The organism is Marinicrinis lubricantis, assembly GCF_042658665.1.
In the GTDB taxonomy this organism is placed as follows: Bacteria; Bacillota; Bacilli; order Paenibacillales; family KCTC-33676; genus Marinicrinis; species Marinicrinis lubricantis.
On record NZ_JBHSQV010000187.1, the window covers coordinates 1 to 57,671 of the forward strand.

Below are 57,671 nucleotides of genomic sequence, written 5' to 3' on the forward strand. Positions count from 1 at the left end.
AAGAAATGGACGGGGCGTATTCAAGGCTGGGGGCAAATCATCCTCCAACTATCCATTCATTTCGAGGAGCGCGTCACCCCTTATATCATTGATTAATAGAGTTTACACAAAATATTTGACAGTCCCCTAAGCCCGTCGGGACGTCACTGCATTAGGTGTTCGGCAAGCCTCACAACTATAAGCAGCGACTCTAATTAAAACATAAAACTATTGAGCTAACGGGTACAATTGTTCAGTTTTGATGGCTTGCAAACAATCGCCGACAAGCTGCAAACAATAGCATCCCAGCCCATCCACCCTTTGTGGTACTACCTTGCTTCACTTGGCCTTTTGTTGGCGTTCCGTTCGGCTTGAATCAGCCACAAGTGGATACTTGACCTTGGCTCGAACCACACTGTTTCGTCAGCCCCGTCGTCCGCGAGCCTCTTGCTCCCTAATTGCTCCCAAGCGTAGCCAAGGGAGGTCGTTTCGCATTGGCATTAGTATGTCCTCCGAGACATTCCCGCCGCGCTGATCGGAACCCCTACTTTTTGGCGTTGGAACTATTTAAGTATGGGGGGTCGTGGGGGGATAAGCAGCTGGAGCGATTGGATTAGTTATGCGGGGAATCCCGTTGCAACTGACGGGGAATAAAATTCAAATAGCAGTTCCGGATGCAGATTAGGGACAGTGGCAGGATACAGAAAAAGAGACAGACACGCTGTCTCTTTTCTCCATCTATGCAGCAGGATATATCCTAAAATAGGCAGACCGATTTCGTTTTTTGCTCCGCACGCAGGTGAGAGGCTTTGTTCGCTATTTAATTTGCAGAACAAAGTGACAAAATGCAATCTATCTGTAACAATACCATCCAGTGTTAGGACAACCATCCATTCCTTGAATTAGAACATCATTGCATAATAATTGGTCACTGAACATAGGAGTCTAGCTTGTGCCGAGCATTCTCCCGGCGATGATTCATTCTTGTCCGGCCGCTTCCGCAGACAACAGTTCATAAAGCTCAGCCAACGTGCCAACCGTTACCGTCGGCACAACGTAGCGTTCATCGAACCCGTGCTGGAGCGAGTGGCTGATCCAGACCGTCTTCATTCCGGTCTGTTCGGCTCCGGTGATGTCGGTAGCCAGATTATCGCCGATCATCACGCACTCGGCCGGAGCGACACCGTAGTGGCGCATCGCCACCTCATACAGCCAGACGTGCGGCTTACCGATGCTTACGATCGGGCCGCCCGTAATCGACTCGACAGCAGCCAGCAGGGAACCGGTCTCGGGAACGAGACGCCCTTCTTCTCCCGGATGCGAGTAATCCGGATTCGTGCTGATGAGACGCGCGCCTCGGACGAACTCGTTCACAATTTGATCCAACTTGCAGTAGTCGAACTCCGTGTCCCGGCCGACGACGATGACGTCGGCGGGATCGGAATCCGTCCAGTCCAGCACGCGGTGTCCGGCGTCCGCCAGCGCCGTGTTCAGGCTCGCGCTCCCCGCAGCCTTCACCGCGACCCGACCATAGACATCCCTCAAGTAGTCGGCGACCGCCTCCGTGGCGCTCACGATTAGTTCATCTCCAAGACGAAGACCCATCTCTGTCAACCTGCTGCGAATTTCCTCGGCATTCTCCCGCGAGTTGTTCGTAATGAAACCGACCTTGTAACCTTGGGCTTCCTTGTTACTAACCGACAGTGAAGTCGCTCCGGCAGTCATTGCGGCGGATGCTTCGGCCACCGACTGGATTAAACCGCTGGCAATAACCGGAGTCGTCTCCAGCTCCGATGCGAAAGTTCGGGTCGTTTTGTCGATAACGCCGGGCATCAATTCAATGCCGTCAGGTTCCAACTGGCGGGCCAGCTTCAACCCGTTCTCCAGCGCCCCCGAATCGATCAGGAACAGATGGAGAATCGCATACAACCCATAACGCTTGGCTTCCTTAATCAGGTGCGCCTTCGGAGTGACGATGCCGTCTGCTCCCGCAAATTCAGCGATCCATTCCACACTCTCCCGATCGGTGTTGGACAATCCGCGAATCAAATCGATGTGAACGAACGCCCCTTTGCCGGCCTGTTTGGTCAACTGGACGCTGTCCACAATTTCCTTCACAGTTCCTCCCATGAAGAACAGGTTACCGGCCTTACTTTGCAGCGCATCATCCAAGTCTTCCATTCGGCGAACGGCGGCTATAATAGGGTGGCCGCCAATCTTGTGCAATAGTCGCAATGTGGTTCCTGCTCCTTTATCGTGAGGTGTCAAGACTAGTGATTCTATAGAGTCACTAGATGGTGAAGTGGAATCAGCGCCTTACTTGCAAGTCCACAATCTTAATAATGAGTCAGTTTTATTATCGCAGTATCATCCTATTGTAAAATGACCGTCAAATATAAAAAAACTGCCTAGAAAAAGGAAACGTAGAGGAAAGACGGGAATTATTCAAGAAGTCGATACGCCGCCTGCAATACAAACGAACAAAGCTCAACAAATCGCTATGCAAAAGTATCTGGGCTATTCGTCTATCAACTTGCAAACAAGAGTTGGGTTACATAATAGAGGAATCACGGAGTAAAATGCTTTCAGATGCTCATGGTGATTAAATCTTTTTATGATCTTTGAATGTTTTCCATCGATTTATCCGTCTTTATTTATAGGAGGTGAGAACGTGACGGATTTTAACGAAACGGAGCTTGTTCGAAAATCTTCTTACGGAGATCAAGGCGCTTTCACCAAATTGGTTCGAGCCTATTCAAACGTCATATACGGGATTGCTTTCAGTGAAGTGAACGACTTCCATTTAGCACAAGACATTGCGCAGGAAGCCTTTGTCAAAGCTTGGTATAAATTAGATCAGCTTGCGGATACGAGTAAATTTGGCGCTTGGTTAATCCATATCACAAGAAATCTATGTAAAGACCATTTCCGTAAAAAGAAACTGCACGAACAACCTCTCCAAGAGGCAGAATTTATTCCCGATGCAGTCACACTAGATGATCGGATGAAGCTCCAATTCGATATTCAAGAGGTATGGAGAGCTTTTGATGTGCTGGATGAGAAATATCGAACCCCGACACTGATGTATTATATTGGGGGGTATAAAGCGAAAGAAATCAGTCTCTTACTTGATGTTCCATTACGGACTACCGAGACTCGAATTAGAAGAGCCAAGACTCTATTAAAACAGGAGCTGATTGAATTGGTCGAAGAAAGTGTTCAGCATATTAAACTGGGTGAGGAATTTGTCGGCAAAGTCAAAGCACGAATTAAAAATGCGCTGCAGGTGAGATTAGTCTCGAACCTCTCCGAAGCAAAGACCTATTATCAAGAAGTATTAGGCTTTACGGTTGATGACTGGGGCCATGCTGAACGTGACGGTGTAGGTTTCTTGCTCCAACAAGCGCAAAAGCCTGATGATGTACGTCCGAACCAAATGCCTGCGGCAGAACGTTACTCGCAAGACTGGCCGGGACCGCCAACGAGTTGGGATACTTACGCTTATTCGGATTACGACGGCGTACAATCGTTGTATGAGGAATTCGTTTCGAAGGGCGCCGTGATCGCATACCCTCCACAAATAGAGGATATGGGCAATACGAAGTGGAAGGAATTCGCAGTCAAAGATTTAGATGGTTATGTCATCGTTTTTGGCGGGGGAAATTAATCGTATGAAGAAGCCCCGTTACTCTTCTCATCTGCTCCAAGTCCGTCTATGATAGAGAGATAGATAACTGCACTAACAAGGACTGGAGGCTTCCATGACATGAAATTTGCGAAACGCATGAACCATTTCCAAGAAGGTATCTTTTCCCGCTTGCTGGAGATCAAGCGGCAGCGGCTAGAAAACGGCAAGCCCGTCATTGATCTAAGCGTGGGAACGCCTAACATTCCTCCAGCACCACATATCATAGCGGCGCTGCTGGATGCTGCGGCAGATACCCGGAATTACATATATGCCATCAACGACCAAAACGAGCTGCTGGAGGCTGTCAGCACGTGGTATAGACAGCGATATCAAGTCGAACTGGATCCGTGGGCCCAAATCTGTTCCTTGCTGGGTTCCCAGGAAGGCCTCGCCCATATATCGTTAGCCATCGTAGATGAAGGAGATGTGGTGCTCGTCCCCGATCCCTGCTATCCCGTGTTCGCAGACGGCCCCTTGCTGGCAGGAGCTGAGATCTATTACATGCCGCAAAAGGAAGAGCATGACTATGTGATCCAGCTGCAGGACATCCCGGAGGAAATCGCGCGAAGAGCGAAGTTTATGATTGTCTCTTATCCGAACAATCCGACAGCCGCGATCGCACCCGAACAGTTTTATCTTGATTTGATTGCATTCGCCAAGAAATACGATATTATCGTTCTCCACGATAATGCCTACAATGAACTTGTTTTTAACGGTAAGTCGTGTGGAAGCTTTCTAGCTTATCCCGGTGCGTTGGATGTCGGCGTCGAATTCAATTCCTTATCCAAGACCTATGGACTGGCTGGTGCCCGGATCGGCTTCTGCGTCGGCAATCCGGCCGTCGTATCGATGCTCAAAAAATTAAAATCGAATATGGATTATGGTATGTTCCTGCCGATCCAGCGAGCAGCCATTGCTGCTATTACCGGAGATCAGTCCGAGGTCGAACGAGTCAGAACCATCTACAAAGAACGCAGAGACATTCTGTGCGAGGGATTCAGCGAGTTAGGCTGGCATATTGCAAAGCCTGAAGCCACGATGTTTATTTGGACCCGCATTCCCGCTCATTATGTCAGCTCCGAGCAGTTTGCGATGGATCTTATCAGCCGCGCAGGCGTCATCGTCACACCTGGAAATGCTTTTGGACCTTCTGGCGAAGGGTATGTGCGATTAGCGCTTGTGCAGGATAACGAGAGTCTCCGCCAAGCGGTGAAATCTGTAGCAGACAGCGGTGTATTAGATCCCGAATCCATGTCATTTTCATGAATAGAGCCTGCCCCGCGCGTGTATATTTTCGGGAGCAGGCTCTAAATGATTGTTATTTGATTTTAAAATTGCGCGGCGCGAACCTGCGTACAAGCGCAAAGGACACGAGGAAGTAAACCAGCGAGACCACCGCCGCAATGGCGGTGAAGACGATTGGATTCGGCTTTACATTGACCGCGACAACGAACAAACCGGACACTACCCAGCCAAACAGATAGAAGAATGGGTTTTTCGTATTCAAGTCAGATGTGTACGGCTGGAATATATAGTACAGCATCAAATTATGCACCGAGAAAAATACAGACAGAGCTAGGACACAGACCCAAATAAGCAGAACCGTCTCCAGTTCAAATCCTCCGGCAGCGTACAATGCCAGCGTAAGCATCAAGGCTAAAAGGATGCCAATGGTCACATTTATCGTTAATATTTTGCCGAGTCGAATTCTATAATGCTTGACCGCGTCTCTCCGATAGAAATGATACCTAAGCAGCTTCAGATCACAATGATAAAACAATGCTTTGCAAATGTTTTCTCCAACCGTCAGAAAAGCCATCACGATAATCAGCATCGGCAGCAACGCTCCTGCTCTAGCCGCAATCGTCTCGGCCCTTCCCGGAAACAGAAGTCCTAAAGTTACAAGCACTGCACCTAGACCTGCTGTAATCGCCAGACGTTTGTAAAATGGCTGACGGATTAAACTGCGATGTCTTGCGAAAAATATCGCGTTGATGTACGAATACCCTGCTTTGTTTTCATGTGCGGTTTTCGCATCCGCCAGCTCCGGTTCATCATAATCGCTGTCTTTCGCCTGTACCGCGGTGCTTCTCGCTTCCGACATCATTCTATTCAAATCGAGCAACGGATCATCACGTCTCGTCGCCGCATCGACCACATCCGTATAATCTGTACGGCGCATAAGCACGATGCCGAAGCTCACGCCTAATAACAGGCATATAAGCATAAATGGAAGGCTGAACATTACAGCCCCGCCATACAAGGGAAGATCGACAAACAGAGGTGCGAAAGCCGCAGCGTAACCGGCAAAAATAACGGTCCAGACGAGAGCATACTTCGTAATAAGTACCGTACCGGTTCGCCTAAACAGCCGCAGATGTGCATATTCGCAAAAAACGCGCCATAAAACGATCATAGCGGCCGCCAGTATTCCATCGATCCACGAGGCCCCAAGCCTTGAGGAAAACCATAGCAAAGCCGGAATCATCTGAATAAAAAAAGCAGTGTACCGATATCCGAGTGTCGCTTTCATGTAGCGTGTAGCCGGTAGACGCATCAGCTTCACGATGATATATTTGCCACGCTTCGGTTCAAGCATTCTAGTAGATGATACGCCGGCTACCACAAAGCTAAGAATGAACAAAATATGCCAGAACAGGTCCAGCTTCCGGTCCATCGTTAACGGATCGCCTAGCAGAATGATCGGCAAATAAATAACGAGTCCGATATACAATAGGTGACTTAAGAATCCCCACAGGATCATCAGGATGGATGCGATAACTGCTCCCGCCCTTTTCCATCCAAGTCTCGAGTAACTGTGATCTCCGATCAGCCTGCCGAGAAGCGGAAGCTTCTGCAAAAAATAAATAAAACGGTTTGCGAACGATGACACGTGAAATTTCAAAATCAACAATAGCGTGTTAATCAAGCGCGGATCCCCCTTCTCCAGCATCGTCCTGGAGGAGTTCAATAATGCTCTGTTCAAATCCGGGGCTCGTCAGCAGCTCTGTCTGTACAGCGGAGAGACGTCCATTGTTGAGAATGACCAGCTCGTCGCAAAGATCCGAAGCAAGCTGTAAAATATGTGTTGAGAAGATCAATATATGATCCTTTTTCATCTCACGCAGCAAGTTTTTCATTTCCAGTGCCACGATGACATCGAACGAGGTCAGCGGTTCGTCCAGAAGGATCACCGGCGGCTTCGTGATCATGAACAGCAGCATCTGTATTTTATTTTTCATGCCGTGAGAGTAATTTTTTATGAGGCGATGCCGGTCCTCCTTCGAAATGCGCATCGTTTCGAAATATGTATCGATATCTTGTTCCAACTGAAGCTTGTCCCGGTTAATATCGAGAAAGAATTTAATAAATTCGTAGCCCGTAAGAAACTCAGGCAGGATCGGCAGCGAGTAGACATATCCGACATCTTCCTCACGAAGCTCCCGAGCCTCCCCCTGCTCGGACAACTGCGCTTGGCCTCCATCCGTCTTCGTTTCCCCGCTTAAACAATTGAACAGCGTCGTTTTCCCTGCTCCGTTCCGACCAAGCAAACCATATATTTTTCCTTTTTCAAACCGATAATCGACGCCATGCAGCACTTTTTTGTCCCCGAAATTTTTAACGATCGAATCCAATATCAACTCCATGAATGCACGCTCTCTCCTTCTCTATCGTTAACTTCATACATGTTGTATTGTATACGTAGCAACACATCTATGGTATCACAATATTGAGGATATTGGAGTTGTGATGTACGCCTCAATACTGGAAAATATGCCGCTTCAATTAAACATACGATGGGAAGCGTCTATACGACCCCATGTCAAGTTGTTTTTTAGTTCAATTTCGTTGCTATTTGCAGGACTGTGAGGCAGTCAGCTTCGCAGCGAATCTTAAGTGAATGTTTACCATATACAAAACTGACCCCACATCACTTGAAGGCATAATCACGCAGTGATATGCTAAAAATAGTAAAAGGAGACAGCTGCGAACTATCTCCCCGTAACAATATTACATTATATTTTCCCTAGTCTAGCAGATGCTGGACTTTTTTTATCGGGAACATACGAATACACACGAAAGCCGCCCAGCATACAGCTTATCGCTAGACGGCTATTCAATAACTATGATAAGGCCTTGCCGAAAATCAATACTAGTCTACTCTGCGTACGATATACGTATTGCCGGATTCCGCATGCCACTGCGCTGCATGATCCGCAAGAGATCTAGCGATTTCAACTCCGCTATGATATACGGCAATCGGATGGTTCGCACGAATGCTGCAAGCTCCGCTTATACTCGCATAAATGGCTGCTTCCGTAAGCTCACCGTCCGCCCACTCGATACCAACCTCGTATCCTCCTCTTGCCCGCAAGCCTCTAATCCGACCTGTCGGCCAAGAAGAAGGAAGGGCTGGCAGCAGCTGAATTTCACCGGCATGACTTTGTACCAGCATTTCGGCGATCGCTGCCGTCGCTCCGAAGTTGCCGTCAATCTGAAATGGCGGATGATTATCAAATAAATTCGGGAGCGTAGACTTCGCTAGTAGCTGGACGATGTTGTCGTACGCCTTCTCACCGTCCTCCAACCTGGCCCAGAAGTTAATAATCCACGCTCTGCTCCAGCCCGTATGACCACCGCCGTTCGCCAGCCTGCGCTGAAGCGTCACGCGTGCCGCTTCAGCCAATTCCGGTGTCTCCTTCGTGGTGATGCGGTTTCCCGGATGGAGCGCGAACAAATGCGAGATGTGGCGATGTCCGGGCTCCTTCTCCTCGTAATCCTCCATCCACTCCATCAGCTGCCCGTGCTTGCCAATCGACGGCTTTGGTAGACGGCTTCTTACTTGAAGCACCTCATCACGGAATTCGTCGTCAGCATGGAGCAGCTCCGCGGCATTTGCGCAAGCAGTGAACAACTCATACAGTATTTGACTGTCCATCGATGGCCCCATGCACAACGTACCGGATTGTCCATTCGGCAGTATATATGTATTTTCCGGTGATACAGAAGGATTCGTAACGAGGCGGCCGTCCTTCGCTTCGATTAGAAAATCTAGAAAGAATTCGGTCGCCTCCTTCATGACGGGATAGGCTCTCCGCAAAAACTGCTCATCTGGCTGGAAAGCGTAGTGTTCCCAAAGATGCAAACTCAGCCAAGCCGCTCCCATCGGCCAATACGTCGCCGGCAAATACAAATCTTGGGGAGCCGTATCCGCCCAAATGTCTGTATTGTGATGTGCAACAAAGCCTCGGCAGCCATACATTTTCTGCGCGGTCACCCTGCCCGTTTCTCGCATCCGCTCCAGCAGATCGAAGAGAGGCTCATGGCATTCTGGTAAATTACAGCTTTCGGCAGGCCAATAATTCATCTGCAAATTGATGTTAATCGTATACTTGCTGTCCCATGGCGGCAGCATGAGCTCGTTCCATATTCCTTGAAGATTCGCAGGCAGCGAACCCGGTCTACTGCAGGATTGAAGTAAATATCGCCCGAACTGGAAATACAGGGCGGCCAAGGACGGATCGTCTGCACCCTCTTGAACTCGTTTTAGACGCTCATCCGTTGGCAAATGATCCTGCAATTCAGAGACATCCAGCTGCATCGAGACACGTTCGGAAAGCGTCATGAAGTCTTGCACGTGACGCTCTCGAAGCGTCTCAAAAGATAACTTGCCAGCGTTCTCCAACGTACGCAGCACCTGTTCATCCGGATCTTCATGCCTGAACGTTGTAGCTGCTGCCAGCAGCAGAAGGACGCTATCCGCTTGTTCTACGATCAGATGCTCCCCTATGGTGCGAACCTTGCCTCCTTGAGAAATTGCCTTAAGCCCTGCGCGGAAATCCGATCCCCCTGCTCCGCCGCATGTACCTCTCATCAAGAGTGTAGACGAGTCAACCTTCAGCACATCCTCCAAATACCGATTGCGCCCTCTAGTGAGCCGCGCTTTAAAAGAGATCGAGCCTGGTTGATCCGCCGTAAGCCTCAACGCGATGACAGAATCGGGGAAACTGGCGAACGCCTCCCGCTCGTAGCGAATTCCATTTTGGACATAGCGAATGGTTGCAATCCCATCCAATACATTCAGTGCCCTGACATATTCACTTGCTTCCCCTGTTGCCGCAAAATCAATCTTTAGGTCACCCAATGGCATATAATGCCGCTGCGTCTCAGGAATACCAGATAACGCAAGCACCGCTAATTCATGCGCCTCATCTAATTTCCCCTCGGTAATCGCTGTTCTTATCACCTGCAGATGAGACAATGCATCTGGATTGTTGCGGTCCCGCGGACCGCCGTACCAAACACTGTCCTCGTTGAGCGCGATCCTTTCCCGGGCAGGATCTCCAAACACCATTGCTCCTAATTTACCGTTTCCGATCGGAAACGCTTCTTCCCAAGCCTTTGCCGCCTGACGAAACCACAGGATAGGTTCTTGTTTCGCTGCCATAGAAAGTCTACACTCTCCTATCGAATAAGTTGAAGTTGTACAGCATACTGATTACGCTTTCACAATAACGTCTTCCTGCACCTCTTTGCTGACGATGAGCTTAATATCTGGAGACAGTTCTGAACACTCGATCCGACTTGTACGATCTCCAGATACGTGAATCACCTGGTTCTCCACTTGTTCAGCAAAAAGCTTCATCTGGCGCAAATTGGCGGCTTCACACTGATGAAATACGGCTGCAGGACCCGTCTTGGATGAAACATACACATCCGATAAATCTAATGTATTCGCATTGCGGCATACGATTCCTTCTTCACTCTCAATGGAAACATGCTGCAGCGTTAAATTTTCGATCGGCATTTCAGGAAGTCCGTTGATCAGCAGCGCCTTCTTCGCACCTTTGCAAATCACGTCATCGATATAAATGTTGCGGAAGATGGGAGTTTCCTCCGTCACAGCTTCGGCTTTCTCTTCCCCGTATTCTCCTGAACCCGAACGTCCCTCGTAATATAAATTGAATGAAATCGCATCTCCTGCAATTTCACTCATACGTATCTTTTTAATCGCAATATTCTCTACGACACCGCCTCTCCCGCGGCAGCTTTTAAAACGAATGCCAATGTCCGTGCCAAGAAATGTACAATTCTCAACATGGACGTTACGAACCCCGCCTGACATTTCACTGCCGACAACAATACCGCCATGACCGTGATAAACAACGCAATTCCGTACCGAGATAAACTCGCTAGGACGGCCGAAATCACGTCCTTCTTTGTTTTTGCCAGACTTCAAACAGATCGCGTCATCCCCAACATCGAACGTACTATTCTCAACGACCGCATACTGGCACGAATCGAGATCGAGACCGTCCCCGTTTTGAGCGTACCAAGGATTTCGTACGTTCACATTACGAATCGTGATATGTTCACAAGCCCAAGGATGGAGACACCATGACGGGGAATTCTGGAATGTAGGTCCCTCCAGTAAAATCCTTTTGCAATATCTGAAGCTCAGCAGACAAGGTCTCAGAAAATCCCGCGCAGGTTTGTATGCCTCGATGTCCGTGATTCCTTCCCGATGCAATTGTTCAACGAGCTTTTGGCCGTTTAATGAAGCCTCCGTCGGATACCAGATTCTTCCCCTCTCGTCCACAACGCCGCCGGACGCAACGAGGTTCTGCCACGCGCGTTCGGTCAATTTGTCCTTCTTGACGTGCCGCCACGCATCCCCGCCTCCATCAAAAATCCCATGTCCAGTAATCGCGATATGTTCCACCCCTTCTGCATCAAGCGGCGATCTGCACCTTACGGTTCTTCGTCCTTCATAGTGAGACATGATGAGCGGATAGTCGTCGAAATTTTTGCTGAACAGCACGAGAGCTCCTTGTTCTGTATACAGCTCGATCGCATTTTGAAACACGATGGGACCAGTCAGCCACACTCCAGCTGGAATGATGACCCTCCCGCCTCCTAGAGAAGAAAGATGGGAAATTGCGTCTTCAATCGCTTTCGTATTATTATGAAATCCGTCTCCGACCGCTCCGAAATCTTGTATATTGACTGATCGATCGGGGATGCTCGGTAATTGGACCTCCGGCATATCCATCCCTAGATATTGCTTGGATTCATGCGTTTCTTGTTTCATTCTTTACACCTCTTCACCGTAGTAGCCGCAAGTAAGCAGCCCGCTTCTTCCATATAAAGCACCACTCAAGCCTTCTCTTCACCGTTGAAAGAACGAGCTTGTGATCACGACATATTTATTGTATATAATAAATAATATGAAGTTCTTCATGTTAACTTGTTTATTTCACGATCAAATTTGCTTTTTTTGTCCTCATGGGCAAGAAAGGAGAAAAAATGACAGATCGGATCGGACCTAAATATGTCATTGGAGACTATGATTTCTCTATCCAGCATATGTACCGCAAAGGCTTCAGCGCGATGCGCCGCCCTCATACTCATCCCTTCTATGAAATCTATTATTTACTGGAAGGGGAACGGGTCTATTTTATGAATGGCAATGTGCATACGGTTTCAAAAGGAGAGATGATGTTCATTCATCCAGACGACCTGCACTCCACCGCGAGTTCCGAGGAGGTACCTGAATTTGAGCGCATTCTACTCAGCTTCTCGCACCGCTTTGTTGAGGAAGGAGATGCCGAGATTGCCGCGCTGCTTCCACTCGATCGTTCTAGACACATCCGGTTAACCGTAAATGAACAGCCACTGATTGAGCGCTTCTTAAAAAGAATGCATCATGAAGCCGAGACGAAGCCTCCTCATTATATATCCTACATTCGCTCCCTGCTCATCCAGTTGCTCATTCTCGTCAATCGAGCGGAGATGACGGCGGGAGAAGAATTGCCTGGCAAAGTTACGCATCCGATGCATCACAAAATTTCAGAGATTGCCCTGTATATTAACCGCAACTTTCATCAATCGATAACGCTGGAGCAAATATCCAGGGAATTTTACATCAGTCCTTCCTATTTGAGCAGAGTGTTCAAAAAGCTGACCGGATTTCACTTCCGTGAATACCTGCAGGTTGTTCGTATTCGTGAGGCACAAAAAAAATTAACGACGACCAAGGAATCCGTCCAAATGATCTCCGAGCAGGTCGGATTTGAGCATATCGCGCACTTCAATAAAACCTTCAAAAAATTAACGTCCACCACGCCGCTGCAATATCGGAAAATGAATCGGAAATAAGAGATAGGTAGAGTATCTTCCAAATGAATCAAACAGCAAACGAAAAGGCACCCCTGCGGAGTGCCTTTTCTAGCATTTATCGATAATTCACCGTTGTAGAGAAGTTATTCATCCTAAAGTCCATGCCGCCGCTCGAGCTTGTAATTTCGAAGCCCAGCTGTACACGATCGACAACTTCATCTCCATACCAGCCTCGATTTTTGATCCAATTCATGATCGACAGCGTATCCACATTCCCGGAATTCGTATTGCTCGAACGGACAAAGGAAAAGACCTCATTTGAGCCATTCGTGCCTCTGTACACATCCCATGTATGTCCGCCAACGTTTACATTCGTAACAACGGGAATCGGGTTGCCATACGCATCCCAGTTATAAGAAATCGGCTTAACTTCACCCCGATGGTTCATCCAGAGCATGATTTCGTAGGCATAGTTGCCGAGCCAAATATCATACGCTGTCACATAAGAGCCGCCGTTCGGAACGGTCACATTGAAGCTGCTGTTCACGCTGGATAGCTGGCTTAATCTTGCATTGACATCCTTCGTCACGTTCGGATAAGATTTAATGCCCCCTGTATTCGGATGGTCAGCCCATACGCCCCAATTGCTATAAGAATTGGCCCAGATCGATTGGTAGCCTGCGCCAGATCCCCACACATTGTTGTACACAATATAACCGTTGTCCTGCCAGTTCCCATACCGTTCGGACGAACTCCATACGGCCGCATACGCCGTAGATACGACAGTGAACAAAGCCGTAATAACCAACAGTACCTTCGTGATTGCTTTCTTTTTCATATAAATCCTCATCCTCTCTCAAATTGAATTCTCTTATGGCGTTCTAGCTGCGAAAAAAAGGATGATACACCTCCTTAGAAAAGTAGATTTATAGAAAGGCTTACGCCTTACTATCAAAATGTAAACGCTTTAAAATATATATTAATATAAATGAAGGGTAATTTCCATATAAATTCCAATATTTATTCTTATAAAGAAATCAATGTAATCTAATAATACGAATAAATAATCATCATTTCATAGAATCAAATTCAACGATAGGGTGATTTAGGTTGAAGAGTCGAAACCATTGATATGAATGACTCGTAGCGTAGAATCTATTGCTATAAAAAAAGATAACTTCATACCTTATATCGAAAAATATGGCACATCAATGCTGATTGCATATCTCGTTATACGGACGACACGGTGACAGCTGAAAGAGATAATCAATATGGTCAATGCAATGTGAGCGGCTGGCGAGACATCCGAACACTCCATCATTAGTTTTTAGAAAAAGGGCAGGTCAGGGATTGATGCCCTCGACCTGCCCTTTTGTTATTCTACACTAACAAGCTTTGAAGCCGGTTATCGTGTAAGCTCTGCCAGGCTCCGTGTCAAAAACCAGCAGCGAACCGTTTTCTTCCTTTGCCGCGGCGACCTGCTCCTTCGCATCATTGCTGACCGAGGCGGATCCGACGTGTAGATGGCGTACTTTAACCGTCCCTCCGTCATGTGAGACGATCCTCACATGAACAGGCTTGCCATCCGCCCACTCTACATCCACTTCGAAATTTCCACGTGCCTTGAAGCCTGCAAATTGCCCGGAGGTCCAGCCTTGCGGCAGCGCCGGCAGCAGCGTCAATGCCCCGTCATGGCTCTGCAGCAGCATCTCGGCAATGCCTGCGGCTGCCCCAAAGTTGCCGTCGATCTGAAAAGGCGGATGCTGGTCAAATAGGTTCGGCGATGTACGGTGTGTCAGCAGCTTGGCCAGCAGCTCGCTTGCCCCTTCCGCGTCGGCCATTCTCGCGCGCAAGTTCATCCGCCAAGCCATTGCCCAGCCTGTTCCGATGCTGCCACCTCTTACGTAAATGCTTCTCCGAAAAGCTTCTACAATTTCCTGCTGTACTTCATCGTTGTTATAAAGGCTTAGCGAAGTTCCCGGATAAACCTCCCACAAGTGTGAGACATGCTTGTGACCGCAGACATGACTTGCCGTATGCGGCTTGAATCCGACCGATTGTTTCGTATCCGGGTCCGTGAGTGAATAGTATGGCGCATCTGAGGGATCCTTCTGCAGATCGAAGGTCACATCTCCCCGCGCCCATTCCTGCATAAAGCCTTCACCATCCATCAGATTAAGAGCAACTTGCGGCAGCAGCTCCCCCACCCTTGCAAGCAGCTCCGCATCTTCCTCCGCCTTCCCTAACACCCCTGCCGCCTGAAGGACCGCCTCGAACAGGAACCGAACCAGCTGTGTATCCATAGCGGGTCCCGGTTGAATGTCACCGTGTTCGGGAGATACAGAAGCGGCTGTTACGAAATATCCAGTTACAGGATCCTCTACGAGAAATTCACTGAAAAATTGAGCGGAACCTTTCAGAATCGGATAAAATTGGGACAGCAGCTCCTTATTGTTCGTAAATAAGTATGCCTGCCACGCATGATGGAGCAGCCAAATGCCGCCGGTCGGCCAAAGTCCCGCAGTGGCATTGTCGATCGGTTGTGTCCCCCGCCATAAATCAAAGTTATGATGCATTACCCAGGCGTCATGACCGCAGATCGCATAATGCTCTTTCGCCGTAATTTGCCCGGACTGCGCTAAATCGCGGATCGCATCCAGCAGCGGCTGCTCACATTCCGCCAAATTGAGCAGCTGCGCCAGCCAATAATTCATTTCCGTATTGATATTGATCGTATATTTACTGGACCAAGCCGGGCTGTTCGTTGCATTCCACAGCCCTTGCAGCGTAAGCGGCTGACCTCCGGGTCTTGAGCCGGCAATCATTAAATACTTGCCAAAATTGAATTCCAGCACGGCCAGCTCGTTGTCTCCCCAAGTACTGTACGTGGAGCCTCCTGCTTGATCCGAGCTCATGCCGAATCCTTCAGGACGGACACGCTTCTCCGTAGGGATATTTCCGAAGGAAGCTTCTGTTGAATTGGCCACTTTCAAAGAAGTACGGTGGTACAGCGCGGTATAATCTGCAAGATGGTCCGCCTTCATCTGTTCAAAGCTCTTTGCCTGCAAGTGCATAATGGACTTATCACATTCTCTTGCCGGCTTATCGTCATCCAGCTCTAGGTAATTCACATAGTTCGTCGCACCGACAACGTAAATAACCGCTTCACTCGCTCCGTCGATCTGAATCGTTCGTTGATCTTCACTGACCTCGACATGCGCGCCGGGAGCATCGATCAGCAGGCGGGCCTCGAACAGGATGGCATTCTTCTCCCCCTCCGGCTTGCTGGTTAAGGCAATCTGGTGATCGCTTATCTTCCTCCACTTGGCATCGGCTTGGTGAAACGTATGCAGCTCAGCGGAGAAATGAAGCCTTCTGCTGCCGTCAGCCGTCACACGTGTGACAATCGCTTGATCCGGATAGCTTGCTAGACTTTCCCGCTTATAATGCACCCCTTGATAGTCATACTCCACGGCGACTAGTGCCTCACTTAAATCCAACCTTCGAGTATACCCGCTGACTTCTCTCGGGTCATGGCCAAAGTCGAGATAGACCTCAACGAACGATTGATAGGAGGCTTGCCGCATCGGCGTGCCCAGGAAATGATTCTCCACCTGCTTTTTCAGGTCATACCGATATTGCGCCGCTTCGCTTGTCTCCGCATTATCGATATGCAATGCTTTGTAAGAGATGCTTTCGGGATCCGATCCAATCGGTGCCGGTGTTCCGTCGTTGCTCATACCTCGGTATACTTTCCAAGCATCCTTCGTCGACCCGCTTGTAGGGCGATACGAGGTGTCTACATAAGGTGCTCCGGTCCATACGGAGCTTTCATTGACTTGCAAAACCTCTCGATCGACCGCACCCATGATCATAGCTCCTAATCTTCCATTGCCTATTGGCAAGCCTCGGGTCCATAAATATTCGTAATGCTCTGCATGGTTAAGAAGCTTATCTTTCGAACCATAAGGATGCACTACGCTTCGGCCGTGCTCATCCATGTACACCGATTTACGATCCTCATTCGGATTCAGTCTCCAAAAGCCTTTTTTCGGCACATCGTCAAACCATATCGTATGCTGTGGATCAAAATGCACATCCTTTTCCCCATGAGGCCCTTCATTCATAGACATTGTCTTTCTCCCCTCTGCCGTGGGCTTATACCCAAGCAATAGAATCATAGATTGGCTTTTTGACCAGCCGCCAATAACCGATGGTTTTCGATATGGACGGGATGCACCAGCACCCACATGAAATACAGCGCCTTCGCCGCTTTCGCTCGGCTTACCATCTGCCTCGGTTCCAGTGCTGTACCGTTCATCACCTTCCCTCTCACAATCCCCTTCTCCGCACGGATTAAGCCCAGCTGATAAGCCTGCTTCACCTTTTCTGCGAATTCGGGACGAATGAGATGGGTATCCGTTAACTGTTCATAGGGAACGATCGGATCATACTGGATATGTACCGCACCGAAATCCAAGTTGGCATCATATCTCGGATCAGCCGCTGTGATGGTTTTTCCGTTATAGTCCGTCATGTACTTTGGTTTTTGCGAGAATTTCACACGGTACGCATCATACAATATCGAACCCATGACCTCCCGGGTGAGCTCTTGCTGCGCATCTCCATTATAGGGAATGGAATCCAAATGCATCACTGTACATATAGCCTTCAAAAAATCACCCACGTATATTACGGCTTCCGGTTTGAAGTTGCCATGTTCATCCTTGTACATCGCTCCCAGCTGTATCATCTTCTCAATCTGATTTCGGTAGTAGGCGCGGCTGCCTGTCTGTACGTCCTTCGCGATTTCAGGGAATACTTCAGACCAATCGATCGTACGAATCGCAGATGCGACCTCTTCTTTAAAAAATGAAGCTATGCAAGCGGCTGTCTCGTTCCCCTCCGATGCTTTCACAGATAACTTAGTTACAATGATTCTAGCGAATTGCTTCGACAACGCCTCCTTAAAATGCGTTCCGTCAATTTTGTTCGATGGGTGGCCGTTCGCGAAGCTGCCGTCGTTCGTCTTGCCCGGCGTCTCCCCCGCTTCAATCGACATGTACAGCGCTGTTACCGCCTCTACACCGATTTCGTTGTAATACTTAACACTCTCCGTATTCAGATCAATGACGGTGACCCCCAGCTCTTCTCCGATCTGCTTCATCATTTCAGGAAACCTTCGGTTTTGAAAAGAATTCGTATACCGGTGTCCTTCCTGCGCATCGCCCTTCACTCTCGACATCGGTGTAACGAGAATCGGTATCATACCTCTGGAACGAATCGCGGGAATATACCAATCACGGAGCAAGGTTCGGTATGTCGCTTCCACAGCGCCTCTGCCCCAGCGGTTACCTTCATCCTCGCGCTCATCATTATGGCCGGACTGCAGGAAAATGAAATCACCCGTTCTTCCGGTCATCAAAATATCGTTCAAGCGGCCTTCATGGTAAGCATTTTTGAGCGATCTTCCGCCCATCGAATAATTCGTGATCGTGACTCGATCTAGATCGAACATGCGGTCCAGCACTTGCCCCCAGCCGCTCATCGGCGCTTCCTCGAACACATAAGATTTGACGGTAGAATCCCCCAGCAGGAAAATAGCCGGTTTGTCGCCGTCTTCACGCGGATTCGGCGGTACCTGTTGAAGAATAATCTCCTCAACGCCGACCAGAACCCCTTGATGTATAGGTTCTATCTCAATATCTAAATCGTTCCGCCCGTTCACGTACGTAAAGCGCCATTCCTTCCCGCTGTGCTTCGCCACGGTTCGGATCGGTACTAAGCCGGCGGCATCCCAGTAACCTTCGCCAAGCAGCCGCTCGCCTTGCATCCCTGATATCGAAACTGTCGTATCCGCTGCATCCGAGGTGGTGCGCACATATACTTCATAGGCGCCGGGAGGAACCGCAATGCGGAAGACCATGCCGAACCGATTGTAATGATCCGCTTCACACCCTGGCTTTACGAAAAACTCCGACTCACGGATAACGAAACCGTTCTCCGACCATGAAATCTGTTCGATATGCACCTCTCTCGGTGGAAAAGCGCAGGTTTGCTTCACAAAGCCGTACCCTGCATCAGGATCGAATAAAGGCACGCCGCCCTGATCGTTAAGCCTAACGGAGATATAGCCTTCTTTGGGTGTTTTGCCGAAATGATATTTCCACTGTGACGGTACCGTTGTCATGGTAAAACTTCCTCCAATATGTGTTGTTCTTATATATTCCATCTGTCTTCGATGTATGGATGACACCTGCGTATGTACGGAGCTACAGCAGACGCATGCTGCACATGCGTCTGCTGTAGACAAGCCTATTTTCCTCTACCGTGCGGCACGCGAACTTCGATAGACGACGTCGTCTCATTGCCCGCATGATCCGTTGCACGATACGTAATCGTGTAGATTCTGTCTTTTCCGCGGCCAGAACGTTCGGCTCGCAGTAATATCTCCGTATCATTCGTGCCGTAATCCGCGCCTTGGATGTCGTCTACTGTATTCCCATCGCCGCGTCCGTTATCCGGTTCATTGCTCGTTACCGAAATCAGCTCGATCTTGGCAATCCCAGAACCACTGTCTTCCGCGGTCGCCGTGATGCGAACAGGCACCATTTTATGATTCGGCGGTGTAAGCATCTTTTTATCTGCCTTCAGCTGCAGCTTTGGCTTCACATTTTCAAGAAGGAACGGCTTTTGCACCGGATCCCAGCCAATGACCGACTCGGGTGTATACTCTTCCGCTTCCTCTACGGTCAGCTGTTTCGACCAATTATACCGTCCAGAAGCATTCGCCCCCGGGCCATAGCTATGAAATTCGTTATACCTTGCCGTCGCCTCATTCGCCGGATTGCCCCAATTATGCCAACCATTCGCTGCAATATGATCGCCTAAGTAACTGTTAATGAACGTTACGTTCGCATACGGCCTCCATGGACGGCCCAATTCGACTTTCCCCTTTAGTCCAGGCTCTGCGGTGAGAGTGCTGTTCACGAAGACGTAGCCCGGCATATCCTTCTCAGCCGAGGAGGCAGTCACCCATCCGCCGCTTAAGCTGTGGATCACGCTGTTTTCGATATAGACCGCGGCGCCGCCATAGATGAAATCGACGTCGCCTTCAATATAGCTGTCTACGACGTATTGATTGCCGCCGCTGACATAGAACGTATCCTGCCAGCTCAGCAGGTTAACGCGGCGAAGCTCAATCCGATCGCCTCGTGTATATAACGCAATCGCCTGACCGACGTTATCGCCCGCATCGTTCGCAATCGTTAAATTTTCAGCGATGAAGCGATCTGCTGAGACGGCCACGCTGGCGCTCTTCATCCCGCCGAGCGGCTGTCCGTCTGGACCGGTCATATTTGCCGTTAAGTGATAGACTAAGACGGTCTCATCACGGTCTTCGCCGATGAGGCGAATGCCTGGCTTCGCAGATGGAATAACGATATGTTCGCGATATTCTCCTGCGCTGATTTTAATGATCGTTTGCGCTTCTTGCTGCTCCGGAACGGCATCAATGGCCGCCTGCACGGATGTAAACATGCCGCTGCCGTCCTTGGCGACCGTATAAACGGTTGCCGGCGTATCCTGCATAACGAGCGACGAACCGCTGTCCCCTCGCTTGTTATAAGCCGTAACGACGTAATAATACGTCTTTCCGTTCGTCAGACCTTGATCCGTATAGGCTGTCGCTTTGGTATCCGCTATGACGGAGTAGGGTCCGCTTACAGATTCACTTCGCTTCACCTTGTAGCCGTCAGCATGATTCGAGGCTTCCCATGTAAGCTCCATGCTTTGATCACCAGGCAGCAGACTCACCAGCTGCGGCGGTGCGGGTGTACCGTCTTTCACCCTTGGACGCGCAGCAGCTATGTTCGAATCTAAGCTGTACGTGACTCCATTGGCAGCTGTCACCCTGTAGTAATACGGAATTCCATTCTCCACCTGAGTGTCTGTATATTCCAGTCCAGCAATTCCTTCTGCGACCGTGGCATAAGGTCCCTCCGGCGTAATAGCCTTCTTCACGTTGTATCCGGTTGCGTTCGGCACCGTCTGCCACTGCAGATGAATGCTGCGATTCGCTCCTTCTGCCTTTAGGACGGGCGTTCCTATTGTACCATAAGGTGTAACGGACACGATTTCGGAACGGTCCCCTTCACCGGCAATACTCGTTCCGGACACCACGTAATAGTACGTGACTCCATTCTCAAGTCCGCCGTCACGATACGAGGCTTCGGTAATGCCGCTTTTAACCGTCTCGAACGGTCCCTCCGGGCTTAAGCTGCGCTTGACCGTATAGGAGCTTGCCTCCTCTACGCCGTCCCAGCTCAGCTCCGCTTGACTATTTCGAGCCTTTACTTGAACGCCTGAGGGCGCCTGTGGCCGGATCGCCGATTCGGAAGGCGTCGCTGCAGCCTGATTGGAATAGCCGCTTTCTCCTGTTGGACCCACTGCGGTCACCACATAGTAGTAAGTCGTTTCATTCCATACCGTATCGTCTATGAACGTAAGCTCTGTGATGTCTTCGGCCACTGCGGTATAGGGTCCTCCATCTTCCATAGCACGGTATACATTGTAAGCATCCGCTCCTGCCGCTGCATTCCAATCCAGCTTCACTTTACCGTTGCCCGGCGTTGCTATAAGCCCCTTTGGCGACTCGACAGGTTCAACATACACCTTGATGTTGTCGTACCACATCGTACCGCTTCCAGTACCTGGCATCGATGCGAAGATTTGACCAATTCCGTGGGTGCTCATATCCGTTTGCATCGGAACGTCGTCCGCTGCCAGCACTTGATTGATATAAATGTCCGCTGTCGAAAGCGTGACATTGGCCACTACCTTTATGTTCAGCCATTCATTCACCGGCGGAGGATCGATCAGCTTCGTGGAACCGTAGCTGTCTCTCACCACAAGCGTATAATTCGAATCGGGGGAAGGCAGCGTCGGCTTCTGAAGCTCAATCGACAGAGCGCGTTTACTTCCTCCGGCATCCTTCAATTGGAGTACAGCTGACGTGCCGGGCCAGCGCTCTGCCATCACGTCCGCTTCGACTACAAAACTGCCGAATTGCGGCGCAAACTTACGTATAGACTGCGTATTTCCCGGTGCCGTGTCATACACAATAAGCGCGCGCTCGGAATCGTTGCCCGCAGAGCTCTCGGGCACGGCTGTGGCAGCTACCTTATGGTTGCCATCCTCAAGCACACTCTCGTAGCCTGTCGGCAGCTCATCCAGAGCAGCGTCCTCGAACGTATCGTCCACCAAAACGATCGTCTGCTGCTTTCCTGTCGGGACTGCAGAAACCTCCGCCGAGGGAAGGCTCTCGCCCTGCTCATTAACTGCTGCCACCACATAATAATAAGTCTGATGCGCCGTTAAATTCGTATCGGTATATGACGTGCCTGCCACTTCGGCAGCCGCCGTCTCATACGGACCGCCTGGTATAACACTCCGCTTCACGTGGTAGCTGTCCGCCGTATCCACACGATCCCACGTGAGTGTAATTTGGCGATCGCCGGGATCAGCCGAAACACCGGAAGGCGTAAGCGGCGCGCCATGCGCGAATGACTTTACCGAAGCAGCTGAAAAATACGACGTGTTGTACCTCTCAATTTGGTCATTCGCTTTGGAGGCGTCTGCGGCCAATCCAAAATACACCGTCTCTCCCATCGCGATCTGTTCGCGGTGCATCACTTTCCATGCGGAACCGTCCTTCGAAGTTAGAGCGGTAAGCTCATCTCCGCTGCGAACAAGCTTCAGCCATACCGGAGTTTGAGCGAACTCCTCCGGCTCCACCTCTGCTGCATTCGTACCCGAACTCGTTCTTTTGATAAATACGCTCTTCTGACCATTCTTCTTGTAGCTGACCATGAATGCGGCCATGGCTGAGTCCGGTTCCAAACTGTCTCTCACCATCACGCCGGCTTCTGCCTCACCGTCCGTCCCCGTCACATGATCTATCCGGGCAGTGACTTCCCCATTGCCTGTTAAAGCTTGATAAGCAAAATGAAATTGATCGCTGCGGCCGCCTATGTTCCCCGCCGACTTCACCGTGACTTCCTCAGAAGAATCACCTAGCTGCGTATGTCCAGGAATCCTCACTATGCCGATATCTCCAGATGTCCAAGGGCTGATGTCACCGGTAGTATTGGCATGGAGGACTACGCTGTTGGACTGCGTCTGTGTGCCCGAATCATCTACAGCCTTCACCACGATGAAGTGAGTACCGTCTGGGATATCACCCCAGGCCAGTTGGAAAGGAGCCGCATCATCCTCACCCAGCTTCTGTCCGTTCGCATAAAACTCGACCTTTGAGACCGTTCCGTCCGAATCGGATGCGGCCGCCTCAATCGTCACCTCTGTTCCCGCTTCCACGATCGTGTTATGCGCAGGGGCCGTAATCGCCACATTCGGGTTCTGCGACCCGCTCCCTACAATGGAGTTTAGGTACAGCTCCAGCTGAGTGTATCCCTCTGCATTCGTGAGATTGCGGTCTTCCGGATCATTGGGATTCAAGCCCTGCGCCAATTCCCAATCGTTCGGCATCCCGTCATGATCGTCATCAGCGATTGTCGACATAACCGGCTCGTTCACTGGATATCCGCCGACCTCATCCTGCGAATTGATATGAATGCCCGTTCCATTCCTCACATCGTTAATGATTCTAGCATCGATCGCATCCCGTTTCGGCAGAACTGCTCCTGCACTTTCCAGCACGGCTGCATAGGCCGCGTCTGCCGATTCCGTTGTGATCTCATGCTCAAATGCCACCGGTGAAGACAACTTCACATAATCCGGATACGTATGTACGCTGGACCAATTGTTGTCCGTTAAGCTCGGATAGCCTTCCATGACGTTGCCGTCAATGTAATAGCTGCCGCCCGTCTCGGCATTCATGAAGCGAATCGCTTCCGTTTCCGGTCCTGGTTTATAGTAGTTGCCTATCAGATTCGTTTCGGCTTCTTTCCCGCCATAGGCGGAGAAATATCCCCAATTGTAGATCACATTGTTGCGGAAATCGTGGCGATTGCCTGCTGTGCTGTCAAACGCCGGATTCCGGCTTGAATTGTGAGCAATCAGATTATGATGGAAGGACGTATTCTTTCCGCCCCAGATGCCGCCGTACCCGTGCTTGCCCTTGACATGCTTGCTGAGATGCATCGCCTCGGAAATGATCGACCATTGCACCGTGACATTTTCGTTCCCATAAATGCTCATTACTTCATCCACTGACCAGCTGAAGGAAGAGTGATCAATGATGATGTCTTTGTGGTAACGTCCCCCGAATGCATCGGCCTCCACGATGTTTTGATCACCCAGCCGAAAGCGCATATAGCGGATGATTAGATTGTCTGCATCGATCGACGTCGGATAACCGACAACGGTAATCCCGTCACCAGGTGCCGTCTGTCCGGCGATGGTCAAATTCGATCCGGTGATCTTCAGCGGGGATTGCAGCTCAATCACTCCGCCTACCTTGAACACGATCGTACGGTTACTGCCGCTCACGGCATCCCGGAGAGATCCGGGGCCAGAATCGGCAAGCGTCGTGACTTCGTATACTTCTCCGCCGCGCCCTCCTGTGGTGTACATGCCTCCGCCTTCAGCACCAGGAAATGCGGGTGTCACTGGGGACACATCTTCTGCAAAGCTTGATGATGGGCCGACCACTCCTAAACATGTGGAGACGATCAGCACTGCAGCTAGAACTAGAACAGACCACTTCTTCAAGGAACATTCCTCCTTCTAAGTGTTAAATTCTACGCTTGAATCAAGACCTTGCTTAACCGTTAAGCCTCCTTCCTCATAAGCTGCGGACAACCTCGGAAAACGCTTCCACATGTGACATAGACGATGCTGCCGAATGTCATCTTCTGCTGATATGTTCATTCTAATCAACAAATAAAGCTCAGTTCTACTGTCATTCTTGTGCGAATACTGCTTGAATTTTGCCTTTTATGTTCTCATCAGCCGCACGGAACAGACTCCTGGTATTCCTCTTGCAGATCATCCTTCCCCCCTTACGTACTTGCTGTTTCCGGCTCAGCCAAATGGATACATCGATCCAGCAAAGCGGGGATTCTGACACCAAAGCAGTACGACTGACCCAAATCCTTGCCATTCTTCGACGAGATACCCTCACTATGGCGGAAGGCGGTCATCGATTTTTGCAGCAGCTCCTCGTCACCCGAATACAAATAAGCGTATAAGACGGCGGGGACAACCATTTTATTCGTTTTCGGATTGTGTGCTCGCTCATGACCCTCCAGCATCGAATGCGTATATTCCCACTCCCCGATCTCCTCAAGCCAATTCAATCGAGCTAAACGCTTCGCTGCTCTTACGATCGTCTCTCTTGCTGCTGCATCCCCTGTCATCTCTGCATACATAATTAACGATTCCAATACCGGAGAACCGATGACGAATGTTCCCCAATTATTCTTCGTCGTCGGTCTGGCCATCGTCCCTTTGAAATCGCCCTCGGCGGGATCATGGCATTCAATCACTTTACGAATGAGCACCTCCGCAGCCTGCAAATACTTCGGTTCCGGGATGACCTGATACATTCCAAGCATGGAAATGACCGGCCAAGTGACGCCTCTTTCCGTTCCTTCAAAGCCTTCGCCTCTAAGGATGGAAGCACTCCACACATCCGCAACCATGACAGCTACTTCCTTCGCCCGCCGATCCCCAGAGAAGCAGTAATATTCCATCACTCCCCGGAGCCATGCGTGTGAACCGAGCTTCGCCCCTTCCGAATTATGCCGCTCGCAATGAGCATAGATCTTGCCGGCATCTTTTCCTGCGTGACATACGTCGATGTCCATGAAATGGCGAGCATAAGGACGCGTCATTTCCTCATACCACTCCCTTCCAGCCCCTCTTAGAAAATGAAGCATACCAACATGGGTATAATCATATTCACCGTTGTTCCAGGTACCGGCACGACCGTATTCATCATCGCCGAAGTTCCGGTCTCCATACAGCTCTTTAGACGCCCTACGCTCTAGATAGATCGCAAGTGATTCATCGGCGGCTTGCTCATACACTGGATACGTCTCAGAACGCGGAGCAAGGTCCCCCAACGCACCGCTGCCGGTATACCATTCCCATGGAGCCAGCGCCAGCAACGGCGCTTGAAATGACAATACCGATCGATTCAGGGTATCGACGTCAGTCCCGGCACCATACACACCTAGCTGCACCTCGTGTGTTCTCGCCTCTCCTTCTTTAAAGAAATAGCAGTCCAACGTCTGCCCTCCAGGTGGAAAAGAATCTTTAACCTTCGAACGGCCTGGTAAAAGACCGACGCGCAAACGACCGTCAAGGCCTTCGATGCTTTTCGGATATCTTTCGTTAAACTCTCTTACAGACACAGTGAATAGGCAGTCCTGTGAGCTTGCGGACATCCACCAAAAATGGCGTCCTGATGGTTGGACATTCCCCGGACTGCTAAGATCACCGTACACATTTTCGTGAAAGCTCTCCGACAGCACACCCACCGTGTTCTTTTCCAAGGATCCATATGGCTCTGCGAATCCACCCGTGTGTCCTATCGTATAAACGGCGGGAGCAGGTACATTCCATTCGATGCCGAGATGTTGGAGCGACGCGTCTTTTCCTTCATTGATGATCGTATGGCTTATCTTCAGCTCACTCCTGCCCCGCCATGCCTCGATGCGCACGACATACGCAAAGCCCGATAGCCGATTACCATCCTTAGACACATAGTTACCGCTGGCGCGAATGACAGCGTTTAGCTCGCCGTTATCTTCGAGCAAAAGCTCTGCTGGAGCATCTGCAATATAGGTTTCATCGCATGTCCTGATGCTCACTGCTGCATGCGCCGCAATCTCTATCCACAATCCGTCCCCTTCCAATGCCATGGCATTCGATAACAATGGCTTCTGCTTGTCAATCCAGACTCGAATTTTACCGGTATCCAATACGATGCCTGATGATGATTTAGACGCGACCAACCGGGTTTGATCCGCAGGTTCCTTCGGACGATCAGCCAATTTCAACGTGTAGGTTCGTTTGCCGCCAGCCGGCACGTCCGCAACACATTGAACCAGCAGCCATTTGATCGTGCTCTGATCTGCTTGCCAGCCTAACGGCACGAATTGAGCGGGGACGCTTCGTCCCGCCTCATCGCACAGCACAAGGCGACCAATATCCTTCAGTGCAACGTGTGCCGGAATCGGCAATCCCGTGCTTACGGGGGCAATCATTTCATCTGCGGATAGAGGATTCTCCACTGTCAATTTCACAAGCTGCTTCATTGCGTTAACCACTCCCTGTAACATATGACTTGCCGCGGTAGAGATCAAAAGACAAAGGAGCCCGGTTTCATTCAAGCTCCTTCCTTCACTTCCTAGTCATCCATGCCAGTGCCCATCGCTTTACTGTCCGCTCTTCTCCGCAATCACTTGATCCGACTCTTCCTTCGCTTTGAGAAGGAGAGTATTGATGTCCATCCTCCCTAATGCGAGATCATTGAGATATTGGGTCATTTTCTTCTCGACATCCGCATCAAATTGCGATTTTCGCATCACTGGCGCAAATGGATTGTAAAACACGGCGGTCTGATTTTTCCCTTGGAACTTGCCGGTACCGTAAGCTGCTTGAACGTCCTTATTCGTCAGAACCGGCATGTTTCCATTTTTAGAAAACTCCAGCTGGAACTCCTCAGAAATCATATACTCGATGACTTTCATCGCCGCATCCTTATTTTCGGAGAACGCCGGAATCGCCGCATATTCAGGGTAAGCTTGAGCGCCAATCCCCGGATTTTCTGCATAGGTTGGCGCAGCAACCATATCCCAATCGAAATCAAAATTCTCGAATGCCTCGCTCCCTGCATGATGCACAAGCGTGACCATCATCGCAGCCTTTCCTTCGTAAAACTGATTACTTGGCATTTTGTTCTCATTCTGTGCCATAAAGGCCTGATACCCTGAGTCTTGCATCGGTGTATAGAATACGTCGAGAACGGCCTTCCACCGCTCATCGTCATAAGTCGATAAGCCCGTGTTAGGATCCACATAGGATAGCCCCAGGTTATTCAATTTCGTAATATGGTGGCCGGAGTATTCCAGACCTATATAAGAAACCCCATCCTTCGCCTGATTAAACTGCTTGGCCATATCGTAAAGCTCATTCCATGTGATCCCGTCAGTCGGGTAGTCGACACCGAACTCATCAAACATATCCTTGTTGTAATAGAGCACCAACGTGGAATTCAGGAAAGGAATCCCCCATAGCTGGCCATCTGCATTATCCGTCATCGACTGAACTAACACAGGATCGATACCGCTAAGATCAACTTGATGCTTCGATACAAGCTCTGACATATCATATTGGATTTGGTGTTTTGGCATTTCATAAAAGATCGAGCCGACAGAACGAACGAAAATGTCAAATTTATCCCCATTTAAAATCATTTTGTCAAGATTCAATTCCTTCGTACTTGCCCTAATATCGAAATTCACCTGCGGGAATTTCTTCTTCAGTGCGTTGCCGTACATTTCCATCTGCTTCTCAACCGATGTACCGCCGCCATTCACGATTGTAATGGTTGTTCCATCCGGAATTTCGTACGCCGCAGACTCATTTTCAGACTCCCCATTGCCCATGTCTTGTTCGTTATTCGTATTTTGGCTTGGGGCATTGCTATTGGCGGGCTGATTATTATTGTTACCACTCGAACAACCTGCTAAGATAACCGTGAAGATCATGATCAACATAACGAAAACAGATAATAACTTTCTCATCCTTTTGCCTCCAATCAAAATGAAGTACACTTATAGATTAATTGCCGCTATTCTGAGAGATCTTCAGATCCGCTTCTTCCTTGGCCGTGCGCAGCAGCGTATTGATGTCCATCTTGCCCAGCGCTAAATCGTTCTTCTTGCCCGTAAGCGCCCTTTCAACATCGTTGTCATACGGCGTCTTGATCATGACGGGAGCAAATGGAAGATGGAAGACAGCGGTTTGATTTTTCCCTTGAAACGCATCTGTACCATACGCAGCCTGTACCTCCCCATCCGTCAATACCGGCATGAAGCCTCTCTTCGAAAATTCCAGCTGAAACTCCTTTGACACCATATATTTGATAATTTCCATCGCCGCATCCTTATTCTCGGAGAAAGAAGCGATTCCCGCATATTCCGGATACGCCTGACCGCCTATACCCGGGTTCTCCTCATATGTTGGAATCGATGCCATATCCCAATTGAACTCGGGTCGCTCGAATTGCTCATGTCCGGAATGATGTACTAGCGCTGCAAGCATCGCAGCCTGCCCTCCGTAGAACGTATTATTGTCGGCGATCTTATTCTCGTTTTGCGCCATAAAGTCTTGGAAGCCCGGGTCTTCCCCATTCTTCTGAAAAATCTCAACAATATGTCTCCAGCGCTCATCGTCATACGTGGATCGATTTGTATGTGGATCTATATGAAAGTCCGAAATTGTTCAGCTTCGTCAAATGGTGATCGGACACCGCCAGACCGACATAAGGAACGCCGTCCTTCGTCTGGTTAAACTGTTTTGCCAGATCCAGCACTTCATCCCAAGTCATCCCGTCCGTCGGGTAGTCAACGCCGAACGTGTCGAACAAATCTTTGTTGTAGTAGAGAACCAGTGTAGAGTTAAGGAACGGTAGGCCCCACATCTCCCCTCCGGCATTCGAAGTCATCGAGTTCAGCAGAACCGGATCGATGCCGCTGAGATCTACATCATGCTGCTGAATTAGCTCCGTCATGTCATACTGAAATCCGTTTTCCGGCGCTTCCATGAAGTACGATCCGATCGACCTGATGAAGATATCAAACTTCTCGCCGCCGAGAATCATCTTGTCGATCTTCAGTTCGCTTGTCGTTCCTTTGAACTCAAAGTTGACCTGAGGGAATTTCTTTTCCAGCAAATCCCCATATTGCGCCATCTGCTTTTCCAGGGAATTGCCGCCGCCGTTCACGATCGTAATGGTGGTACCTTCCGGAATTTCATAGCCTGCTGATTCATTTCCAGAACCCTCGCCGCTTACTTGGTTGTTTTCATTGCTGTTGGATGTGTTCGCAGGTAGTGTCCCGTCAGCCTGTGACGTGTTGTTGTCGCCCTCGGAACACGCTGACAGAACAAGTGTGAATACCATGAACAGCATAACGAAGATGGATACATATTTTTTCATCTTACGCCTCCCTTTCTCCATACAGACCTCTAATATAAGTGCATGCCCGCACCGCATAACCGTGCTCTCCACGGTGCGGCATGCCTTATCTCTACATTATTTGGCGCTCATTTCGGCAATCTTCTGATCCCCTTGTTCCTTCGCCTGCCGCAGAGCCGTATTGATATCGATCTTGCCCAGCGCCAGATCGTTCACATATTGCGTGACCGCTCTTTCCACCTCATTGTCATACACCGTCTTGACCATTACCGGCGCAAACTCGTTGTAAAACGCAGCCTCCAGATTTTTACCTTGATATTCACCCGTACCATAGACCGCTTGAATCTCTGGATCAGCCAGCACCGTCATCGCACCTTTCTTCGAAAGCTCGGTTTGGAACTCATCGGAGATCAAGTATTTAATCACTTCCATGGCCTCGTCTTTATGCTCCGAGAAGGATGGAATCGCCATGTACTCCGGATAAGCCTGGCTTCCTACGCCAGGGTTTTCTGCGTAAGTCGGAAAAGCGGCCATATCCCAATTGAAGTCCGCACGCTGGAAGTTCGGGTTGCCCGAATGGTGCTGAATGGTTCCTAACATGGCGGCTTTTCCGTCATAGAAATCCTGCGAATCCGCCACTTTGTTTTCTTTCTTCGCCATAAAGGCCTGATACCCCGGGTCCTGCGCCGGTGTATACAATACGTCGAGGACATGCTTCCATCGTTCATCGTCATAAGTGGAAAGTCCTGTGTTCGGATCCACGTAGGACATACCGAAATTGTTCAGTTTGACCACGTGATGTCCGGAAAGGGCAAGACCCACGTAATCGACTCCGTCTCTCGTCTGGTTAAACTGCTTCGCTAAATCATACATCTCATCCCAAGTCATGCCGTCCTTCGGATATTCCACTCCGAAGCTGTCGAAGATATCCTTGTTGTAATACAACACAAGATTCGTATTGGTGAATGGAATTCCCCAAATTTCTCCGTTGGCGTTGGCAGTCATCGATTCCATAATCGCCGGATCAATTCGGCTAAGATCTACATCATGCGTTTCTACCAATTCTGTCATGTCGTATTGGAATCCGTTTTCCGGAACCTCATAGAAGAATGCTCCAATAGAACGGAAAAAGATATCTATCGGTTCTCCGGCCAAAATCATTTTGTCAATTTTCAGTTCACTCGTTGTAGACTTAAATACAAATTCAACTTCCGGAAATTTCTCCTCCAACGCATTACCGAAAGCGGTCATCATTTGATCAACGCTTGAACCGCCTCCATTCACGATATGGAGCGTGACTGGACCGATTCCATCGGTAGAGCCTTCCTTCGTGCTCTCCTCTGCATTGCCCTCGTTTGTCCCCTGATTGTTGCTCGTATGGGATGGATTGTTCTGGCCGTTATTCCCATTGTTTGATCCGCTGCACCCCGCTAACACCATAGCAAAAAGCAACACAATCGCAAGCATTGTTGACAGTTTTCCTTTCATCGACAACTACCTCCCTTTTTATCGTGAAACTAAATGATGATGAGTCATTGCTAGCGCTTACATTTTCGAGCTTATCTGCAACCTCGTGCGTACTTCCATGTCATTTGCAGGCCCACGGATCCCTCGTTACTTGCTTGCATTTGGATTTGGCAGCAGCACCGTAAACATCGAACCTTCCCCCAGCTTGCTTTGCACTTCGATGGAGCCTTCATGAGCCTCTATTAACGCTTTTGCTATGCTTAATCCGAGACCCACGCCGCCCGTAAATCGCGATCTTGACTTATCTGCACGATATAACCGGTTAAAGATGTAGGGCAAATCCTCCTCGCTGATCCCGATTCCGTCATCCTGACAAATAATCATCGTATGCGATTTCGTCCATCGTACTTTCAGCACAATTTTTCCTCCGCTGGATGTGTATTTGATCGCGTTGGCAACGATGTTCGCAATCACCTGATACATCTTGTCATAATCGACTTCCGCATAAGCAGGCGTATGTGCCGGTTCGAAGATCATTCGGATGCCGGATTTCACAGCGAGCGGCTGATAATTGGCAAATACTTGTTTGGCCAATTTGACAATATCTCTTCGTTTCTTATGCATGGCGAATTGCGCGCCCTCGGCTTCGGACAGCCTTTGCAGATCGCTCACCAGCCTCGACAACCGTTCCAATTCTCCGTACATCTTTTCCAGTTGGATCTCATCCGCTTCATAGACCCCGTCGATGATCGCTTCCAGCTTCGTCATAATCGATGTAATGGGCGTACGCAATTCATGTGTAATATCCTCGATCAAATTTTTGCGCCATTCTTCCTGCTTCTGCAGCTCCGCTGACAGCTCACTTAATGTTAGAGCCAGACACCTGATCTCTTCCGTTCCTTTATTCGGCATAGGCTTCACCCACTTGCCTTGACGAATGCTTTGCGCGAATTGATCTAATCTTTTCAGCTGCTTCGTCAGCATGAAAGCGAGCCAAAAACTGACCAGTACGGACAAAATCATGATGGCACCGAACAAATATTTGGAACGATTGTGCAGTGTTTCCCGAAAGTTCACCATCGCCGGATTTAATTCCTTCGATGCCTCTAGAAATGCTGCCCGCATATACCCCGCTACATGGCCGTCAATGATGTACGGAATCTCTTCGATGAATGTGAATTCTCCCTCACCGTCAGTAATGGAGTTGTATCTCACCTCCTTTTTAGACTCATCCGTCAATTCAACCATTAATCCATAAAGCCGAATTCTTCGGTCCAACCATTCTACTTCCTCTTCGGACAACGGACCGCTCTGAATATTTCGTTCTCTCATATCATCCAGCAGCTTGTAGGCATGGGATTTAATCGTCTGCTGATGATAATCTTTAAACAAACTGTCCCAATACACGTTATAGAGCTTAGAGATCAGCACAATAAAGAAAAGAGAGAATAGAAAGAAGGTGAAAAATAAGATGACATACATCTTGTTCAAAAATCGAAACACGGCTGATCGTCCTCTATTCCCGCTTTAGCGTTGGTCTGCTTCGTAACCAAATCGGTACCCCATGCCAACCACGGTTTGAATGAATTGCGGTCGTTTTTTGTCCTTCTCGATCTTTTTGCGCAAATTCTTAATATGAACGTCCAGCGAGCGGCTGCTGTCATCTTGAAATCGGTAGCCCAGCACCTGATATAGCAGGTCGCTTCGGCTGAACACTTTCATCGGTTTGCTGGTGAGTACCGACAAAAGCTTAAACTCGGTAGAAGTCAATTGGGCGCGGTTCCCTTCGATGATGACCTCTGCCGAGGCACGATCAATAATCAAGGTTCCGTTTTGGAAAGACAAAGTCACGGGCTTGTCGCTGTCCTGCGAGGTTCGACGCATCACCGCCTTAATCCGTGCGACAAGCTCCTTCACACGGAAAGGTTTTACAATATAATCGTCCGCCCCGATCTCCAATCCGTGAATCACATCGCTTTCCAATGATTTGGAAGTGAGCACAATGACCGGAACATTCGATTTCTCCCGAATCAACTCACACACCTTTTCCCCGGGGAGGCCTTCCAGCTTTAGATCTAATACAATGAGGTCATGTTTTTTGTAGTCATATTTATGAAAGGCTTCATTCCCGTTTGGGGTCATATCGACCTCCCATCCCTCCTTGCGAAAGTAGGCGGCCAACACCTCTCTAATTTCGGTTTCATCCTCAACGATCAAAATATGCATGGAAATCAAACCCCCGTCTCTTCGAGATTTTCCCACTGCCATGCCGTCTAACGGAATGAAAAAGCAGTCTTATTCAACGATCCCCGTTCGCTCCACGCTTTCCACAAACCATCGCTGTGTAAACATGTACAGAACGAGCAGCGGCAGGATCATTAAGAAACCGGTAGCCATTTTAATCGAGTCTTGGAATACGGAAGGCCCGCTGACTTCTGCTTCGGCCGCAAGATCGGCAGCAATGATCGACATGCCTTGCGATAAAGGCTGCAAATCGCTGTTGTACAAATACATACTGGGCAGGTAAGAATCGTTCCAAGTCCATACGAACGAAAACAAGAAGACAACGACGATCGCCGGCCTTGCCAGCGGAAACATCACTTTGAAAAAGATCTTAAATGCACCCGCACCGTCAATCCGGGCGGATTCCTCCAGCTCCTTCGGCTGAGACATGAAAAACTGCCTGTAAATAATAACGAATAAGGCGCCCTTCAGCCCATGCCCGAATACCGCAGGAAGCACAATCGGCAAGTACGTCTGCATCACGCCGAGCTGATTCGCTGCGATAATATTCGGCAAAATCGTAATTTGCGGCGGCACAATAAAGGAAAGAAGCAGACAGAAAAACCAAAAATTTTTCCAAGGAATATGCAGTCTAGCGAAGGCGTAACCGGCTAACGCACAAGAAACAGTTTGCAGCAGCGCAACGGTTGCCGACAAAGCCGTACTAACGAAGAAGCCTTTGGAATACTGAAGCTTATTCCATGCCTCCTGCAGCACCCCGAGATAAATCTCATTCGGTATCCAAATCACCGAAGGATCCGTCAAGTCTTTCGCATTTTTCAGCATCGTCGATACCATCGTGAAAATGGGGTTCATGTAAATAAAGGCCGTATCGATCAGCAGGAGATACAGAAAGAGCTTGAACAATAAGCCTTTATCCACTTCAATGCCGAAGATGACATTTTTCGTGCGCGTCAGCACCGAGGAGAATGCCGCTCGATCTCCCTTCATCCTTCGAGTGATCGCAATCAATCTGTTCATGTGTGTCCCTCCTTTATCTTCATCTGGTCTGTTGGTAGGATCTGCTGATTCTGGAAAATGCCAAGATCACGATGCCTAAGAAAAGCAATACGATGACGAAATAGATCCATACCAGCGCGCTGGATAACCCGTAATCCTCCGTCGTCACTCGCTTCATGATCGGATTTCGCGGGAAGGTGAACAAATCGACAACGGTATAGATCGTATTCAAGAAGATGAACGGCACCATGCCCGGCAGCGTAATTTTCCAAAACGATTCCCAAGGATTCGCTCCGTCGATGCGTGCGGCTTCATACACCGAAGAGGAGATTGTCTGACGCCCTGCCAAAAAGATCAAAATCTGAACGCCCGAGTACCATAAGATGAGCACGAATGAATTGAGGATCGCAGCGATCGTTTCTCCCCAGGCACCAGGAAACACCATAGATACATAGGAGCTGATGTTGTACTGTTCTAGAAAGCCAAGCGTTCCTTCGCCCTGATCATAAAACTCCTGAATGATTTGACCCGTCGAGAAGATGACAGGAAGGAAGAAGATCGCCCGGAACATCATCCTCCCCGGGAACTTATAGTTCAGCATGATTGCGACGAGCAGTGCAAAGATGACGATGATCGGAATCATAAAGAGCGCCTGCCTCAAAAACGGAATCAAATCGTTATACAGATAGCTTCCCTGCTGGAATAGGATGAGCTTGTAATAAGATAGGCCTTTAAACTGAATATCCAGCCCTTCCGGTACGATTCGAACTTGATTGAAGCTCATATATAAGGAAAAGCCGATTGGAAAAGCCATGAAAATGAGAAATCCGAGCAGCCATGGCAGAAGGAAGATGACGCCCTCCATATTTCGTAAGTTCCTAAGTCTCCTGTTCAATGGCCTCTCTCCCCTCTGACCATGGAATAATCTAAGGCAGGCACGTGAATTCCGCCTTGAATGTAATCTTCACGATTGTAGTTCACATAAATTCGAGTGCCGTTCTCATACGTCGTCTCAAACACGCCCGCTGCCAGCTGTCTGTGTCCGACAATGAACTGATCCTGCAGCTGCGCAAATGCTTCGTTATATTTCTGATACTGCTCCACGGCTTCAGTCTTCCAATCAGCAAACGTCGAGCTTCTCGGTGTATACCAATACACACCCGCTAAATCCGCCGTCTCTGCCATGGTGAAATCAAAGGACGGATAAGCGCCGTATTCGATATCTCGCAAAAAGTCGATTTCATACTGGCTTCTCGAATTTTCAGGCATGGACGTATACGTCTTCAAGCCATGCAGTGCAATTTGTGCAAAAGGGATCGGACCCGTGGAAAATAGATCATACGAATAGTCGTCAATCAGCCCTTCGATATGATCAACCTTGTCAATCGTATAGAATCCGGGATCGGTTAATTTGATCGTACCGAAAGCGTCTTTGACCGTATTGATGACATTCAGATCCGATCTTACGACCTCAGTCCGCGTCCCGCCGTAATTGGAGTTGTAATCGGTATGGACATACCTTCCGATGCCTTCCAGCAGCAAACCGTCAATACCTAAATCCTGAAACCCATCCATGTCATCCTCGATTGCTTTTTCAATAAACTTCCTGCTGACCACGGTAATCTCGTCCCCGCTGTTGGCCGTGAATTTCATGATGGAACCGGCAAGGTCTCTTACCCCGTGATAGCGAGGAGCAAAACCGTTCACCTTCGAGTTATTCAGCTCGTAATTCACTTCCAGAGATACCGGAATATCCAGCGAATGGGCGAATTCGATAAAGTTCTTCAGGCCGCTCTCGCCTCCCAGCCTGCTGTCTGCCGGAAGATAGCCCCCGAGAGCACTGTAGCCATCCTCCTGCCAACCATAATAGGTAATATCCATGTTCATAATGCCGAGCCCATACAGCTCCTGCACCATTTGCATCGCTTCGGAGAATGTCGTCGCCTTTACGTAACGATCTGTAATGACGCCGTTTTCGCGGTCTGCGCCTAGAATGGAGAGGAACAACGGAATATGGTTGCTGCGTGGTGAAATCCTCTCGAGTCCCTGCTCCTCCATCAAGTACTGGCGGTACCTCGATGCCATGCCCACATAATCGGCCTGATCCGCGTCAAGAATGTAATATCTCGTCGTCCGATTGTTCTGGAATCTGCTGTCCTTCGTATATGTTTCAAATCCTTTATTCTTTGCCCGGTTCGTAATCTGCATATATTTCATGCGGTAATGCTGCTGCGTGCCGATCCAATTGTAATTTCCGTACACGCCAGCCGGCGAGGCGATGATATCGCTGTATTCCGCGCCTTCCATCACGACTGCCAAGAACGCCTTATCACCGTCCTTCATGCCATAGACCGGCATCGATATGTTGTTGCGGCTGGAAGGATTGTTAATGAACGCAGCATCCGAGCCATAGATTCGTTCTTGATACAGCTGTTTGATGGCAGATGGCTGCTTTTGAAATGAAATGAGAGCGCCGGAACCGTCCGGGATGAACAAATACCCTTCTTCCCCCCCCGATTGCTCCGCTCCAAAGAACGGATATAATCTGAGCCAAAGCAAGCTGTCCTTCCCGTTTTCCTCGATCTTCTCATCCACAATGGCTGTCTCCACGTAGTCATCCTGAAGACTCAAGCGAACCGGAATATGAAAGCCCAGTGAAGGCATCTCCAGCGTAAATTCAATCCCATTTTCGGTCTCGGTCACCTTCGTCACGACGCCTTGTTCCTTCACGAAATTGGTTTCTTTCGATTTCGCATTCGGATTGTTGAAGTCGATATGCTGGAGGGTGACAGGCGACTGCATGTGGCCGATCCAGCTGCCTGCAATGCCTGGGTTATCCCAATCCTCCGGGTTCGGATAAGAGCGCCATACGCTGCCGCTGCGCTTATCCTCTACGATAAAATGACCTGTCTTCCGGTCAAACTTTAACCGCAGCAGATTATTCTCCTGAACGACCTCGAAGCTGGCTTCATTCGGCAAATCTTTATTTTCTTGTTCGCCGCCTGCAGGCGGTGCGGTCTGTGCTGCTGAGGAAGCGTCCTCTTCTTTCAGCGTAATTTTGGCCTGGCTCAGCATGAACACGAATCCCAATAGGAGCAATACATAGAAGGCTGCTTTCTTATGCTTCAGTATCCATCTCACTGCAGTGTCACCTCCTGATACAGTTCGTAAAGGAATATTCGCAATTCATTGGTCAGACCTACCAAGATCAGCGCAATGACCGCCATGACGGCAATCGAGAAGACCGATAAGAATATATTGACTGCGGTTTCCCCTACGCTGTAATTTTGCAGTGACTGTACTTTCCAGAAGAACAGCAGCACGATCCACACCACCATCGCAAAACGAATATAATGATAGATCGGCGCTTCGGAATGCGTGAGCACATTTGAAACGACGGCTAACGGTACACCGATGATGATGATCGGAACCAAAGCATAAGCCGTGCTGATGAACGTATCGCGAAATCGCCCTTCTCCCCGATAGATCGAGCTAATCAAATAGTTGCAGACGATCCAAGCCCCCAGCATCACGATATATTGCAGTAAGATCATATAAATATTGACATCTCTTACATTGATCTTGTTAAACGAGAAGCTCGTGTATAATACCGTGATGACTATCGCCAAATAAGCTGCAGCATAGATGATCAGCGCACTCAGGATGCTTCCTTTTTGCTCATAGCGCAGAGCGGTGAATCCGTCCAGCGGATGCTTAAGCACATACAGCGCATGTTTTAATTCGCCAAGCACCTTTTTCGATTTCCAATTTCCGGCCGCTCGAATGTCCCATTTCTTTCGAATTCGCTGCCAAACCTTGCTCCACACGAACAAGACGGCTGCAGCAATAACCAGACCGGTGGCCATAGTGGAAAAATGCTTCTGCATCCAAAGCAATCGAATTTGCCAGAACGATTCCGAATATCCGATTTCGTTGCCGCTTTGATGATACAGGTCGGCAGCACGTTCATAATCGCCTTTTTTATACGCCGCCTTCGCAAGCCCTTCCATGGCGGGGGTGTAAAAGGCGTTCAGCTTCATGACCTCCTGCCAAGCCTCTTCGCTTTCCAAGTATTTACCCTGCAGCGTCAGACCGTTGGCTTCATAGACGAGGGCGCCGAATTCGGATAATCTGAACTTCTGCAGCACCCCTTCTTGATCATCTAGGATGAACAGATCGTGCTTGGAATTGAGTGCGATCGAGACGGGGCTCTTGACCAGCCCTAACTGTGTAATGCTGTTGGCCGATTGTCCGCCCCAGAAGAAGAGCAGCTCGCCGCTCGCATCGTATTGGCTGACATATTTGTACTGCTTGTCGATGACGATAAAATTGCCCTGAGGATCGGTGGCGACATCGATCAGATTCACAGGCAGACCTTTGCTTCCGCTGAAATCCCGAGACGTATATTCACCGAACGAGCTGTTCCCTTCTCCCAGCGAGCTGTCATTCGACAAAATGTTTTGCCCTTCGAAGTTCAGCTTTTTAATCTGATTGCTCGTCACGTCTTCCCCGCTTGTAACCGTATAAATAAATCCATTCTGATCCACCGCAATATTGGTGATCGGCGGAGGAAGCTTACTCAATTCGTTCTCATACATTTCTCTCGTGTACAATGCTTTCTTGATTGCATCGATCGCCGAGAAAGGAGCTTGATTCATTCCAAAGAACTTGGAAAACTGCCCGCTCGCATCCAGCTGAATCGCTCCGTAATAGCCGCCTAAGGTCACCACGTATATATATCCGCGTTTATCCACGACCAGTTTGATCGGATCAAACTTCAGGTCGGAAGGAATATACCTCGACTCCGGCTTCCCGAACGTTTGAAGCAAACGGCCGTCTGGATCCAGCTTGACGATACGCTTGTTCCCCGTATCGGCAATATAAATCAATCCGTCATCCGTCACAAAGACTCCGTGCGGGCTGCTGAGCGGATCATCTTCCAGCGATATAAAGCGAATGAATGAACCATCCGCATCAAAATGAACGATCCGATTGTTCCCCGTGTCCGCAACATAAATTTCATCGTTTCCGGTCACAAATACGTCCTGCGGACCTCTCATCGGAGAGGGTACCATGATGTTAGGGTCGTCAGGGTCCGGGACGACTAGATCATGGGCAATGATTTTGTCTGGTGAATAAGCAGGCTGAATCCCCCAGACCAGCTTCCCAAAACCATCACGCGTAAACGTGCTGTACATCACATCTGCACGGGTATGAGAAGGTGTGATCATCAGGCCGGCCACCACGAACACGAGGAAGAACAGCTTGGTCCATTTCGAGCTTAACCATTTCATTTTTCCCATCCTCCGTTCATGCTATTTGATACCCGAATGTGCCATGGTGGAAATCACCTTTCTTTGGAACAGCAGGAAAATAATCAATGTCGGCAAAAACATAATCAATCCGGCCGCAGCTGCAGCCCCCTGGCGTGCCACTTGATTGGCGAGATTATTCGTAATCGTACTTAAGAAGTATGGGAACGTCTTCATCGCATCATTCTGCATAAACAGAACCGATGTGGAAGCGTCGTTCCATATTGTTTGAAACGACAATATTGCTGTCGTTGCTACCGCTGGGATGCAAATCGGAATCATGATCCGGCTGAAAATTCTCCATTCCTTCGCTCCGTCGAGCTTTGCCGCTTCCAGCAGTTCGTTCGGCACTTGATCCATGAACTGCTTCATCAGAAAGACGTTAACCGGTGCCGCGATATGTGGAAGGATGTGTCCCCAGTACGTATCCATGATGCCTAATTTCGCCACGACCACGTATCTTGGAATTTGGATCGCTTCCGGAACGAACATGAGCGATAAAATAATGACTGAAAAAACAAGCTGATGGCCGGGAAAACGATGCTTCGCCAAAGGGTAGGCGCACAATGCGCTGATGACAACGACCAGCAGCGTTCCAAGACCTGTGACGATGACGCTGTTGTACAAATACCTCGACACCGGAACGGCCGAATCCTGAATCACAACGAAAAATTCCAAGAAATTCGATAAAGTCGGCTCCTGAACAAAAATTCTCGGAGGAAATAGAAACAGTTCCGAATATGGCTTCAGGGCATGATTGAATATATAGATCAGGGGGAGCAGCATAAAGTAACCGAAGGCGGCCAAAAAAATCGTAAGAATGATTTGCGTTCGGTCCCATCGAAATCCTTTTGACCTTCTTCTCCACCTGAGCGATGACAGACGATTTGCAAGCGCCCTCATTTCTCGTCCTCCTTGGTACCGAATAATCGCCAGCTCAGTCTATTGAAGAGAAATATCATGAGCAGCAGCATCACGGAGAGAGCAGCAGCGTAACCCATTTCGTAACGAATCAGTCCGTAATCCGAAATATGGCTCTGTATCGTATGGCCGGCATATTCCGGGGTGGGCTTCATTCCGGACAGCTGCTCACCGATTTCGCCGGCTTTAAATGCGCCGACGATGGCCATGACCGATGCAAACAGCATCTGAGGCTTCATATATGGAATCGTAATGTACCAGATTTCCTGAAGCCGGCTCTTGATCCCGTCGATTCTCGCCGCCTCGTACAGCTGTTTATCGACATTCAAGATTCCTGCAAGCATGGCAAGGAAACCGACACCCATGCTGGACCACATGGTGACAACGATCATGGAGGTCATCAGAAATTCAGGGTCCACCACCCACAGCTTGGGTTCATCAATCCAGCCTAAGTTCAGTAAAATGCTGTTCAAGTATCCGATCCTGTCGCCGGACAGCATCGGCTGCCAAATAATATTCATCACGACGCCTCCGGCAAGGGATGGGGCATAGATCGCCAGAACAAACCAAATTCTCCAGCGATCCGAAATCTGGGCAATGAGCCAAGCGAGAATAAACGATGCAATATACCCTCCAGGACCAACAATTAACGCGAAGGTAAGCGTATTCGGCAGTGCGTGCTTCAAGAAGAGCACATCCTGCGAAAATAAATTTTGATAGTTATCCCATCCCGAAAAGCGAGGCATCTCAATCGTATTGAAATACGTAAAGCTAAGGCCGAACGCCGCCAGCACGGGAACCATAATGAATACAAAGAAGGCAACCAGAAAAGGCGCAATAAACAGATAGCTTAAACGGTATTTCCATATTCCTTTCACCAAAAGCCGAAGCTTTGGCCAGGTGGAAAGGGAAGCCTGCGATTTACGAGAAAGCTGTACATCATCGGACATATTTGGTCGCTCCTTCCCAAGGCGTATCGATGACAGGCGGATCATATGTTTTGAGCACTTGGCCTTCCTTGTCGATGTACTCGAATTCGATCGCCTTCCGCCTGATCTCGCGGTTGATGTTCAAGACGGCTTCTTCTAAAGCAGAGCGGTAGTTTTGCCCGCCAAGAACAGTTCGATTCCATGCATTGTTGATCTCACGCGGTATAAAATAAGAACCCGGTACATTCGCCATATCTTTGTACCAACGCCACTGTTCAAGGAAGACATTCAATTCCTCTGGTGTCCAAGGCAAATTGCTGAAGGCTTCTACATTCGCTGTATTCCAACGGAAGGTAATGCCATAGAAACCCTCAAGATCGGAACCGAATCGTTCCTGAGTCTCTGCGGATAACCACCACTGGAGGAATTGCCATGCTTCTTCCTTGTTTTTGGATTTTTCGAAGATCATCGTTGCCTGCTGTCCGCCGCCGGACCAACGCTGGATCGTTCCGTCCTCCTGCTTAAAGCCCGGCAGCGGAGCGATCCCCCACCAACCGTTGATTTCCGGAGCGGCGACCGATAACTGCAGGTACATATTGAAATCCCCTATGCCGATCGGCATATCTCCATCCCGAAAATGCTGATAGAAGCTGGATATTTGACGTTCGATGCCGTATACCGCGAAAAAGTCGGTGTACTGCTTGAAGGCTTGAAATCCTTCCGGACTATCTAATGCCGTGGCTAGACCATCTTCCGTATAAAACTCGGCTCCGTTCTGGAAAAAGAAGGTGAGATAATCCTGCGGAATATTGAAATCATAGCCATTCTGCTGCAGCGTCGGCAGCATATTCATGACATCATCCCAAGTTTCTGGAACCTCGATACCTAATCGGCCCAAAATGTCTTTGCGGTAAAACAAAATATTAAACTTCTGCGATTCTGGCAGCGCATAATAGTTCCCGTCGAAATAATAAGGAACGAGAGCACCTGGGGCATACTGCTTCTGCAGCTCTTCGAAGTCTGCAAACTGACTCAAATCGAGCGCAGCTCCACGAATCGCAAGCTCAATCGGTTTCCCCTCGGTCATGCCTATGGCCACGTCAGGCGCTTTGCCGGCCGCATTGGCCATGACGATGAGGTCCTCATTCGGCAGCAGATCGACTCTGACCTTAATCCCCGTCTCAGGCGTGAAATATTGATCTGCCAAGTCCTGCAGCACATTGACATAGTCCCGTCCGTAGTTCATCCAAACATTGACAACCTCTTCGTCATCCTCGCTAAGACGTCCCCTGTCATCAAAGGACAAGAAAAATTGCTCAATGCCGTTCGTAAAGCTTTCGTTCAGATGGGCTTCCATTCTCGGAAAATCCTGACCCGCCGGCACAATATAGAACTTGTCGATCATCAGAGGCGCTTGCTGCAGCGGCTGCTGAATGGAAGCGATTCTCTGCTGAACAGTCGAGATGCTGTCTCTTTTGTAAGGAATGTCGTTCGCATATTCGAGAATATCTTCGATATCCCGTATCGCCCCGCTGATCGTTTGCGAATGGTTGTCGTCCCCGTCATTCACCACCATGAGGTCGCGTTCCATTCTTTTCAGCTGGCTGAGAATAACCTCCAGCTTTTGCGGAATTTCCGGAAAGTCATTCTCGATGTCCCACGTTCGGTTCTGGTCATCATCGGTTCCCACTAATCTATAAAGATCTTGCGATACGCTGGATAACAAGAGAAGCACGTCACCCAAATCTCTTAAGATAGGCCCAAACGGCTCCATCGTCACTTCCATCGTGAGCGTGTGCTCTCCTTCGGTGAAATAAATTGGATAAGGCTCGCCGTTATCATCTTGCAGCACGGTGCCTTGCCAAGAAGAAGCGTATTCAAAAGGATAGCTGTAGAAATCGTCAAACGGCACTTTGCCATCAATATAAATCGTTCGGAATACGCGTTTGTTCATTTGATAGCCTTGGAATACGCGTGCGCCGATCTTATAAAACCCATCCTCGGGCACGGTGAATCTCCATGTAATGGACTCTCCTCCGGCTTCCCAGCGATTGCCTCCTACCGCGTTAAAAATTTGTCTTCCTCCCGCCTTGGGCGTCATCAACGCATCCTGATCCACATCCATCTGCAGGGAAACATCATTCTTCTCATGCATTCGTTCGGCTTCAACGATGATGGCGTCTCCATTTGATATAGAAGAAGTAAGCTGCACGGATGCTTGATCCTCCGCATAAACAGGTGCTTCCTCCGGCGGTCCGAGCACGATTTTATCGATCACGATCGAACCGTGAGTCTGGAGACGAATCGTGTGCTTCCCTTGATCCAAAAACCACCTCAGCGGCTTGGAATAGGAACCGGAATTGTCCTTGAACGGCTTCTCAATCCAAGCATCGATTTCTTTCGGTCTAGGTCGTATTTCATCTCCATACTCATCCTTTTTGATGGGCATCACATCGCGGAACAGCTTCGGAAATGAGATCGACCGCGCCTCCATGAATGGAAACTCGCCGTCTACGGTTACCGCCATCACGGTCGGACGGTAATTTCTCGCATTTCCATTAGAAGAATCAAAAGAATGATAATGCATATCCAACTGATAAAGTCCCGCTTGCTCGACCTCGACTTCATACTCGATCCAATTCGTCGACGTATTCTCCCAAATCAACACATCCTCCCTGCCGGCATAGCTGCCGATTCGGTGATGAGATGTTTCAGAATGGGCCGTCATGTCTTTTCCTAGAATTTCAAAGGTGGCTGTCGCAGGCTCGATTCCTGCCGCCGTCCATTCATCCAGAACATCCGAAAAATATGGCTCAAATGCATTGTTATCTGATCCAACTTCATCCAACCATCTCTGCACTTCCGCTTCATCCACCATGATCGGCTCGCTGGAGGTGCTTGCTTCACCGCTGCATCCAGACAGCATGATGAGCCATATCGCACATATTGCGATCATCATCCATCGCACCGTAGAACCTAGCGCTTTGACTGCCAGTATCACCTTCTTCATCCCCCCATCAATCTCCGCCCACATTTCGTGACGTATTCGGATCAAAGAACAGGGCACTGTTCATATCCATCGCCAACGAAATTTGATCTCCGGATTGAAAAGTATTTCTTGGGTTCACCCGAACGACGAAATCATTGTTCATTCCAATATCCAGATATAAGAAACAGTCAGGCCCCATCAGCTCATCTAGTTTGTGAATTCCCTTCAGCACAGCACTTGGGAACGCTTCGAACATGATCTGATCGGTGCTGATATTTTCCGGGCGAATGCCGAGCACAATCGGTTTATCTGCGTATCCTCCTTGGACAAGCCGTTTGGCTTTTCCCGCAGGAATTTCCAAGGAAAACCTCCGCGTATCGAAGTACACTTTATCGTCCTTGATAAGCAGCGTACCATCGATGAAATTCATCGGCGGGGAACCGACAAAGCTGGCGACAAAACGATTGACCGGGTGATTGTAGATTCTCTCAGGCGTGTCTACTTGTTGAATGACGCCATCGTTCATGACGACGATACGGTCTCCCATCGTCATTGCCTCCGTCTGATCATGGGTCACGTAAATCGTCGTCACACCAAGCTGCTTCTGCAGACGAATAATCTCCGTTCTCATCTGAACACGAAGCTTGGCGTCCAAATTGGACAGCGGTTCATCCATAAGGAAAACCTGCGGCTCCCGAACGATGGCGCGGCCCAGCGCGACCCGCTGACGCTGTCCGCCTGACAGCTGGCGAGGCTTGCGATGTAAGTAGCTTTCGATTTCGAGTACTCTGGCTGCCCGTTTCACAGCCAAATCTATTTCGCTTTTCGGCATTTTGCGAAGTCTGAGTCCGAAGGCGATATTTTCATAAATGCTCATATTCGGGTACAAGGCATAGTTTTGAAACACCATCGCAATATCTCGATGCTTCGGAGGCAGATCATTCACCTTGCGGTCATTAATATAGATTTCGCCTTCACTAATATCTTCCAAGCCCGCGATCATTCTGAGCGTTGTCGATTTGCCGCAGCCCGAAGGACCAACGAACACGATGAATTCCTTGTCTTCCACACTCAAATTAAAGTCTTTCACGACCGGTTCTTTATCTTTGCCGTATGCTTTGACCACGTGATTGAATAAAATGCTCGACATGACTTCCCTCCTAGTGCGTCAGCTTTTTTGAAAACGGTTACCTTTAACTGAATTATATAAAAGCCAATCTGAACATCGTGTAAAGATTGATTCATCCGCACTCTTTATTTGCCTCTAAACTTACCTTTTCCAAATGCAGCACCAAGCCCAAATAAAATACCTCCCAAACCTGCGGTAAAAACTGGGTAGAGCCACCTCCAAATGCCCGTGCCACGTTTTGAACCAGACGTCTCCCCATCCGTATCAGCTAATACATCTTCAGCGTCCAGTGCAATCGAAACAGAATCTGGCTGGGACATTTCCGCATCGGTCGTCCCTGTGATTTGCTCCCCACGATTCTCCTGTTTTTGTTGGAGAAGTGAAAAGCGATCGACATCGAGCTGATAGCTTACATCTTTAAAATAGGACAACTCCTTGATCTTTTTTAACAAATCGTTTCCCCAATCTCCTGCCCAACGATAACCGTCTCTGCGCTCCTTCTCAATTTGATGAATGTTGTGATGAATGACTCCGTCCCGTCCTGAAAAGATCGGTTCGAACGTTTCGATATCATAGAAACGGTACCAGGTCACGCTGTCTGGATTATAGTAGAAATAAGCTCCTTTCGGATCACCGGAGACGTAGGTAAAGCCATCGAGTTTCACTTTATCGAACCACCGAATCGCCCCAACGATAGACTTCTTGACCTCCTCCGTGGGATTAGGTATAGAGATCAAATAGTTCACAATCGCCGCGGATTCCGCTCCCGAAATCGAAGGATGCTCGTAATCTCTCGCTTTCACGGGCTCATAAGTGTAAGGGTCGTGCTGTGCGCACCATGCCGTGGGATATCCATCCACTACAATTTGCGATTTCAATATGAAGTCCAGACCTTTACCGAGAGCCTCTTTGGCATATCTAATCCGTTCTTTATCTGTGATATCGGAATTAAACGGATACTGCTGCTCCGCATACAAACGCAGCACATTCATCGTACGGATCATCGCTGAATCATTGAAGGTGGCGTGATCACTATAACCGCCGCTTGCCGGGAAGACTTGAGGCCATCCGCCGGTCTCATACTGCATTTTCAATAGAAAATCGATGCCCCTAACAGCCGCATCCTTGTACCTCACTTCACCGGTTTCCTTATATATCATGGCTAGGAATAAAATCTCATCATTCGTTGCATTATTGTCGATGGTTCCCAATGGCTCTCCAGATGCATTCTTCCAAGTCGATTTGTCTTCTTCGCCGTTCCATGGCCGAGATATAAACGTTTCCTCCGCGTTCTTGTTCCAACCACCGTGCTCTAACTGCCACGTTATCAGCTGATCGGCGATTCTTATGTCTTGCTGCAGATTGCCTGTGACGTAACCTGCCTTCAAATAGGGAACCGGATTTGGTTTATACTCTTCGGAAGCGCTTACTTCCATCATCGTTACGAACAAAATTAACCATCCAACCAACCATGCTGCCATGATCTTCATTGGCTTTCTCATTCGTCCCCTCCTTATGGATACAGAGTGTTTGCGATTTTACTTATAGGGGGCCCATCCGTCATGCCCTCTCAAAACTTTCTCCGGCGTATATTGTTTGGCTTCTTCACTGCTTATCTGTCTCGTCCATTCTTCTCGAAAACGAATATTTGCCCCGGGTCCATAGCTGCCATATTCCAAATATCGGCTCGTCTGTTCTTTATTCGAGTCTCCCCAATTGTGCCAGCCGGCCAAATGAATTTTGCCTTCATCGATCCAGGTGTGCAGAAAGACATCGTTCGCATATTCCCGCCAAGGCCTTCCGAAATAAACGTGCTCTACCCACGGATAGCCCGTAATTGTGCAGTTGCTAAAGATTAGCCCATAATCTTGTTCCTGCGGTGTGCTCGCTGCAGTAATATAACCTCCTGACCGTTTTGAGAAGAGAATGCATTGATCGAAGTAAGCAGCAGCTGAACCGTAAATAAAGTCCACCGCACCTTCAATCGTACAATTTCGGAAATAAAATCTCCCACCGCGCGAATTCAGATACAGGGTATCTTGATAACCGATGATCCGCACACCGTCAAATATGCCTCGATCTCCCTTCACCTCAACAGCAGATGCCGTGCCGATGGCTCCCGCTTCATTCGCGAACGTCAGGTTGCGGGCAGTAAAATCATCCGCTTCAATGGTCGTTGTGTTACCGTTAAAACCAGTACCTGTAATGTCTAAATAGGTTATCACCGTATGCAGCCGACTCTCACCGATAAATGTAATGTAGGGCTTGCTCTCGGGTATGAAGATTCGTTCGAAATACAATCCTTCTTTGATATAAATCGTCACCGGTTCTGTATTATTTACCGGTACGGCATCAACCGCCTCTTGCACTGTGCTGTAATGGCCACTCCCGTCCCGCGCGACAATCAACACCTTGTCCGCATTTACATCAGTGAGTGAAATAGTATGATCTTCCTCAGCTAGCTCATGGGGTCTCTCCATATTTCCATCATGTCGTTCTTTCAGTTCTTCTTTGCCTGGTACGACCTTCATGAAGCTTCCAGTGTCGGTTTCATCACTCCATACGAGGAAAACATGACGGTCATAGTAGCCCGTTGTATCATACACATGAACGAGTCTTTCCATCTTCTTTCTCGTCTCCTTTTCCATACCTTTCAACCCTCTGAAATATTCGACTGCAGAATGGATCGATGCCTGGACTTCCGCAGAAGGATCAGGGATGCTCATCAGGAATTTGACAATTTCAATCGATTCATCGACCGCGACTTCGCTCTGGACAGGTCCTCCAGATTCAGGATCGTAATGGAAAGACCAGCCTGATTTCCCTTCATCCATCGGAAGCTGCGCATCTACAAGAAATGCGATACCCCTAGATACAGCAGTGTCAATCCTCTTCTTCTGATCGCGTTCTAGAAGATCCGTGTCAAAGGGATACTCCCCTTGCTGGATCATCCACAATACATGCAAAGCGCGAATCATCGCGTGATCCTTGATTGTGATAAGGTCTGATTCCCCTCCTGTTAGTGGAAAGGCTTGGGGCCATCCACCGCTTGGATATTGCATCTCTAGCAGAAAATCAATCGCTTTTGCTACAGAGTTCTTATATCGTCTATCCCCTGTTTCACGATATAATTTTGCTATCAATATCATTTCGTTTACCGTCCCGCCTTGATTGAGACTGGACACCTCTTCCCCGTCAACTGTTAATACGGATGAACGACTCTCACTCCCGTCCCAAGCTCGTTCTCGCAGTCCTTTACGGCCATCCTTAGGATCGGCTTTCTTATGAATACCATGATCCCATCCACCGATCGCCGTCTGCCATGTCAGAAGCCGATCAGCTTGAATCATATCCACGTTCATATCAAAGTTGTAATAGTTCTGAGCGGTCAGCAGAGGCAGTTGTCCTTTGTGGTCGTTTACGAGTAATTTTGCGTTTTGATCCATTTGTGCATCCACCTCAATATACATTTCAGATTGGCCATTCTCATTCATACCAAGCCCCGTATAAGCAAAAGGAATCTCTGTATCCAAACGGCCATGCAGCGCATCCCATCGTTTGGAAGAAGACACGACTCGCAAGTCTACCTTATCTAAACTGGCGATTTGTTGATTTAACGTGACTTTGATCCAACTTTCTCCAACAGCTTCCGCTTTCTTAATGATCAGTGGGTTGAATTTCTTATCGTCATTGTCGATGAAGCGAAAATAAACCATTACGTACGTTAAAAGCAAAACCATCACTGCCGCTCCTAATGAAATCCAGATCAGAGGATTGAACTTTTTCGCCATTTGAATTCATCGTCCTCCTTTTTGGGGAATTTACCCGTTATGCTGTTTTTCAATAATGTAACCGCATACATTTTATCCTTGATTTCATCAAAGTAGTGTTATTAGGAACCTATCCATGTCCTTCATTTCATCTAGTAACCTGTATTCGTATATATTATAGTGAACAAAAAGACTTAAAATTATTGCAATTCATGCTCAATCCAATGCAAAAATTGCGCTTTTTTGCCTTTTTTAGTTTACACCTTCCAAAAACAGGATATATTATGAAGAAAATTTTTGGAGGGATACGATGAAAAAACATATTGTACTAGTCGGCGGCTCCGGCGTCGTTGGTTCTATTCTTACGGAAGCTTGGCAAGTTGTATATCGCATCACCGTCATCGATTTGGTCAAACCAAATCATGCTGTCCCCTACATCCAGGGTGATGCAGCGAACTACGATGAAATACGCCGCAAGCTGCCGGAGGACACGGATGTCATCATCAATCTACTTAAAGTTAACAGCTCCTCCTCCATGAAACACCTCGACAAGATGATCGACGTTTACTTTAAAGCAACGTGCAACATCCTGTACGCGGCCGCAGAACGAAACATCCCTAAGGTAATTTTCGCTAGCAGCAATCATGTGACAGACGCTTATGAGAAAGGCGGGAAGTCCAAGCTCGGAAGACCGATTAACGTGCATGACTATCCTTACTCTATGGGAATGTATGGAATCCTCAAGCTGGCGTCTGAGAATGTGGGTTACATGATTTCGAGAGAGAAAGGGTTGTCCGTAATCAACATCCGTATTGGCTCCGTACCTGAGAATGAAACCCAAGCGCTTAAGGAGAACGAACGCATTCATCATACATTGCTCACACGAGTCGATACGGCTGCACTGTTTCAGGCCGCCATGGAAGCCGATGTCAAATACGGGACATATTACGGTGTCTCTGACAATCCCGGTAAACCATGGGATACGACCAATGCACAAGACGAGCTTGGGTTCGTCTCGGTCCAAAATTCTTCCGATCTGGTGAATTCGCAAGTTCATCGTGATGATGACAAATAAAGCAAATAATTCGTAAATTTCCACATCAATTCATAAAGTATTTCTATCTCCTTTTCCGTTAAGATGAAAATAAATCTAATGTCTACTCTAGTGTAGAAGGAGATGGAAGAATTGAAGATTACAGTAGATCAGCAAGGCTATGGAGACTACAAAACCGTCCAAGAGGCAATCGACGCACTTCCTGAACAGCGCCAGGAAGCAGCGCTGATCGAAATCAAGAATGGCGAATATCGCGAAAAAATTACGATCGGCCGTGAAAAGGGTCCTATACATATCATCGGAGAATCTCCGGATAAAACCATTCTCGTTTACTCCGACAATGCGCATACGCTGGATGATAAAGGCCAGCCTCTGGGCACGTTCCGGAGCGGCAGCTTTTACAATTACGCTCACCACTTTACCGCCGAAAATCTGACGATTCGCAACGATTCCGGTCCACGTACAGGGCAAGCCGTTGCCGCATTCATCGATGCAGATCGAGCAGCCTTCCGCAACGTCCGTTTCGAAGGGGATCAGGATACGCTGTATATCGCCGGCGGCCGCCACTATTTCGAAAGCTGTTATATTGAAGGAGATGTGGACTTTATTTTTGGCCCAGCTACAGCGGTCTTCAACCGCTGCACGATTCTTTGCAAGCGTACAGGCGGTTATTTGACGGCAGCCAACACACCGGAACACGAGCCCTACGGGTATGTATTTCTAGATTGCAAAGTAAGAGGCGGCAGGAATGTAGAGAACGTGTACTTGGGCAGACCGTGGAGGGACTTTGCTGCTGTCGCATTCATTCGGACCGATATGGATGCTTCCATCATCCCGGAAGGCTGGCACAACTGGAGCAAGCCGGAAAGAGAAAGCACATCCAGATACGCCGAGTATGGCAGCTACGGTCCCGGTGCCAATCCTGAAGCAAGAGTCCCTTGGTCAAGGCAGCTGTCGGATTTGGAAGCATCGCGTTATACAATTGAAGAAGCGCTCAGCGGCAAAGACGGATGGCATCCGGTATTCGTCCAAGCTTCCGCCAGCATAGATAAATAAGAACAAAACACCCGTTCGCATGGCGCCATGATGGGCAGGAATGTACGGCAAGCATGTGGATCTGATATCCGGTGAATGGAAAGCATAAGTAAAGAAAGGGGCTGATCTTCGTCCATATGACGTTGATTCAGCCCCATTATGTTCGAAAGCGTTACTTGATGACACCCTTTTTTAATATGATATTGGCGTACAGCGCTGCTTCACCTGTCGCTACAATGGCGTAGGCGGATTTCGCCCTTTCGTAAAACGAAAACCGCTCAACTTGGTCAAAAGCGATACTCGTCTCATGATGCTTGGACACGATCCGTTCATACTGCCCCCAAATAGGTGTTTCCACGGGATCCCCTTTTACTACCTCCATTAAGGCGATGGGTTTCTCCACATACGGATCTAATGGAAAAAGCTCCAAAATCGCATCCAGCAGAGCTGGGATCGGGTGCCCGTCACAGCGCACTAATCGCTGCGCATGGCTTGCCGCAGGAAAGTTGCCATCGGCTAGAACGATCTCGTCTCCGTGCCCCATTTCCATCAGTACCTTTAACAATTCCGGGGAAATCACACTCGGTATTCCTTTTAACATCGCTGACTCCCTCTTCCATCAATATTGGATACAGATCATTTGGTGCCCGTTCACTTTCGGCACGACAAACTCAACTCTTCCGTCACGGCTCTCAAAGGGAAGCTCGGTACCTTCCGGCACACAGCTTACGCTTCTTACCGGCTTGCTGACAGCAATCGAAACCTTTGTATCGTATAGAGGAATCACGTCCTCGATCACATCAATCTCTTCGCTGCGGCGCTCCGGAATATAATGGAGCAGGTGGACCACCCAGCGATGCTGCTCGGTTTGCTCGTTCACCGTAGCGATCATGGAGCTTGGCCCGCTATGCGTAAGCAGCGGCGTGCCGATCAAAGCCTTTATCGCATTCACCAGCAGCTGCTTCACCCATCTTGGCGCATTTTGGTTGTACTGCGAAAAAATCGGATGCGCGAAATAGATCACATTCTGATTTCGTACGATCGCATCCGAGCCGCTTTGCCCGGAAGAAGGTGCTTGACGGTGCGAGCAGAAATGCTTGTAAGTACGATAAAAATAAGGCAGGAACGTTTTGGATAATACGGCAGCTTCAGGCGAAGCGGATACTTCGATCCCTTTGGCATACATGACATGCTCCGTCTCCGGAAGCCCCTCGCCCAGCTCTCCGGTCGGCAATACATATTCTGCATAATCAAACCGCTCGTAGTGCTTGCCTCGCACGAGTTCGCCGAATATATCGCTCGTCTGTTCCTTGTTAAGCGTGACCCCTAATGCTTTTAGGTTGAAATCCGTCTGTTCCGGATTTAAGCCGGATTCGAAAGAAGCGATAATAGAGCCGCCTGCTGCCAAATACGCTTCAAGCTTTTGCGCAAGCTGATCCGAAACCGGAATCGTGTCTGGCAAAATCAATAATTTATATTTGCTCCAATCGCTCTTCGAATCGACGACGTCAAACTGCTGGGCACTTTCCTGCAGCATACGCACTGCGCCTTTAAGCGAATCGGGAAGGTTGCCTCCACCCGCTCTGACAAACTCCTCCGGCGTAAAGACGGCAATTTCCGTAACGGCTGTAACTTGGTCGCACCACGGCTCCTTCTTTTCAATTTCACCATAGACCGAACCAATTAAATCATAGACCGGACTGGACAACCTGCCGCTTGGCTCTAATTGATCCCCGATCAAGCATTTGGCCCCAAGAGCCAGCATATGAAAGGTCTCAAATTCCAACGCCGCCTTATTTTTAAAAGAATGAAAGTCGCCCCACATGGAATGGAATTTTCCTGTTTGCGCCAAATACTCAAGTCCTAAATTTCTCGCATACCGCACGGTAGCAGGGAAATGCAGATAGCCCCATAACCCGCTTGGCAGACTTTCCAGTTCGAAGTGGCTGTATGCATCCACGACGTTGCGATGAGGTGTGCCGATATGTCCACGGTTATAAAAAATGGTGCAGTCTTTAGCATACGAACGAACCATAGCGCTCATTTCCAATTTGAATTCGTCAATGACCTGCTGCGAATGCTTCATTCGATCCTCGTGCCGATGCGGCTCAAGCCCTTGCTTCAGCATGCTTTCGCGGCAGTATTTACAGCAGCAGCTTACAGGGAACAAGATATCAAAGAAAAGCCCATCGACAGGATCGAATTGCTCGAGTACTTCTTGCGTATGCGCCTTTAGGAAATCCCGGTAAGGCGAATTCAAGCAAAGTGTTTGATAAAAGCCCGGAGCCGTCCATCTCTGGCTTCTCGGATCAGAGGCGTCAATAACCGAACCGTCCTCGTTGATCGACAGCCATTCCGGATGCTCCAGCGCTGTATAATGATCCCACTGCACCGTAATATAGATCGGTACGCGAATGCCTCTTTTATGACACGCTTCGATTTGATCTCTCAGCAAATGGCGATTTTGCAAATGCGGATGAATACGTTCGGGATTCTTTTTTGAATCGTAATATAACAATCCATGATGGCATCTCGCAAAACAGGTCACCGAGTTTACATGTGCTCGTTCTAACGTTTCCGCAAATTCTTCTGCATTGAATAATGCGCCGACATTCTCGATATCCGGACTCGTATGGAAATCCATATGGATTTGTCTAAATCGCAGACTGTTCTCTCCCATAGCTCTCTCCCCCTATAAGCAGTTTATTTTACAGCCCCTGAAGTTAATCCTGCGACAATATATCGCTGGCAGAATAAATACAATACCACAACAGGCAGTGCCGTCAGCACTAAGTTCGCAAAGACGAGATTCCAGCTGCTGCCGCCGTACATGCCGAAAAATTGATACACCGAAAGCGGCATCGTCCATTTCGAAGGATCGCTCAAAAAGAAGATCGGTATATTAATGTCATTCCATATATTCATAAACACGATGATGACGATCGTAATGTTAATCGGCTTGATCAATGGAAATATGATAACGAAGAAAACTCGAAGTATAGAAGCCCCTTCCAGCAGGGCGACCTCATCCAGCACTTGCGGAATCGTCTTGATAAACCCAGTATACAAGAAGACACTGAACGACAAATTCAGTATGCTGTACACTAAAATGACGCTCGTATAGCTTCCATACAGATTTACCGTCTTAAACAATTCGATCGTTGGAATCAACTGCAAAGGCGCAATCATGCCGATGAAGAAAAAGTAATACAAGAATTCGGATAACTTCGTCTTCACCCTAGCAATAATGAACGATGCCATTGAGGCCAACACAACATTTAATAGAACCGCCATCCCGGTAATGAAAATTCCGTTTAAAAACGAACGCAGCATCTTTCCTTCAACAATAACTTGCCGATAATTGCCCCACAGCCATTCCGATGGAAGCGATAAATCAAACGAGGTCACTTCCACATTGTTCTTCAAGGAACCGAAAATCATGATCAGGAACGGAATGATGACCAGAAGCGAAAGCACGAGCAGCACGGCTTCCAATACAATGATGTTCAGTTTTTTACGGTATGACATCACGCCTCAACCTCCTGCTTTCTCATTTTGTGAAGCAATGGAATGGCGATAATGGCAACGATCAAGAAGAGCACCGTGTTGAGAGCCGTTCCAAGACCCCAGCGTCCTTCACCAAACAAACTGAGAATCGATGTCGTCAGCACCTGAGAAGCATTTCCTGGGCCGCCGTTCGTTAGGGCGTACACTTCACTAAAAACTTTCAGGCCGCCAATTAAGCTTAAGATCACATTGATATTAATCGACGCTGCAAGCAAAGGCAGTGTAATATAACGAAACCGCTGAAACACATTCGCTCCGTCGATTTGTGCGGCTTCATAGTAATCCGACGAAATCGTTTGCAATCCGGCCAAATATATAACCATATGATAGCCTGCCCACTGCCAGATCGACACCGCAGATATGGTATACATAACAATTCCGGTGTCAGATAACCAATATTGAGCCAGAAAATCCAATCCGATGGATTCAAAAAATCCGTTCAATATCCCGCTCGGTTGTAAAATAGGTATGAATACCAACCCGATGACGATCGTCGAGACGATGGAAGGGATGAAGTAAACCGCTCTTAAGAAATTTTTGCTTTTGAGCGGCATGTTTAGGCCGACAGCCAGCAGCAACCCCAGACCGTTCTTAAAGACGACAACAATAATGGTATATATAAACGTATTTTTTAAAGCCAACAGCAGGACTTCGTCTTGAAAAATATACTTAAAATTCTCCAGCCCTACGAAGCTGATTCCATCTTTCAGCGGCGACCAGTCCGTCAAAGAATAATACAGCCCTGTAAATGTAGGAATGATGAAAATAATAAGGTAGACAAGAAGTGCCGGCATCACAAGTTTGTAAGTATACTTCATGGTCAACCCTCCAACCATCCGAATGTAATGTCATGTAAAGCTCGAAAGCCTCCGGCTAGGAGGCTTTCCAAGTTCAATCGTAATGCTTAGAAGCCTGGCTGTCCTGATGCTTTCATTAATTCTGCAAATTTCTTATCCCAAGCTTCCAGCACTTCCTGCGGCGTCTTTCCGCCGGCAAACATATCCTGATAATATTTCCACAGCTCTGTCAAATCGACTTTCATAAAGGCATTCATCTCAACAACCTTGCGGCCTGTCTCAATGTAGTTATCGTAAATTTCTTGCTGCAATGGAGTTAACTGGGGTTCAGAAGCATCCGTAACAGAAGGCATGAACGGTGCGACAGCTTGTGCACGATCCATCTGCTCCTTTTGAGAAACGAAGTCCAAGAACTTCTTTGCTTCCTCTTGATGCTCGGAAGCCTCTGGAATAAATACCATACCGCCTAATTGGCTTTGGGAAATATTCAGCTCATCTACATCATTGAATGCTGGAATAGGGAATAAACCAAGATTCAATTCAGGGTCTTTAACGGCCATGTCGTTTACAAACCAATCTCCCATAATCATCATCGCTGCTTCGCGTTTGCTGAATGCATTAGGCGCCATGTTAAAGTCATCAGATAAAGCGGATTTACTGATATACCCTTGTTCCGCCAGATTCAAACCCCGCTCCAAAATTTCTCTGAACGCCTCGACTTCAGACCATTTCACTTCGCCGGCGTTGATCTTGTCCCAAAGGCCAGGTTCCACCTTCTCTGCATAATAGCCGAAGCTTCCTGCAGTCCAAATCTGGAAGGTCCATGCATCTTTAAACGGTGCGAACAGCGGATTAATACCTGCAGCTTCTAACGCTTCGCACACTTCAAGAAATTCGTCGTAGCTGGTCGGAACGGAAAGACCCAGCTCTTCAAAAATGTCTTTGTTGTATACGACGGCCTGTGCATCTAACGGCATTTGCATCACGAAGCCATAAATGTTTCCGTCCGGCGCTTTTAATGAATCAGCATCTACCAATCGACTTACCCACGGCTGATCGCTTAAATTCAACATATTGGTGACTGCATTCAATTCATTCTCTGCTGCAACTTTGTTGTACACAATGAGGTCCGGTGTCTCGTTCGTAGCAATTTTCGTTTGTAAAATATTTTTCACCTGATTGTCGGGATCAATAATAACTTCAACCTTGATATTATGCAGCTTTTCAAATTCATCGAGATTAGCCTGATCAAATATGTGCGGGTAATTGGCTTTCATCGCTTGGCCCGCTTCCATCGTAATCGTTACTTTCTTCCCAGCGGAACCGTTATTGCCGTTATCCCCGTTATTTCCGTTGTTCGACCCGCATGCGGATAAGAAGAGCAGCAGCAGGATCATACTGATTGCGGTGATTTTCGTTCTTCCTAGCATTTCATAACCCCCTACGTAATGTATTGTCTTTGTTGTAAGCGCAAACAACTTTATGACTTTTATCTTACATGCCC

Annotated in this window: 36 protein-coding genes; 5 read left to right on the forward strand and 31 right to left on the reverse strand. The window is 48.6% G+C overall.

All coding sequences use genetic code 11. From position 1 onward, the window contains the following. Positions 1 to 957: 957 nt before the first annotated feature. Positions 958 to 2,214 (reverse strand): HAD-IIA family hydrolase, encoded by a 1,257-nt coding sequence (locus tag ACFPXP_RS22005; RefSeq protein ID WP_379896647.1) that lies wholly within the window; start codon positions 2,212 to 2,214, stop codon positions 958 to 960. Positions 2,215 to 2,650: 436 nt separating this feature from the next. Here ACFPXP_RS22005 and ACFPXP_RS22010 point away from each other — a divergent pair, with 436 nt between their 5' ends. Both ACFPXP_RS22010 and ACFPXP_RS22015 read left to right on the forward strand, forming a co-directional pair. Beyond that, the gene (locus ACFPXP_RS22010; protein ID WP_379896649.1) at positions 2,651 to 3,646 is read left to right on the forward strand and encodes a sigma-70 family RNA polymerase sigma factor; all 996 of its coding nucleotides are present in this window, start codon (positions 2,651 to 2,653) and stop codon (positions 3,644 to 3,646) included. Between the two features lie 99 nt (positions 3,647 to 3,745). Further along, complete coding sequence (locus ACFPXP_RS22015; RefSeq protein WP_379896651.1) at positions 3,746 to 4,933, forward strand: aminotransferase class I/II-fold pyridoxal phosphate-dependent enzyme; 1,188 nt, start codon at positions 3,746 to 3,748, stop codon at positions 4,931 to 4,933. 52 nt (positions 4,934 to 4,985) lie between these two features. Here ACFPXP_RS22015 and ACFPXP_RS22020 read toward each other — a convergent pair whose 3' ends face one another. The 4 genes from ACFPXP_RS22020 to ACFPXP_RS22035 all read right to left on the reverse strand — a co-directional run bounded on the left by ACFPXP_RS22020 (position 4,986) and on the right by ACFPXP_RS22035 (position 11,759). Next, positions 4,986 to 6,596, reverse strand: a complete 1,611-nt coding sequence (locus ACFPXP_RS22020) for a hypothetical protein (RefSeq protein ID WP_379896653.1) — start codon at positions 6,594 to 6,596, stop codon at positions 4,986 to 4,988. Then, a complete protein-coding gene (locus tag ACFPXP_RS22025) occupies positions 6,589 to 7,314 on the reverse strand; it encodes an ABC transporter ATP-binding protein (protein WP_379896654.1) in 726 nt (241 codons plus the stop codon). Before ACFPXP_RS22025 ends, ACFPXP_RS22020 begins: the two co-directional genes overlap by 8 nt. 506 nt (positions 7,315 to 7,820) lie before the next feature. Further along, complete coding sequence (locus ACFPXP_RS22030) at positions 7,821 to 10,115, reverse strand: glycoside hydrolase family 95 protein (RefSeq protein ID WP_379896655.1); 2,295 nt, start codon at positions 10,113 to 10,115, stop codon at positions 7,821 to 7,823. Between the two features lie 51 nt (positions 10,116 to 10,166). Next, complete coding sequence (locus tag ACFPXP_RS22035; protein ID WP_379896656.1) at positions 10,167 to 11,759, reverse strand: glycoside hydrolase family 28 protein; 1,593 nt, start codon at positions 11,757 to 11,759, stop codon at positions 10,167 to 10,169. A 215-nt stretch (positions 11,760 to 11,974) separates the two neighbouring features. Between ACFPXP_RS22035 and ACFPXP_RS22040 the strand changes: the two genes are divergently transcribed. After that, on the forward strand, positions 11,975 to 12,826 hold the full coding sequence (locus ACFPXP_RS22040) for a helix-turn-helix transcriptional regulator (RefSeq protein WP_379896657.1): 852 nt from the start codon (positions 11,975 to 11,977) through the stop codon (positions 12,824 to 12,826). Positions 12,827 to 12,902: 76 nt separating this feature from the next. Here ACFPXP_RS22040 and ACFPXP_RS22045 read toward each other — a convergent pair whose 3' ends face one another. The 21 genes from ACFPXP_RS22045 to ACFPXP_RS22145 form a co-directional block, all read right to left on the reverse strand. Continuing rightward, positions 12,903 to 13,625, reverse strand: coding sequence for a GH12 family glycosyl hydrolase domain-containing protein (locus tag ACFPXP_RS22045; protein WP_379896658.1), 723 nt, complete (start codon positions 13,623 to 13,625; stop codon positions 12,903 to 12,905). Between the two features lie 547 nt (positions 13,626 to 14,172). Further along, positions 14,173 to 16,920: a glycoside hydrolase family 95 protein gene (locus ACFPXP_RS22050; protein WP_379896659.1), complete on the reverse strand. Its 2,748-nt coding sequence runs from the start codon at positions 16,918 to 16,920 to the stop codon at positions 14,173 to 14,175. Between the two features lie 44 nt (positions 16,921 to 16,964). After that, on the reverse strand, positions 16,965 to 18,977 hold the full coding sequence (locus ACFPXP_RS22055) for a GDSL-type esterase/lipase family protein (protein ID WP_379896660.1): 2,013 nt from the start codon (positions 18,975 to 18,977) through the stop codon (positions 16,965 to 16,967). A 125-nt stretch (positions 18,978 to 19,102) separates the two neighbouring features. Then, the gene (locus ACFPXP_RS22060; RefSeq protein ID WP_379896661.1) at positions 19,103 to 24,517 is read right to left on the reverse strand and encodes a pectinesterase family protein; all 5,415 of its coding nucleotides are present in this window, start codon (positions 24,515 to 24,517) and stop codon (positions 19,103 to 19,105) included. A 290-nt stretch (positions 24,518 to 24,807) separates the two neighbouring features. Continuing rightward, on the reverse strand, positions 24,808 to 27,069 hold the full coding sequence (locus tag ACFPXP_RS22065) for an exo-rhamnogalacturonan lyase family protein (RefSeq protein ID WP_379896662.1): 2,262 nt from the start codon (positions 27,067 to 27,069) through the stop codon (positions 24,808 to 24,810). 120 nt (positions 27,070 to 27,189) lie between these two features. Then, positions 27,190 to 28,560 carry an ABC transporter substrate-binding protein gene (locus ACFPXP_RS22070; RefSeq protein ID WP_379896663.1) on the reverse strand — a complete coding sequence of 457 codons (1,371 nt, stop codon included), beginning with the start codon at positions 28,558 to 28,560 and terminating at the stop codon, positions 27,190 to 27,192. A 37-nt stretch (positions 28,561 to 28,597) separates the two neighbouring features. Continuing rightward, complete coding sequence (locus ACFPXP_RS22075) at positions 28,598 to 29,140, reverse strand: hypothetical protein (protein ID WP_379896664.1); 543 nt, start codon at positions 29,138 to 29,140, stop codon at positions 28,598 to 28,600. A gap of 70 nt (positions 29,141 to 29,210) precedes the next feature. After that, entirely contained in the window at positions 29,211 to 29,975 is a 765-nt protein-coding gene (locus ACFPXP_RS22080; protein ID WP_379896665.1) for an ABC transporter substrate-binding protein, read from the reverse strand. A 96-nt stretch (positions 29,976 to 30,071) separates the two neighbouring features. After that, positions 30,072 to 31,442, reverse strand: a complete 1,371-nt coding sequence (locus ACFPXP_RS22085; RefSeq protein ID WP_379896666.1) for an ABC transporter substrate-binding protein — start codon at positions 31,440 to 31,442, stop codon at positions 30,072 to 30,074. A 126-nt stretch (positions 31,443 to 31,568) separates the two neighbouring features. Next, entirely contained in the window at positions 31,569 to 32,924 is a 1,356-nt protein-coding gene (locus ACFPXP_RS22090; RefSeq protein WP_379896668.1) for a sensor histidine kinase, read from the reverse strand. A gap of 24 nt (positions 32,925 to 32,948) precedes the next feature. Beyond that, positions 32,949 to 33,647, reverse strand: coding sequence for a response regulator (locus ACFPXP_RS22095; RefSeq protein WP_379896669.1), 699 nt, complete (start codon positions 33,645 to 33,647; stop codon positions 32,949 to 32,951). Between the two features lie 69 nt (positions 33,648 to 33,716). Then, positions 33,717 to 34,685: a carbohydrate ABC transporter permease gene (locus tag ACFPXP_RS22100; RefSeq protein WP_379896670.1), complete on the reverse strand. Its 969-nt coding sequence runs from the start codon at positions 34,683 to 34,685 to the stop codon at positions 33,717 to 33,719. A 19-nt stretch (positions 34,686 to 34,704) separates the two neighbouring features. Continuing rightward, positions 34,705 to 35,529 (reverse strand): carbohydrate ABC transporter permease, encoded by an 825-nt coding sequence (locus tag ACFPXP_RS22105; protein WP_379896813.1) that lies wholly within the window; start codon positions 35,527 to 35,529, stop codon positions 34,705 to 34,707. A 26-nt stretch (positions 35,530 to 35,555) separates the two neighbouring features. Next, the gene (locus tag ACFPXP_RS22110; RefSeq protein ID WP_379896671.1) at positions 35,556 to 37,805 is read right to left on the reverse strand and encodes a DUF5696 domain-containing protein; all 2,250 of its coding nucleotides are present in this window, start codon (positions 37,803 to 37,805) and stop codon (positions 35,556 to 35,558) included. Beyond that, entirely contained in the window at positions 37,802 to 39,958 is a 2,157-nt protein-coding gene (locus tag ACFPXP_RS22115; RefSeq protein ID WP_379896672.1) for a YIP1 family protein, read from the reverse strand. Before ACFPXP_RS22115 ends, ACFPXP_RS22110 begins: the two co-directional genes overlap by 4 nt. A gap of 21 nt (positions 39,959 to 39,979) precedes the next feature. Continuing rightward, a complete protein-coding gene (locus ACFPXP_RS22120; RefSeq protein ID WP_379896674.1) occupies positions 39,980 to 40,879 on the reverse strand; it encodes a carbohydrate ABC transporter permease in 900 nt (299 codons plus the stop codon). Continuing rightward, positions 40,876 to 41,847: a carbohydrate ABC transporter permease gene (locus ACFPXP_RS22125; protein WP_379896675.1), complete on the reverse strand. Its 972-nt coding sequence runs from the start codon at positions 41,845 to 41,847 to the stop codon at positions 40,876 to 40,878. Before ACFPXP_RS22125 ends, ACFPXP_RS22120 begins: the two co-directional genes overlap by 4 nt. After that, the gene (locus ACFPXP_RS22130; protein WP_379896676.1) at positions 41,837 to 44,836 is read right to left on the reverse strand and encodes an extracellular solute-binding protein; all 3,000 of its coding nucleotides are present in this window, start codon (positions 44,834 to 44,836) and stop codon (positions 41,837 to 41,839) included. The genes ACFPXP_RS22125 and ACFPXP_RS22130 overlap by 11 nt, the downstream gene beginning before the upstream one ends. Before the next feature lie 7 nt (positions 44,837 to 44,843). Continuing rightward, the gene (locus ACFPXP_RS22135) at positions 44,844 to 45,965 is read right to left on the reverse strand and encodes an ABC transporter ATP-binding protein (protein WP_379896677.1); all 1,122 of its coding nucleotides are present in this window, start codon (positions 45,963 to 45,965) and stop codon (positions 44,844 to 44,846) included. Positions 45,966 to 46,069: 104 nt separating this feature from the next. After that, the gene (gene pelA, locus ACFPXP_RS22140; protein WP_379896678.1) at positions 46,070 to 47,446 is read right to left on the reverse strand and encodes a pectate lyase; all 1,377 of its coding nucleotides are present in this window, start codon (positions 47,444 to 47,446) and stop codon (positions 46,070 to 46,072) included. A gap of 36 nt (positions 47,447 to 47,482) precedes the next feature. Next, entirely contained in the window at positions 47,483 to 49,735 is a 2,253-nt protein-coding gene (locus ACFPXP_RS22145) for a pectinesterase family protein (RefSeq protein ID WP_379896679.1), read from the reverse strand. Positions 49,736 to 50,024: 289 nt separating this feature from the next. On the opposite strand from ACFPXP_RS22145, the gene ACFPXP_RS22150 reads away from it, so the two are divergent. Continuing rightward, positions 50,025 to 50,789 carry an NAD-dependent epimerase/dehydratase family protein gene (locus tag ACFPXP_RS22150; RefSeq protein ID WP_379896680.1) on the forward strand — a complete coding sequence of 255 codons (765 nt, stop codon included), beginning with the start codon at positions 50,025 to 50,027 and terminating at the stop codon, positions 50,787 to 50,789. A 102-nt stretch (positions 50,790 to 50,891) separates the two neighbouring features. Then, entirely contained in the window at positions 50,892 to 51,824 is a 933-nt protein-coding gene (locus ACFPXP_RS22155) for a pectinesterase family protein (protein ID WP_379896681.1), read from the forward strand. A 151-nt stretch (positions 51,825 to 51,975) separates the two neighbouring features. Here the strand turns inward: ACFPXP_RS22155 and ACFPXP_RS22160 are convergent, their stop codons facing one another. The 5 genes from ACFPXP_RS22160 to ACFPXP_RS22180 form a co-directional block, all read right to left on the reverse strand. Further along, the gene (locus ACFPXP_RS22160) at positions 51,976 to 52,404 is read right to left on the reverse strand and encodes an RbsD/FucU family protein (RefSeq protein ID WP_379896682.1); all 429 of its coding nucleotides are present in this window, start codon (positions 52,402 to 52,404) and stop codon (positions 51,976 to 51,978) included. A gap of 18 nt (positions 52,405 to 52,422) precedes the next feature. Beyond that, complete coding sequence (locus ACFPXP_RS22165; RefSeq protein ID WP_379896683.1) at positions 52,423 to 54,483, reverse strand: alpha-amylase family protein; 2,061 nt, start codon at positions 54,481 to 54,483, stop codon at positions 52,423 to 52,425. 23 nt (positions 54,484 to 54,506) lie between these two features. Then, positions 54,507 to 55,331: a carbohydrate ABC transporter permease gene (locus tag ACFPXP_RS22170; RefSeq protein ID WP_379896684.1), complete on the reverse strand. Its 825-nt coding sequence runs from the start codon at positions 55,329 to 55,331 to the stop codon at positions 54,507 to 54,509. Then, positions 55,331 to 56,188 (reverse strand): carbohydrate ABC transporter permease, encoded by an 858-nt coding sequence (locus ACFPXP_RS22175; protein WP_379896686.1) that lies wholly within the window; start codon positions 56,186 to 56,188, stop codon positions 55,331 to 55,333. Before ACFPXP_RS22175 ends, ACFPXP_RS22170 begins: the two co-directional genes overlap by 1 nt. An 86-nt stretch (positions 56,189 to 56,274) precedes the next feature. Next, positions 56,275 to 57,597 carry an ABC transporter substrate-binding protein gene (locus ACFPXP_RS22180; protein WP_379896687.1) on the reverse strand — a complete coding sequence of 441 codons (1,323 nt, stop codon included), beginning with the start codon at positions 57,595 to 57,597 and terminating at the stop codon, positions 56,275 to 56,277. Positions 57,598 to 57,671 lie beyond the last annotated feature (74 nt).

What these genes read in the sequence shown, in the direction of transcription:
- ACFPXP_RS22050 (WP_379896659.1), bottom strand. Translation starts at nt 16,920, where the DNA reads ATGTCTATGAATGAAGGGCCTCATGGGGAAAAGGATGTGCATTTTGAT.
- ACFPXP_RS22065 (WP_379896662.1), bottom strand. Translation starts at nt 27,069, where the DNA reads ATGAAGCAGCTTGTGAAATTGACAGTGGAGAATCCTCTATCCGCAGAT.
- ACFPXP_RS22115 (WP_379896672.1), bottom strand. Translation starts at nt 39,958, where the DNA reads ATGAAATGGTTAAGCTCGAAATGGACCAAGCTGTTCTTCCTCGTGTTC.
- ACFPXP_RS22085 (WP_379896666.1), bottom strand. Translation starts at nt 31,442, where the DNA reads ATGAAAGGAAAACTGTCAACAATGCTTGCGATTGTGTTGCTTTTTGCT.
- ACFPXP_RS22165 (WP_379896683.1), bottom strand. Translation starts at nt 54,483, where the DNA reads ATGGGAGAGAACAGTCTGCGATTTAGACAAATCCATATGGATTTCCAT.
- ACFPXP_RS22135 (WP_379896677.1), bottom strand. Translation starts at nt 45,965, where the DNA reads ATGTCGAGCATTTTATTCAATCACGTGGTCAAAGCATACGGCAAAGAT.
- ACFPXP_RS22030 (WP_379896655.1), bottom strand. Translation starts at nt 10,115, where the DNA reads ATGGCAGCGAAACAAGAACCTATCCTGTGGTTTCGTCAGGCGGCAAAG.
- ACFPXP_RS22170 (WP_379896684.1), bottom strand. Translation starts at nt 55,331, where the DNA reads ATGTCATACCGTAAAAAACTGAACATCATTGTATTGGAAGCCGTGCTG.
- ACFPXP_RS22070 (WP_379896663.1), bottom strand. Translation starts at nt 28,560, where the DNA reads ATGAGAAAGTTATTATCTGTTTTCGTTATGTTGATCATGATCTTCACG.
- ACFPXP_RS22125 (WP_379896675.1), bottom strand. Translation starts at nt 41,847, where the DNA reads ATGTCCGATGATGTACAGCTTTCTCGTAAATCGCAGGCTTCCCTTTCC.
- ACFPXP_RS22175 (WP_379896686.1), bottom strand. Translation starts at nt 56,188, where the DNA reads ATGAAGTATACTTACAAACTTGTGATGCCGGCACTTCTTGTCTACCTT.
- ACFPXP_RS22160 (WP_379896682.1), bottom strand. Translation starts at nt 52,404, where the DNA reads ATGTTAAAAGGAATACCGAGTGTGATTTCCCCGGAATTGTTAAAGGTA.
- ACFPXP_RS22015 (WP_379896651.1), top strand. Translation starts at nt 3,746, where the DNA reads ATGAAATTTGCGAAACGCATGAACCATTTCCAAGAAGGTATCTTTTCC.
- ACFPXP_RS22095 (WP_379896669.1), bottom strand. Translation starts at nt 33,647, where the DNA reads ATGCATATTTTGATCGTTGAGGATGAAACCGAAATTAGAGAGGTGTTG.
- ACFPXP_RS22040 (WP_379896657.1), top strand. Translation starts at nt 11,975, where the DNA reads ATGACAGATCGGATCGGACCTAAATATGTCATTGGAGACTATGATTTC.
- ACFPXP_RS22150 (WP_379896680.1), top strand. Translation starts at nt 50,025, where the DNA reads ATGAAAAAACATATTGTACTAGTCGGCGGCTCCGGCGTCGTTGGTTCT.
- ACFPXP_RS22105 (WP_379896813.1), bottom strand. Translation starts at nt 35,529, where the DNA reads ATGGAGGGCGTCATCTTCCTTCTGCCATGGCTGCTCGGATTTCTCATT.
- ACFPXP_RS22180 (WP_379896687.1), bottom strand. Translation starts at nt 57,597, where the DNA reads ATGCTAGGAAGAACGAAAATCACCGCAATCAGTATGATCCTGCTGCTG.
- ACFPXP_RS22045 (WP_379896658.1), bottom strand. Translation starts at nt 13,625, where the DNA reads ATGAAAAAGAAAGCAATCACGAAGGTACTGTTGGTTATTACGGCTTTG.
- ACFPXP_RS22080 (WP_379896665.1), bottom strand. Translation starts at nt 29,975, where the DNA reads ATGAAAAAATATGTATCCATCTTCGTTATGCTGTTCATGGTATTCACA.
- ACFPXP_RS22025 (WP_379896654.1), bottom strand. Translation starts at nt 7,314, where the DNA reads ATGGAGTTGATATTGGATTCGATCGTTAAAAATTTCGGGGACAAAAAA.
- ACFPXP_RS22155 (WP_379896681.1), top strand. Translation starts at nt 50,892, where the DNA reads ATGGAAGAATTGAAGATTACAGTAGATCAGCAAGGCTATGGAGACTAC.
- pelA (WP_379896678.1), bottom strand. Translation starts at nt 47,446, where the DNA reads ATGAGAAAGCCAATGAAGATCATGGCAGCATGGTTGGTTGGATGGTTA.
- ACFPXP_RS22075 (WP_379896664.1), bottom strand. Translation starts at nt 29,140, where the DNA reads ATGGCGCAAAACGAGAATAAGATCGCCGACAATAATACGTTCTACGGA.
- ACFPXP_RS22100 (WP_379896670.1), bottom strand. Translation starts at nt 34,685, where the DNA reads ATGAACAGATTGATTGCGATCACTCGAAGGATGAAGGGAGATCGAGCG.
- ACFPXP_RS22120 (WP_379896674.1), bottom strand. Translation starts at nt 40,879, where the DNA reads ATGAGGGCGCTTGCAAATCGTCTGTCATCGCTCAGGTGGAGAAGAAGG.
- ACFPXP_RS22130 (WP_379896676.1), bottom strand. Translation starts at nt 44,836, where the DNA reads ATGAAGAAGGTGATACTGGCAGTCAAAGCGCTAGGTTCTACGGTGCGA.
- ACFPXP_RS22055 (WP_379896660.1), bottom strand. Translation starts at nt 18,977, where the DNA reads ATGACAACGGTACCGTCACAGTGGAAATATCATTTCGGCAAAACACCC.
- ACFPXP_RS22035 (WP_379896656.1), bottom strand. Translation starts at nt 11,759, where the DNA reads ATGAAACAAGAAACGCATGAATCCAAGCAATATCTAGGGATGGATATG.
- ACFPXP_RS22145 (WP_379896679.1), bottom strand. Translation starts at nt 49,735, where the DNA reads ATGGCGAAAAAGTTCAATCCTCTGATCTGGATTTCATTAGGAGCGGCA.